The following is a 56,556-nucleotide window of genomic DNA, read 5'->3' on the forward strand; positions in this document are numbered from 1 at the left end:
TTCCGGACAACGCTTGCCCCCTACGTATTACCGCGGCTGCTGGCACGTAGTTAGCCGGGGCTTCCTCCTCTGTTACCGTCAGGGTGCGAGCATTCCCTTCTCGCACTTGTTCTTCACAGAAGACAGAATTTTACAACCCGAAGGCCTTCATCATTCACGCGGCGTTGCTCCATCAGGCTTGCGCCCATTGTGGAAGATTCCCTACTGCTGCCTCCCGTAGGAGTCTGGGCCGTGTCTCAGTCCCAGTGTGGCCGGTCACCCTCTCAGGTCGGCTACGCATCGTCGCCTTGGTGAGCCGTTACCTCACCAACTAGCTAATGCGCCGCGGGCTCATCCGACAGTGAAGCGAAAGCTTCTTTCTCTTCTCCCTCATGCGAAGGAGAAGCCTATCCGGTATTAGCACTCGTTTCCAAGCGTTATCCCGGTCTGTCGGGCAGATTGCCCACGTGTTACTCACCCGTCCGCCGCTAACCTTTGGGAGCAAGCTCCCTCCAGTCCGCTCGACTTGCATGTATTAGGCACGCCGCCAGCGTTCGTCCTGAGCCAGGATCAAACTCTCAATAAAAGTTAGAAAGCTTGTATCTTGACTCGTATCTCATCTCTGTAACACTCGTTTAGTTTTCAAGGATCAATCTAGTAAGCAGAAAAATGGTCGGAATGCAGGGATTCGAACCCTGGACCTCACGCTCCCGAAGCGTGCGCGCTACCAAGCTGCGCTACATTCCGACGTTGTGGTGTTTCGTGTGTTGTCCGCTCTCTCGCGGCAACGAAGAGTATCTTACCACGGCCCCGGCAGACCTATCAATCACACAAATAGCGAAAATCAAAACAAATTCGGCCAACCGGCATAACCAACTTCACTTCTCTCATCCATCCTGCTTCATCCGACAAAAAGCGCCTGACCGCTCCAATCGGCCAGGCGCTTGCCACACGCATCTCACAACTTCTGCTTACAGATAGCGCAGATACAGATATACCGTCGAGATCAGAATCGAGATGATCATCAGCGGGAAACCGACCAGCAAGAACTTCACAAACGAAATCTTGTAGCCTTCTTTCGCCGCCAGACCGATCACGATCACGTTCGCGCTCGCTCCGATCACCGTCCCGTTGCCGCCGAGGCAGGCACCGAGCGCCAAGCTCCACCACAGCGGTTCGAGATTGGTTATGCCAAGCACCCCCATCTCTTTGATCATCGGGATCATCGTTGCCACAAACGGAATGTTATCCACAAACGCCGACGCGATCGCGCTCATCCACAGGATCAGCATCGTCGTCGAGGTCAGATCCCCGCCGGTCAGTTCCACCGCCTGCGAAGCCAGCGCCGAGATCACACCCGTCTCCATCAGGCCTGCGACCAGCACGAACAGCCCGACGAAGAAGAAGATCGTCGTCCACTCCACCCGCTCCAACGCCTGCTCCAAATACTTTTCGCCGGTCAGGAGCAAGAGCAGAAACGCGCCGCTCAGCGCCACCGTAGCCGATTCCAGATGCAGCGCCTGGTGCAGTCCGAAGCCGACAATCGTCAGCGCCAACACCGTCAATGACTTTTTCAACAGTGTCAGATCCTGCAGCTCCCCCCGCTCATTGAGCGACATGATCCGCTTTTGGCGCTCCTCATCCGCTTTGAGTTGACCGCGGTAGATCAACGCCAGCAACGCGACCGTCACAACGAGGATCAGCGCCGCTACCGGGGTAAGGTTATAGATGAATTCCATAAACGAAAGCTCCGGCACAGCGCTGCCGATCATGATGTTCGGCGGGTCGCCAATCAGTGTGGCGGTGCCGCCGACGTTCGAAGCCAGCACCTCCGAGATCAAATACGGCACCGGGTTGACGTTGAGCTGACGCGCGATCGAGAACGTGACCGGCACGATCAACAACACCGTCGTGACGTTATCGAGCAGCGCCGACAACAGCGCGGTGATCAGCGACAAGTAGATCAAAATTTTCACCGGGTGCCCGCCGGCCAGCTTTGCCGCTTTGATTGCGAGGTACTTGAACACGCCGGTCTGCCCGGTGATCGACACGAGGATCATCATCCCGATCAACAGTCCGATCGTGTTCAGGTCGATATGATGAATCGCCGTCTCCTGATCGATGATACCAAACGCGACCATCAAAATGCCGCCGATCATCGCGACGATCGTCCGATGCAACTTTTCCGATACGATCAAGGCGTATGTAACCAGAAAAATGCCGATTGCAAAGATTGCCTGGTTCTCCATTACCATCCTCCCCTGGACGTCCATTTTTAACGCCCATATGGTAGCACACTTCTTTTCCGACAACAGATTCAGAAAATTCCAAGAGCTGCAACCAGATGGTTGCTTCTAGTTTCTCCTGCTCCTCCTGCAATTTTACGCCCTCATTTGCTGCCCCGATCGGCCAAGATCTGCAGCTATTCCTTAATAAATAGGAAGAAAAAGACCCCCGTTTCCGGAGGTCCTCCTCTTCATCACATGGAGCTCTTAACCCAGTTTGATTTTCGCAAATTTGCGTTTGCCGGCTTGCACGACCATGCCGTCGGCGAGCTCGATCTGCGCATCGGCCGCGTCGACTTTTTCTTCGTTGATCTTCACACCGCCCTGCTGCACGAGACGGCGCGCTTCGCCGTTCGACGGCGCCATGCCGAGGTCGACGAGGAGCTTGACGATCCACACCGTGCCCGCTTCCACCGTCACTTCCGGAATGTCTGTCGGCAGCGCGCGCTTCTGGAAGATCGTCTTGAAGTTCTCTTCTGCTGCCAATGCCGCTTCCTCGCCGTGGTACATGCGAACGATCTCGCGTCCGAGGCGCATCTTCAGATCGCGGGGATGCAATTCGCCGCTGGCAAAACCGGCCTTGATCGCTTCGACTTCCCCGGTCGGCAAGTCGGTGACCAGCTCGTAGTATTTCACCATCAGTTCATCCGGGATCGACATCGTCTTGCCGTACATCTCATTCGGCGCTTCGTCGATGCCGATGTAGTTGCCGAGCGACTTGGACATCTTCTGCACGCCGTCGAGACCTTCGATCAGCGGCATGGTCAAGATGATCTGCTGCTCTTTGCCGTACTCCTTCTGCAGCATGCGGCCCATCAGCAAGTTGAACTTCTGGTCGGTGCCGCCGAGCTCCACGTCACACTCCAGCGCCACCGAATCGTAGCCCTGCATCAGCGGGTAGAAAAACTCATGCAGCGAGATCGGCTGCTGCGAGTTGTAGCGCTTCTCAAAATCATCGCGTTCCAGCATGCGCGCCACGGTCGTTTTCGCCGCCAGCCCGATGACATCGGCAAAATTCATCGGAGCGAGCCATTCGGAGTTGTAGCGGATGCTCGTCTTGGTCTGATCGAGAACTTTGTAAAGCTGGGTGACGTAGGTCTCAGCATTTTGCTTGACCTGCTCCGGAGTCAGCTGTTTGCGGGTCTCCGATTTGCCGGTCGGGTCGCCGATCATCCCGGTGTAGTCGCCGATGATGATCGTCACGTGATGGCCGAGGTCTTGGAACTGGCGCATCTTTTGCAGCACGACGGTATGGCCGAGGTGGATGTCCGGCGCGGACGGGTCGAGACCGAGTTTGATGTGCAGCGGCTTGCCTTTGGTCAGCGATTTCTTCAGCTTGGCGGTCAGTTCTTCTTCCGGAATGATCTCGACGGCGCCGCGGCGGATCGTCGCGAGTTGGCGGTCAATTTCCGCTTGCAGCTGCGGATCGAGTGTTTGTTCTTGCGTGGTCATTCATATCCCTCCAAATTGTTAGATCAAAATACAAAAAACCCCGTCCCAAATAGGGACGAGGTTCGAACTCGCGGTACCACCCTAAGCAGCCTGCGTCTGTCGCGCAAGCTCCTTCGTTGCAGTAACGGCCACACGCGTGACCGGCTTGGCATTGCCTCCAAGCGGCTCCGGAGTGTACTTCACGTCTGGGACTGACCGGTTCACAGCGACCACCGGCTCTCTGCACAATCCAACAAAACGCTACTCGCTCCTTCATTGCCTGTTCTGTATGATTTTGTCATAGACAGCACAATATATGCGATAAATAATAGCAGGGCCTCCGATCGCTGTCAAGTTGTCCTTCTGTAGAAACAAGTCCCAACCTGTCATTTCTTGTCCACCGATTGACCTGTGGTATAATAGACTAGATAAGGGGGAGGACGCTATATATGGAAGAGAACAACACCCGAACCGATCAGCACAAAAAGAAACCGAAAAAGAAGAAACGGCGCTGGCTCAAATTTGTCAAAGTCTTCTTATTCCTGTTCCTTGCCGTGACGATCATCGGCGGCGGTGCGGCGGCCGGCTTTGTTGCTTCGCTGGTCAAGAAAGCTCCTGATCTCGATCTCAATGCGATCACCAACATGGCTGCCAAGACCAAAGTGTTCGACAGCGAAGGACAATTCATGTTCGAACTGCAAGGCGACGGCGACCGCGAGCTGATCAACTCGCTGCAGGATACTTCACCTTTTGTGGTGGATGCGTTTGTCGCTGCGGAAGACAAGAATTTTTACGAACACTTTGGCGTCAATCCGTACGCGATCGCACGCGCAGGCATTCAGAACGTGATCGGCGGCGACATCGTCTCCGGCGCTTCCACGATCACGCAGCAGACGATCAAGAATGCGATGTTCCCAGAGCAGGAACGCTCTTTGGAACGCAAGGTGCAGGAAGCGGCACTGGCGATTCAGCTCGAACAGCAGCTGACCAAAGATGAAATTATGCTTACCTATTTGAACTGGATTTATTTTGGCAAATCAGGCCCGGCCAACCTGTACGGGATTGAACGCGCGTCGAAGGCGATCTTCGGGATTCCGTCCAAAGACCTCAATCTGGCGCAGGCGACCATCATGGCTTCGCTGCCGAATAACCCGAGTCTATTTAATCCGTATACCAATCTCGATGCGACGTTAGAGCGCCAAGAGTACATTTTGCAGGAAATGCTCAAAGTAGGCTTCATCACCCAGACGGAATACCAGGAAGCCAAGGCGTACGATGTCGCCAAGGATATCCAGCAGCATAAGGAAAAAACGGCCGTGCAAGGCGGCGAATTTGCGCACTTGACCGCCGAGGTGGAAGAGCGCGCAGCTCAGCAGCTGTTTGACACCGGCAAGTACGAATCGCTCGACAAAGCCCGCGAAGCGCTGTTCCGCGGCGGCTATGAGATTCACACCACGATCAACCGCAAGATGCAAAACAAGCTCGATGCGGTGATCGACAACGATGAGCTCTACCCGGAGAACATCTCCTACACGATCACCGACGACGCCGGCAAACAGATCGTCGTCGAAAACGCGATGATGCAGTCCGGCGCGACCTTGATCGAAAACAAATCGGGCCAGATCCTCGCCATGGCGGGCGGCCGCAAGTATGAGGTCGACCAGGTCAACCATGCGACCCAACCGCGCCAGCCCGGCTCGACGATGAAGCCGATCGCCGTCTACGGCCCGGCGATTGAGAAGAAAATGATCGGTTCCGGCTCGGCGATCGACGATGTGCCGATGGTCTGGCCGGACCAAAACGCGGCGGACGGCAAATACTTCCCGAAGAACTGGGACAGCAAGTTCCACGGGCTGATGACCGTCCGCACCGCGCTGGAGCAGTCCTACAACATTCCGGCCTTGAAAATGTTCCACCAACTGACGCCCACCGCAGGGCTTGATTTCCTGCGTCAGATGGGCATCACGACGCTGGAAGACACCGACAACAACCTGGCAGCTGCGATCGGCGGCCTCTCCCACGGCCTGACGGTCACCGAGGCGACCAACGCCTACTCGACGCTGCCGAACATGGGCGTTACGCACGATGCGTACCTGATCAACGTGATCAAAGACCGCGACGGACATCCGATCTACCAGCACAAATCGGCGACGGCACAAGTGTTCAATCCGAACACCGCCTACATTCTGACCGACATGCTCAAAGACGTCGTGCGCAAAGGCACCGCCTCCGATGTCGGCGCCCGCTTCTCCGGTTATGACGTGGCGGGCAAGACCGGTTCGACCGACGTGGACAAAGACGCGTGGTTTATCGGGTATACGCCGGACGTGACGCTTGGCGTCTGGGCCGGCTACAACATCCCGTACACCTTAAATTCCACCTATCAGAAGAACCTGCCGAAGACGCTGTGGAGCACGATCATGACCGACGTGCTGCCGATGATCGAAAATCGCACGACAAGCTTCCCGGGCAATCCTGGCGGTGTCCGTCAAGTGACCGTCTGCAGACTCTCCGGCAAGATCCCGACTGAGCTGTGCCAGGCGGAGCACACCGTCACCACCGAGCTGTTCCTCGCCGGCACTGCGCCGACCGAGTCCTGCGATGTGCACGTCAAAGCCAAATACTACGAAGTCGGCGACAAGAAGTACCTCGCCAACGACTCCACGCCGTCGTATCTGGTCAAAGAAGGCATCTTCATCAAGCGTGAAAAATACACCTTGCCGAACAACGACAAGCGCTGGCTCCCGCTCGACCATGAGAAGGAGCTCCCGAGCGACAAGGACCCGCGCAGCGACGTAGCAGAGCTTGGCACGACCCGCGTACCGGGCAGCGTCGAAGTCACCGCCACGACCGACACGTCGGTCAGCCTGAGCTGGAAAGGCGTCAGTGCGGCGACGAGCTACCTCGTGCTTCGCGCAGACAGCGAAGCCGGTCCGTTCCAGATCATCAGCGAAGTCAAGACGACCTCCTTCACCGACACCACGGTGAAAAAAGGCAAGCAATACGCTTACCGCATCGTTTCGATCGACAAAGAAGGGCTGCAGTCTGACCCGAGCAAGTCGGTCACCGCCACGCCGGGCGCTGTGCAACTGGCCCCGCCAAGCGGCGTGCAGGTCCAGCCTGGAGCCGTCGGGCTGACCATCTCCTGGCAGTCGGTCACCGGCGCCACCGGCTATGCGATCTACCGCAGCGACGAGCCGTCCGGCAGCTACCAGCGCATCGGCACGGGGAGCAGCACCTCGTTTGACGATGTCGGCGCGATGCCGGGCGTGACCTTCTTCTACAAAGTCGCCTCTGTCGCAGGCGGCAAAGAGTCGAACGCATCCGCCCCCGTGCCTGGCGCACTGAGCGGCGGCGGAACCGATCCCGGACAGCCGGCAAGCGTTCCTGCTCCGAGCGGCGTCACGGTCACCGATCCGAAATCGGGCAACTCGCTCGTCATCGGCTGGAAAGCGTCCCGCGGGGCGATCTCCTATTCGATCGAGCGCAGCACCGACGGCGCAACATGGGTGCCGCTTGGGGAGACCAGCGACACCGGCTATTTTGACACCGGGCTGTCCACCGGACAAAAGTATTTCTACCGCGTGCTTGCCAGTGACGCGAACGGCAAACGCTCCACGCCGTCCGCTACAGCACAAGGCACACCGACCCAATAAAAAACCACCCGGCCACTGCGAACAGTGGCCGGGTGGTTTTTTGTCGGTTTACTTCAGCGTCACAACGGTCACGCCGTTGCCGCCTTCGCCTTCCACGCCGTAGCGGTAAGACTTGACTTGGCGGTGGGTACGCAAGTATTCCTGCACACCGGTGCGCAGCGCACCGGTGCCTTTGCCGTGAATGAGATGCAAGGTGCCAAGACCGGCCAGCAACGCATCGTCAATCTTTTTGTCGATCGCGTAGATGCCTTCTTCGACGTTCGCCCCGCGCAGGTCGAGCTCCATCGAGACGTGTTTCGCTTCCACCTGCTTGCGGCCCACGATGGTCCGGGTCGGCTCTTTCTCAGGCGCCAGCAGTTCCAACTGGTCTTTCTTAACTTTCGTTTTGATCATGCCGATCTGGATGAGCACCTGGTTGCCTTTGATCTCGAGAATGTGTCCTTTTTGCCCCAGATGCACCACCGACACATGGTCGCCCGACTGCAGCGGACGGTCGGCGGGCTGGGCTTTCGGCTTTTTGGCTTCCCGCTTGAGCTTGGGCGCTTTGCCCTCCAGCTCTTTGCGCAGCTCGATCAGCCGATGCTCCTTGATCTGTCCGCGCTCCTCGGCGGCGATGCGGCGCAGTTCTTCGACGATCTCGGCAGCTTCCTGCTCCGCCTTCTGCACCGCTTTGCGGGCTTCCGCTTCAGCGCGCTCCATCATGCGGTCTTTCTGCTGGTAGAACGCTTCTTTCTCCTTCTCGAACTCTTCCATCAGCTCATCCAGCTCGCGGCGCAGCGTTTCCGCCTGCTCGCGCTCCTGGTTGGCGATGACCTGATTCTGCTCCAGCTTGCGGATCAGCTCATCGACCGCCACGTCTTCGGTGGTGAGGCGGGACTGGGCGTGTTCGATGATCTCGCGGCGCAGACCGAGGCGTTCGGAGATCGCAAACGCATTCGAGCGGCCCGGCACCCCGATCAGCAGACGGTAGGTCGGGCGCAGGCTCTGCACGTCAAATTCCACCGAGGCGTTGATCGCGTTCGGCTCGTTATACGCATAGCCCTTCAGCTCCGAATAGTGCGTGGTCGCAACGGTGCGCACCCCGCGCTCTTTCAAAAAGTCGAGGATCGACATCGCCAGCGCCGCCCCTTCTGTCGGGTCGGTGCCGGCGCCGAGCTCGTCGAACAGGACGAGGCTGCGGAAGTCGACCTTCTCGAGGATCTGCACGATGTTCGTCATATGTGACGAGAACGTCGACAAGGACTGCTCGATCGACTGCTCATCCCCGATATCGGCAAACACTTCATCAAAAGTGGACAGTACGCTGTCGTCATCGGTCGGCACATGCAGACCGGACATCGCCATCAACGTGAGCAGGCCAAACGTCTTCAAGGTGACCGTTTTGCCGCCTGTGTTGGGTCCGGTGATCACCAGCAAAATGAAGTCTTCGCCAAGGCGCAGGTCGGACGGCACCACCACGCTCGGGTCGATCAGCGGATGGCGGGCGCGCTTGACGCGGACGATGCCCTGATCGTTCATCTGCGGACGCACGGCGCGCAGTTCACGGGCATACGTCGTCTTGGCAAAAATAAAGTCGAGCTCGGCGAGCGCCTCCTGCCCGTCCTGCAGTTCTGCCGCATGCTGGCCGACCAAAGCGGACAGCTCTTGCAAAATGCGCTGCACTTCGCGCTCTTCTTTGATCTGCAGCTCCCGCAAAGCGTTGGCGAGGCGCACCACCGATGCCGGTTCGATATACAAGGTGCTGCCCGATGCCGACTGGTCGTGCACGATCCCGTCAAACGAGCCGCGGTATTCGACCTTGACCGGCACGCAGTAGCGGTCATTGCGCTGGGTGATGATCGGGTCCTGCAACATCTTCTGATAGGAAGGCGTGCGGATGATCGACTCCAGCTTTTCCTTGATCCGCGCCTGCTGCGTGCGCATCTCGCTGCGAATCCGGCGCAGGTCGGACGATGCGGTGTCGCGCACCGCGCCGTTGTCATCGACCACCTGGCGAATGTCATCTTCCAGTTGCTTCAGCTCCGGCAGCAGCTCGGCGAGGCTCATCATGCCAGGCATGGCCTGCTCCTCGTTCGTGTCCTGCAAAAACTTCTTCAGGCGGCGACCGGCCATAATCGTATCTGCCGTATCGAGCATTTCGTGTGCATCTAAGATCCCGCCCAGCGCCGCGCGGCGCACCGAAGAGCGGATGTCATGAATGCCGCCCAGCGGAATCAGCCCGCGCAAACGGTAGACGGTGACACCTTCCTCGGTGAGCTGCTGCCATGATTCCACCTCCGCCAAATCGGAAGACGGATACAATTCTTCAGCTCTTGCTTTCCCTAAGGAAGAGCTGGCCAAACGCACGACAGCATCGCGTATTTTATCATACTCGAGCACACGCAGTACTCGTTCATTCATGGCTTTCACCCCCGAAATTTCATCTATTATAGCATATCCGCCAAAAAAGTGGACACTCTACTGGATACGGAACACATGGTAGACACATCAAAGGAAAAGGAGGATGAAGTAGCGATGACAATCCTTGGAGCTATTGTCCGCTTTATCGTATCCGCCTTGGTGTTGATGGTGGTCGGCCTGCTTGTGCCGGGCTTTGACCGCTTGTCGTTCACGTCGGCACTGCTCGCTGCTGTCGTGATCGCCGTCATCGGCTGGGTGGTAGAAGCATTGTTCGGTGGCAAAATGTCCCCGTACGGCCGCGGTATCGTCGGCTTCCTCGTCGGTGTTGCGGTGATCTACGCCGCACAGTGGTTCGTGCCGGGCATGCATGTCACGCTGCTGGGGGCCATTCTCGCTTCGCTCGTCATCGGGTTGATCGATCTGTTCATCCCGGGCAGCCTGAAAGGCAGCATGATGGGCGGCGGACGTCGCAGCGAACGCCGCGACGACTAGCTTTCCCGCCGTGTTCCCCCCTATATCGAACGGCAGAAAAGCCCTGGAGCATGCTCCAGGGCTTTTTGTCAAACGGTTGGCAGATTCAGCTTGAAGAAATCGAACTTGGTGATCAACTGCTGGGCAAGCTGTGATCCTTCGAGCGCCGCTTGCAGCGCATCATACGGAAGCAAAGCCAGCACGTTGACCAGTACGGCCGCCACGATGACGCCGAGTATAGTGCCGAGCACGAGGCCGGACACGCGATTCATGATCGACAGGCCGGGCAGCTTGGCGATCATGTCGAGCACCGTGCCGACCAGTTTGATCAGCAGAAAGATCGCGAGGAACAGCACGATGAACGCGATGCCGCTGTGCAGTTGCCCCTCGAGATTGAGCCCCGGGATCAGGTGCAGCGGGTTGTCAGTACTCAGCGTCGGCATCGGCACAAATTGCGCGACGACCGGCGCAAACGTATCATGCAGGCTGCGCGCGAGGAAAAAGGCGAGAAACACGCCGACCAGCGAGACGATCTGCTTGACCAGACCGTTGCGCCAGCCGTTTATCGCCGCGAGCAGAATCCCGCATCCAATGATGATGTCGGTCACTCTTCCCCATCCTCCGCGTGCAAGACGGCCTGCGGTTCGAGCACGCGCAGCAGTTCCTCATACTCTTGGCGCAGCTTCAAATATTCGTCTGCCACATTGACGGCGGCGAGCACCGCGACCCGGTTGAGGTCGAGGCGCGGGTTGCCTTCGCCGATTTCCTTCATCTTATGGTCGACGAGCATGGCGACAAGCCGCAGATGTTCAATCGGGGCTTTGCCTTTTATTTGATAGTCTTGGCCGTAAATGACAGCTTTGATCTTGTTCGATTCGTTGGTCTGAAATCCGTTGGGATTCTTAGGCAAGGGAATCGCCCCTTTCTGTACTCCCCACACTCTTCGCCTTCCATGTCAAAAATTCCTTCTCACTTAGGCACGAAGTTCCGCGTGATGCGTTTCCTTGAGCGCCTGCAGCACATTTTCATGCGCAGCCGTCACTTCTTCATCGGTCAGCGTGCGCTCTGCGGAGCGGTAGACCAGCGCATACGCGATCGATTTCTTGCCCTCCGGCACCTGAGCGCCTTGGTAGAAATCGAAGATGCGCGCGCTGACCAGCAGTTCGCCGCCGTTCGCGTAGATCGTGTCGAGCAGCGCTCCGGCCGGAACGTCTACGTCGACCAGCACGGCGATGTCGCGTTCCATGCTCGGGAACTTCGGCAGGGACGCGGTGACGGTGGTCGCACCGTGTTTCGCTGCCAGCAGGCGCTCGACGTCCAGTTCGAAGTAGTAGGTCGGCGCCAGTTCGGCCGCCTCCTCCGCTTCCGGGTGCAAGCCGCCGACGAAGCCGAGCGTCATCTCGCCTTGGAAAATGCGGGCGGTGCGGCCCGGATGCATCCCCGGCAGCTCGGTGCGCTCATAGCTGACACCGGAGATGCCAAGGCCGGTCAGCACGTTTTCAACGATGCCTTTGGCGGTGAAGAAATCGACCGGACGGGCCTTTTCCCCGATGCCGACCGGCGAGAAATTGCCGGTGACCAAACCTGCCAGGCGGAAGTGTTCGTGAGGCAGTTCGGAATCGATCTCATGCGGGGTGAACACTTTGCCGATCTCGAAGATCGCGAGGTCGTTTTCGCGGCGGTTGCGGTTGTACTGCACCACTTCGACCAAGGACGGCAACATGTGCGTGCGCAGCGCGTTGCGCTCTTCGGACAGCGGATGCATCAGCTCCAGCTGCTTCTCGAAGCCCGCTGTGGCAAGGCCCAGCTTCTCGAAATTGCCGATGTGGATCAGCGAGTAGGTCACCACTTCGGTCAGCCCCATGTGGATCAGCAGTTCGCGCGCGGAACGACGCAGCTTTTGCACCGGCGAGAGCTGCCCTTGCACGAGCGCCCCTTCCGGCAAGGTGACCGGGATCTTGTCATAGCCGTAGACGCGGGCGATCTCTTCGATCAGGTCTGCTTCGCGCAGCATATCCGGACGGCGGGTCGGCGGGGTGACATGGTGGGCGCCGTCCACTTTGAACCCGGACACTTCGAAGCCGAGGCGGCGCAGGATCGCGATCATTTCGCCTTCTTCGATCGCCGTGCCGAGCAGTTGGTTCACGCGCTCCGCACGCAGCGGCAGAACGTGCGGCTCGGCCGCTCCTGTCACCACTTCAATCGGTTGGCCGACGATCTCACCGCCGGCGAGCTCGACGATCAGCTCGGCTGCGCGGAGCAGGGCAGCTGTGACCATGCCTTGGTCGATCATGCCTTTTTCGAAACGCTTTTGCGCTTCGGAGTTCAGGCCGAGCGCTTTGCCCGTCTTGCGGGTGGTCGCCGGGTCGAAATAGGCCGATTCGAGGACGATCGCCGTGGTCGCAGCGTCGACTTCGGAGTTCTCGCCGCCCATCACGCCGGCCAGACCGATCGCTTTTTGCGGGTCGGCGATGACGAGCATGCCATGGTCGAGCGTGCGCTCGTTGCCGTCGAGGGTGACCAGCTTTTCGCCATCATACGCTTGGCGGACGATGATCGTGCTCTCCGCCACTTTGTTCAGGTCGAACGCATGCAAAGGCTGGCCCATCTCGAACATCACAAAGTTGGTGACGTCGACGACGTTGTTAATCGGGCGAACGCCGACGGAGAGCAGTTTCGCCTGCAGCCAGAGCGGCGATTCGCCGATCGTCACGCCTTGGATCACTTGAGCCGCGTATTTGGTGCAGTTCTCCGATTCGATTTTCACAGTCGCCGGGGACGCGCTGTTACCGTGCGGCTTGAACGTTTCGTTCAGCTTCACTTCGCGGCCGAGCAGCGCAGCCACTTCGTAGGCGACGCCGCGGTAGTTGAGCAGGTCGGAACGGTTCGGCGTCAGTTCCAGTTCGAGCACCGTGTCGTTCATGTACAGGTATTCGGTGATGTCCGTCCCGATCGGTGCGTCGGACGGGAGAATGTACAAGCCTTCGGTCTGCTCTTTCGGCAGCAGCTTGATGTCCAGGCCGATCTCTTTGGCCGAGCAGAGCATGCCTTGCGATTCGACGCCGCGCAGCTTGGCTCTTTTGATTTTGAAGTCGCCCGGCAGTACGGAGCCGATCACCGCGACCGGAACTTTCTGGCCCGGCGCCACGTTCGGTGCGCCGCAGACGATCTGCAGGTGCTCGCCGGTGCCGGCATCGATCGTGCAGACGCGGAGCTTGTCGGCGTTTTCATGCTGGCGAGTCTCGAGGACGTGGCCGATGACCACACCGGTGACGCCGAGGTTGAGCGGGGTAAATTCTTCGACCGGTACGCCGGCGTCGGTGAGCAGGGCGCCGATCTGTTCAGGGGTGAGATCCCCGATTTCTACATATTCACGAAGCCATTGATAGCTGATTTTCATTGTTTTTCCCTCCTGCTACACGCGAGACTTGAACTGCGACATCAGGCGCACATCGTTGGTATAGAAATGGCGGATGTCTTCGATGCCGTAGCGGCGCATCGCCATCCGCTCGACGCCCATGCCGAATGCGAACCCGGTGAACTCTTCCGGATCGTAGCCGGCCATCTCCAAAACGTTCGGGTGCACCATGCCGGCGCCGAGGATCTCGATCCAGCCGGTCTGCTTGCAGATGCGGCAGCCTTCGCCTCCGCACGTGTAGCAGGTGACGTCGACTTCGGTGGACGGCTCGGTGAACGGGAAGTAGGACGGACGCATGCGGATCGACACGTCTTGACCGAACATCTGCTGTGTGAACAAGGTCAGAATGCCTTTCAGGTCGCTCATGCGGATGTTGCGGTCAACGACCAGCCCTTCGATCTGCATGAAGACGTGAGAGTGGGTCGCGTCGTCGTCATCGCGGCGGTACACGCGACCCGGCGCGATGATGCGCACCGGCTGCGGCGAAGTCTCGCCGCGCTGTTTGGCCGCTTCCACATTGGCGCGCAGCACGCGGCCCTGCACCGGGGAGGTCTGCGTGCGCAGCAGCATGTCTTCCGAGATATAGAAGGTGTCCTGCATGTCGCGGGCCGGGTGGTTCTTCGGCACGTTCAAAGCGCCGAAGTTGTTGTAGTCGGTCTCTACTTCCGGGCCTTCTGCGATCTGGAAGCCGAGGCCGAGGAAGATCTCTTCCGCCTCGCGGATCAGGCGGTTCAACGGATGTTCGCTGCCAAGCGGAACATTGCGTCCGGGCAGGGTGACGTCGATCGTCTCTTCGCGCAGACGTTTCTCGCGCTCTTGGCGGCGCAAGTCTGACTCGCGCGCTTCCAGAGCTTGCTCCAGCGCTTCACGCACTTCGTTGACCAGAGCGCCGATTACCGGACGCTCTTCGGCGCTAAGGTCTTTCATGCCGCGCAAAGCGGCGGTCAGTTCACCTTTCTTGCCGAGGTAGGTCGCTTTCCAGTCACCGAGCTGTTGCAGCGATGTCTGCTCTTGCAGCTTCTCCAGCGCTTGTTCTTTCAGTACAGCAAGCTGTTCTTTCATTCGTGTTCCCTCCTGCTTCATGTATCCAAAATAAAAAAGACCTTCATCCCAGGCAAGGGACGAAAGTCTTCGCGGTACCACCCTAATTGAGCATGGGCAAAAACACCCACGGCTCCACTTCGTTTCCAGGTAACGGCAGTCTGCTGCCGGCTTGCCCTACACAGGTTGCAAGAACCGTTCAGGCAAGCAGCTCGGGAGTGAACTTCGGCGGTCGTCATCGCGTAAGGATGCTTGCAGTCTGTGGCATCCTCTCCCTGTACGCTTCCGAGCGCTTACTCTCTCCGTCCATGCTGTTGGTTGTTCGATTGTGCTATTGATTACTTAGTATAGTACAGGGCAAAAAGCTTTGCAACTGCAAACGTGCAAAATGAGGCCGTCCCTAACGGTCGGGTCCGGGTTCGCCGACCGGTTCGTTCGATTTGCGGACGAACTGAAAGTGGTAAAAAATCTCGATCCCGGCGACGAGCAGGCCGACAAACCAGGCAAACGTCCAGGAGACGTTCATGCCGGGCAGAAAATAGTTCCCGGCAAAAACGACGAGGGCGGCCAGCACGAGGTCGACGGCGACGGCGACGATCTGGTTCACCGCCCGCGGGATGATCAGGTCGGCCGCATAACCGAGCACGGCGATGATCAGACCGAGCATCACGGCATGGAACAGGTTGGCCTGCCCCCAGAGCGGGAAGAACAGCGCAATAAAATACACAGCTGCGATCATTGAGCCCAGTTTCACCACAAACGCAAGCAGATGTCGGTTCACTGCAAACACCTCCATAGAGGAAGTCTGCCCCGCCAGCAGGTGAACCATGCAAGTTCCTGCCATGCACAAGTTTCCGCCTGTGCCAGACCCTCCCTCAACAACAAAAGGCACCGCTCGCAGTGCCTCTCGCTTTCGCTTAGTGCGAACGTTGGCGCAGCGCTTCGTAGAGCATGACCGACGAGGCGATCGCCGCGTTGAGCGATTCGGCCTGTCCGGGCATCGGCAAGGTGATGTTGTGGTCGACCAGCGCGGTCACAGCGGCGCTCAGGCCGTGCGCTTCCGAACCGATTACCAGTGCGGTGCCTTGCGTGAAATCGTGCTGGTACACCGTCTTCTTTGCATCGACCGCCGTGCCGACGACGGCGACGCCTTGGCGCTGCATCGCGGGCAGGAACAGCTCCAGATCAACTTCGAAAATCGGCAGGTGGTACATCGACCCCATGGTCGAGCGCACCACTTTCGGATTGTAGAGATCGACACACGTTTTGCCGAGGAACACGCCGGTCGCGCCGACCGCATCGGCGGTGCGGATCATCGTCCCGAGGTTGCCCGGGTCCTGGATCCCGTCCAGCACCAGATACAGCGGGTTGTTCTTGTTCGCCAAATAGCCTTCCGCGTCGCCCGCCGTCTGCTTGATCACGGCGATCACGCCCTGCGGCGTCTTGGTGTCGGAAATGTGCTCCATCACCGACTCCGTCACTTCATACACCGCGGTGCCGAGCGAGGCGAGGCCGTTGATGATCTTGTCATAGCGCCCGGACTGCAGGTCACCGCTGAGCAGCACCGCTTCGATCGGTGCCCCGGATGCCACCGCATCTTCGACCAGACGCGTGCCTTCCGCTATGTACAGCCCTTGCTGATTGCGATATTTCTTCTGCTTGAGCGCAGCCCAGTCTTTGACCCGGCCGTTCTTGACCGACGTAATCTGTTCAAAATTCATCAGAGTCTGTTCACCCTTTATCTGTTTTCGTCAAGCTCATCTAAATCTTCATTCTTCCCAACCACCACCAGAACATCCCCTTGATGCAGAAGGTCGGTCGCGATCGGCGAGATGTTGATGTCCTTGCCGTGCTTGATCGCCATGACGTTGACCCCGTAACGGCGGCGCAGGTCGAGCTGTTCCAGCGACTTGCCGATAAATTTGCTCGGCGCCTGCAACTCGTAGATCGAATAGTCGGGAGCCAGCTCAATATAATCCAGGATGTTCGGCGAGACCAGGTTGTGCGCCACCCGGTAGCCCATGTCGCGCTCCGGATAGACCACTTTGTCCGCCCCGATCTTCTCCAGCACCTTGCCGTGCAGTTCATCCTGCGCTTTGACGACGATATACTGCACGCCGAGCTCTTTGAGAATCAGCGTCGTCAAAATGCTGTTCTTCACGTCGTTGCCGATCGCGACGATGACGACGTCAAAATTGCGGATGCCGATCGACTTCAGCGCGTTTTCATCGGTCGAATCGGCCGTCACCGCATGCGTGACCAAGTCGGCGATATCCTGAATGATGTCATCATCCGAATCGATGCCCAGCACATCGTAGCCCATCTCGTACAGCGTGCGCGCCACAGAAGTGCCGAAGCGTCCAAGGCCGACCACCGCGAATTGTTTTGCCATTGTAGTTTTCCCCCTTTGCCGATGCTTGATCGGTCACGTTCGGTAAGCAGCTTTTGTTCCTAGCATACCCCAATCATACGAAAAAAGGCCTGCCGAAGCAGGCCTTTCCAGCGCAAGTTACGCGTTTACTTTCGATTTTGCCAGGTTTGCCAGTTCTGCAAACGCTGCTGCATCGTTAACAGCGAGGTCAGCCAGCATCTTGCGGTTGACTTCTACGCCTGCTACTTTCAAGCCGTGAACCAGCTTGGAGTAGGACAGACCGTTGATGCGAGCTGCTGCGTTGATACGAGCGATCCACAGTTTGCGGAAGTCGCGTTTCTTCTGGCGGCGGTCACGGTATGCGTACAGCAGGGACTTCATGACCTGTGCATTTGCAGTTTTAAACAGACGATGCTTGGAACCGCGGAAACCGCGTGCAAGCTTCAGGATTTTCTTATGGCGACGGCGGGTAACAGTACCACCTTTAACTCTCGGCATTCTAAGTAACCTCCTATGCTGTGTTCAAACAGAAAATAATAGTCTTACAGGTAGGTGAGCATTTGCTCGATACGCTTTTGGTCGGACTTGTGTACAGTACCGCGCTTGCGCAGTTTGCGCTTCACTTTTTGCTCTTTGTTGGAGAACATATGGGAAGTGTATGCATGGCTGCGGGAGAGCTTGCCGGAACCGGTACGCTTGAAACGCTTCGCCGCGCCGCGATGAGTTTTCATTTTGGACATGGTGCGAACCTCCAATTGCTAGTTTAGTTGTTGGTGTTTTTCGGCGAAAGGATGATCATCATCGAACGGCCTTCAAGCTTCGGTGCACGCTCGAGGACGGCGATTTCTTCACATTCTTTAGCCAAGCGGGTCAGAACTTTGATCCCGATATCTTGATGCGTGATCTCACGACCGCGGAAACGGACGCTCGCTTTGACCTTGTCGCCTTCGTTGAGGAATTTGACGGTATTGCGCAGCTTCGTTTGGAAGTCGTGTTCTTCGATATTCGGGGTCATGCGGATTTCTTTGATGGATACGATCTTCTGGTTCTTACGAGCTTCTTTTTCTTTCTTGCTCTGCTCGTACTTGAACTTGCCGTAGTCCATGATCCGGCATACAGGAGGCTTGGCCGTGGGTGCCACGTTCACCAAGTCGAGGTTCTTGTCAGCTGCGATCTGCAGCGCTTCACGAAGCGACTTAATTCCGAGCTGATCACCGTTGACATCGATCACCCGCACCTCACGTGCGCGGATGCCCTCATTGATTTGAACATCGTCTTTGCTAATAACCTGTCACCTCCAGAGTTAATGGCCCAACCTGTGTTGAAGAAAAAAGAAATGCGGGATGTATTCGGAGAATACATCCCGCATGGTTACAGACGAAATTAAAATCCGCGCTGAAACGTTCGCATGACCCGGTCACAATCCTTCGAGGACGCTCTTCGGGTGAGAAGCGGGAAGCTTCTTCTTTCTTCACGTAGTATGCCATTAAACTTCTTTATGTAGATTACCCGAAACGAGATTGCCTGTCAACCATTTTTTATTGATCGGTCGCTTTTTGTGCGGGCAGGTCGGCCCACTGGTGCACCGTATGGCAGAGCGGACAGCCCCGGCAGACTACCGTCTTGTCGGCGAAGATCTTCGTCACCGTCTCCGCCAGCGGCGGCAGGCTCTCCCCGCCGGCATGGATGTGCAGCTTCTCCGGGGCGAGGCTGATCAAGGTGCTCATCAACATGTCCTCCACCACCGGGTCGGCGATGTCGCCCGGCTCGATCGGCTTGCCTTCCGCGTTGTACAACCGGGTCGTGTTCTCGTCTAAGCATACCATATGCAGCAGCGGCAGTCGCGGCTCCTGCACATCCAAAAAATAGCGCAGGATCTTCACGAACTCCTGATACTCAAGATCCATCAGATATTCGTCGATCGACTGCAGAGCCACGCGGTGCAAATCTTCCTGCAGCGACCGCATCCGGAAGCGCAAAAGCCCTTCGATCAGCAGTTCATGGCCCAAGAGCAGCTGCTCTTGCACCGACAAAGCGATGTGCTGGGCGCGCAGCGGCTTGCCGTCTTGGCCGAGCAGTCCGGCCAGCATCTTGACCGCAGAGTCGGCGAGGTATTCCACTTCATCCGCCCCGTAATAATAAAAGTCGCTTGCCACGATCTTTTGCAGTTCATACCGCTCCCACACGTCTGTGACAAACTCTGCGATCCCTGCGGAGATGACTGCCATTGCGATCTCTGTGCAGTTGTCTTCAATGCCTTCGCTCGTCCCGCTCACTCTGTATGTATAAAAGGTGTACTTCCCGCGCGAACATCGCTCGCCGATCAGCCGGATGCCGTGCTCTTGCCACAGCTGCTCCCGGGCCTGCTCTAAAATGGCGCACAGCTCTTCGGCGTGTTTTTCCGCCCCAACGGTCAGTTTCTTCAACCCGCATCTCCCTCCTTCCAGATCGATCCAGTCTGTCCAATGTGTTATGGATAAGTGTATGCAAGCACAGAGGCTCCTATACAACTTTTAGGTGGAGATGATGCCAAGATGTGTGCGGAGAGCGGACAGCCCCGGCATGGGACACTAAGCCCAGCACATGCTGTGACATCTGGAAAAGGGAGGTCCTACACGCTGATGCGTAAACGCTCCGTCTGCCAATGGTTCCTCGTAGCCGTCTGCTCGATCGCGCTCGCCCTGTCCGGCCCGGCCGGCATGCCGGCTCGCGCGCAAGGGACCGGCGAGGTGACGCTCGCCAACGTATTTCCGAAAGTGGACCAGATGCAGACCAACTCCTACCGCTTTCAAGCGGCCGCCGGCCCGGTCACGATCTCCGCGCCCGGCATGACGACCGGCCAGTATCTGTCCGTGCGGGTGGAAAATGCGACCACGCATGATATCGTGCATGATGAATTGATCGGCCGGGACGAGCCTGGCGCAGAAGAGCCTGTCAGCCAATCGACCAGCTTTGCTCTGTCCTCGCCAGGTGCCTACAATCTGCTGATCAGCAACCTCTACCTCGGCGACTCGGGCGCTGCGACGATCAATGTCACGATCAGCGGCACCGGCCTGACCGTCCCTGACACACTGGTGCCGGAACTGACCATGCGTGCCTTTACGCGCGGCGAAGTGATCACCAAGCCGTTCGATCTGGCGCCCAGCGTGTCGTCGAAAGTCCCGTCGGCGAAACTGCACCTCTATCTGGACGGCGAACTGCACAGCGAGACGGCGCTGACCACTGGCACCCATTCGGCGATCATCAACCCGGCGTCGTTTCAAGACGGCTTTCATGAGCTGACCGTCACCGCGTCGCGGCCAAACTCCGCCAATGAGACGGTGCTGTTCGGCACTTTCTTCTCATCGGTGCGTCCGTCGTTCCTCGATGTTCCGCCGACGTTCTGGGCGTACGGACATATTGAGGTCTTGCATGAGCTCGGCATGATCACAGGCTATGCAGGCAATTTCCAGCCGAACAAGCAGAGCTCCCGCGCCGAATATGCCACCCTGCTCGCCAACTATTTCTTCTCGCCGGAAGAAATCGCCGCCGCGCCGGTGAAAGGGCCGTTTGCCGATGTGGATCAAAAGCACTGGGCGGCGAAGATGATCAATCTGCTCGCCAAAAACAACATGATCACAGGCTCTGTCAACGCCCGTGGGCAGCAGGTGTTCCGCCCGGGCGACACGATCACCCGCGCGGAAGCAGCCGTGATGGTCGGCAACATCCTCGGCTTTTCCCAACAGGATATCACCGGCCAGACCACTTCGCTCTCCGACTTCGCAACAGTTCCGTCCTGGGCCAAGCCGTCCGTGCTGATCATGAACCAGTACGGCTTCCTAAACGGCATCCCAGAGAATGGCCGCTACTATTTCTACCCGTTCCACCACCTCACCAAAGCGCAAGGTGCGACGATCTTGGCGAAAGTGATCGGCTATTAAGAAACAAAACCGCTCCCGAATGTGGGAGCGGTTTCTATTTTTTCGTCGGCAGCGACACGGTAAACGCCGTGCCTTCGCCCGGCGTGCTGTCGACGCGGATCTTGCCGTGGTGCGCTTCGACGATCCATTTGGCGATCGAAAGTCCCAGTCCGGTGCCGCCGTCAGACGAGGTGCGGACTTTATCACCCCGATAGAAGCGGTCGAACACGAACGGCAGGTCTTCGCGCGCGATGCCTGCGCCGTTGTCCTCGACGACGATCTCCGCGCCGTGCGCGCTGCGGTTGCAGGCCACGTGCACCTTGCCGCCTGTGCCGGTGTATTTCAACGCGTTGTCGAGCAGGATTACCAGCAGTTGGCGCAGTCGGGCTTCGTCCGCTTCGATGCGGATGCCCGGCTGCAGTTTGGTGGTCAGCTTGATCTCGCGCAGTTCGGCCATCTGGGCGAACTGCCAGGAGATCTCGGCCAGCAGCGCATCGAGCGGCAACAGTTTGCGCTCGATCTCCAACTGGTTAGAGTCGGAGCGGGCCAGCGTCAGCAGGTCGCTGACCAGCTTGTTCATCCGCCGCGCCTCTTTGTAGACGCCGGCGATCTTTTCGCTTTCCTCTTGGATCGTGCGCTCCGGATGGCGGAACAGCAGCTCCGTTTGCGACTGGATCACCGCCAGCGGCGTGCGCAGTTCATGGGAGGCGTCGGCGACGAACTGCTGTTGTTTTTCCCACGAGATGCGGATCGGCACCAAGGCCCGTCCGGCCAGAAACAGGCCGGCGAGGATCGTGACGATCCCGCCGAACAGCGTGCCTGCGCTCAAGACGGTCAGCAGGCGGTTGAGAATCGCCTGTTCGGAGTCGATGTTGCGCACCAGCTGCACTTTGGCGAGCGACACTTTGAACAGGTTGCCTTTCAGCTCGATCAGCGTGTTGCCGGGCGTGCCGATCGTCAGCACGCGATAGCTGTGCGCGCCAAAGCGGTACGTTTGCGGGAGATCGTGCGGCGCGATCTTTTGAAATTCCAGCACGTCCGCCTCTTCCATCTCCTCTTGGCTCGGATTGGTGTTGATCAGTTTGCCTTCTGTCGTCCAGGCCAGCAGGACGGCTTGGCGGTCCAACTGACGGCCGACGGGGCGGAACATCGGACCCTGATCCCCGTTGAACATGCGCTGTGACTGGTCGACCATGGCGGCGTCGACCTGATCGAGCAGCCGCTCTTCCATGTAGAGATAGAGCATGGTGCTGCCCGCGATCAATATGACAAAAAAGACGAGTGCGTTTAAGAAGACCAGTTTGTTGCGGATCTGCGCGAACATCAGCCGATCTCCTTCAGCATATAGCCGACGCCGCGCACGGTGTGGATCAGGCCGTCGCAGTTCTGCAGGGCCAGCTTTTTGCGCACATAGTGCAGATAGACATCTACGACCCCCATATTGGTGTCAACGTCGAATCCCCACACGCGGTCAAAAATCTGCTCTTTCGTTAAGATCTGCCCCCGGTTGAGCAGCAGAAACTCCAGCAGCTTGTATTCTTTCGCCGTCAGTTTCAAAGGCGCGCCTTCCACAAACGCATCAAATTCTTTCGCTTTCAGCACGAGCGGCCCGCAGACCACTTCACCGCTTTCACTGACGCCGCCTTTGCGCCGCAACAGCGCGCGGGCGCGGGCGAGCAGTTCCTGAAAGGCAAACGGTTTGGTCAGATAATCATCCGCCCCCGCGTCCAGCCCCTTGACCCGGTCTTCCACCGAATCGCGGGCGGTGAGCAGCAAGATCGGGGCTGTGCTTCCCGCCTTGCGCAGCGCTTTGATGATCTCCAGCCCCGTTTTGCCCGGCAGCATGATGTCCAGCACGAGCAGGTCGTAGATGCCCTGCCCGGCATACAAGAGCCCGTCCAATCCGTTGTCGGCTCGGTCGGTCTGGTAGCCTTCTTCTTCAAAAACGTCTGCCACCGCCTTCAAGAGCGAAGCATCATCTTCGACGATCAGCACTTTCATCGCATCGCCCCCTTTTTCCAGTGTGTTCAGCTACTGGGTAAATACTCGAAAAGGACAGGCAATCCCTGCCTGTCCTTCCCGAAACGCTTTTTAGTCGATGCGCAGCGAAGTCGGAGCCGGAATTGCCGAGGTTGCCGCTGCCCCTTCGATGCTGCCCGGGAAACCGCCGAATACCTGACCACCGAAGCCCGGACCGCCGTGTCCGTGGTCGCGTCCGCCGCCGAATTTGCCAGTGCTGTTGATCATCTCTTGCAGGTGTTCAGCGGTCAGCTTCGCTTTCATGTCATCCGCCTGCTCCTGTGTGATCTTGCCGTCGGTCACTGCCTGCTCCAAATGCTTTTGCTGCTGGGTCTGCAGGAACTCGATCAACTTGGCTTCGGTGATGCCTTTTCCTTCTGCGATCTGCTTCAGCGTCTTGCCTTCCTGTTGCGCGGTGCGCAGCTCCGTTTCGGTCAGGCCGAGGAACGTTGCCAGCTCCTCGCCACCGCCCGGACCGTGCAGGATGACGTGTCCTTTGCCGCCGGGGCCGATTTTGCCGGTGCTGTTGATCATCTCTTGCAGGCGTTCGGTCGTCATGCCCGCTTTCATCTTATCCGCCTGCGCTTGGGTCAGCTTGCCGTCGGTCACCGCTTGCGCCAACTGTTTTTGCTGCTCGGTCTGCAGGAACTCGATCAGCTTCGCTTCGGTGATGCCTTTGCCTTCTGCGATCTGCTTCAAGGTCTTGCCTTCCTGCTGGGCGGTGCGCAGCTCCGCTTCGGTCACGCCGAGGAAGGTCAGAAGCTCGCCGCCGCCAAACTGGATCTTCATCATTTTCTTGCCGGCTGCCGGCGCTTGCTGCTGTTGCTGCGTGGTCTGGTTGTCGGTCGTGGCTGCCAGCGCGGTGCCGGAACCGGCCAACACGGCCGCGATCCCCAAGGTCATCAAGAATTTCGATTTTCTGCTCATCATATTACACTCACCCTTTCGGTTGTAATTGCTTGCCTGTCTCCCTTACAACCTCAGTATGGAGCAGCATCTTTAGATTTTCTTTAAAAAAAGCCCCTCCGAAGAGGGGCTGGAACATTTATTTTGTCAACATGTGGAACACTTGCTCCACATCTTTATCGCCACGGCCGGAAATGTTGATGATGATGATCTGATCGCGGGACATCTGCGGGGCGAGCTTCATCGCATGCGCGACCGCATGGGAGCTTTCCAAGGCCGGGATGATGCCTTCGGTGCGGGAGAGCGCTTGGAACGCGTCCAGCACTTCGTCGTTGCTGACGGCAACGTACTCGGCGCGGCCCGACTCCTGCAGGTGGGAGTGTTCCGGTCCGATGCCCGGGTAATCCAACCCGGCTGCGATCGAATACGTTTTGCGCGGATTGCCTTCTTCATCGAGCAGGACGAGGCATTTGAAACCGTGGATGACAGCCGGAACGCCTTCTGCCATCGTCGGCGCCTGATCCGGCTCCACGCCGATCAGCCGCACGCCCGGTTCATCGATGTAGTGGGCAAACGCGCCGATCGCGTTCGACCCGCCGCCTGCGCAGGCGATCACCGCGTCGGGCAGCCGGCCTTCTTTTTCGAGAATCTGGCGCTTCGACTCTTCGGAGATCACCGCTTGGAAATGTTTGACCATCGTCGGGAACGGATGCGGGCCAACGGCCGACCCGAGCAGATAAAAGGTGTTCTGGTAATTTTGCACGAGATCGCCGAGCGCTTCGTCGACCGCGTCTTTCAAACGGCCCTGGCCTTTGTCGACAGCGACGACTTTCGCACCGAGCAGTTCCATCCGAAACACGTTCAACGACTGGCGGCGCGTGTCTTCCGCCCCCATGTAGATCGTGCAGTCCATATCGAACATCGCGCAGACGGTCGCCGTGGCCACGCCGTGCTGACCGGCGCCGGTCTCCGCGATGATCCGTTTGGCGCCCATGCGCTTGGCGAGCAGGATCTGCCCCATCACGTTGTTGATCTTGTGCGCGCCGGTGTGATTGAGATCTTCCCGCTTCAAATAGATCTTCGCCCCGCCGAGCTTCTCGGTCAGGTTCTTGGCGAAGGTCAGCGGGTTCTCCCGCCCGACATACTCGCGGAGGTAGTAACGGAATTCTTCATTGAATTCCGGGTCGTCTTTGTATTTGTAAAATTGCTCGCTCAAGTAGTCCATAACTTCCTGCAGTTCCGGCGGCACGTAGCTGCCCCCGAATTGTCCAAACCTGCCTTGCGTGGTCTCTGTGCTCATCTCAACTTCCTCCTCAGAAAATGTAACTCTAACTTTACTGACTTCTCATCTATGGTTAATTATAACAGAGCATTTCAACGCATTCAATCTGGTCTCCTGGAACTGGTATAATCAAGAATAGGTATCAAGATGGAGGAGGTTAAATCTGATGATCGAGTGGAACGGACGGGAGTTTGAAGGTGAGGACCTGCGCGACGAGGATTTTACGGAAGGGGAGCTGCGGGACTGCAAGTTTGTGAATTGCGATTTCCGGCATGCGGAGATGAAAGAGCTGCAGACGCACGGGTGCCAGTTTGTCGGCTGTGATTTCAGCGGGGCGCTGCTGAACAACTCGGTGCATCACAACGCAGCGTTTGTGAACTGCCAGTTCGAGGCGGCCAACCTGTTTGTGACGGAGCTGAAAGGGTGCAAGCTGACCGGGTCGAGTTTTGTGGAGGCGGTATTGACCGGTGTGACGATCGCCGGCGGCGACCTGTCGTTCGTGAACCTGCGTTCGCAGGACCTGAAGGGGCAAAAGCTGCGCGGGGTGCGCTTCGTGGAAGCGGATCTCTACGGCTGCAGCTTGGAAAAAGCCGACTTGCGCGACGCCGACCTGAGCCGCGCCAACCTCGCCCACACCAAGCTGAGCGGCGCAGATTTTCGCGGGGCGGCGATGGACGGCGTGCCGTTTGAAAACATGGACGTGCGCGGCGCGAAACTGGACATGGAGCAAGCGGTGCTGTTTGCCAGAGCGCACGGAGCGAAGGTGGATTGAAGAAAGCATGCAAATAGCCCTGATGTCAGGGCTTTTTTGATTGGCTGCGCTGTCGGTGCACGGCCGCACGGCGCTTCCATGCAAAAAGAGAGCGGTGGTCAACCCCACGCTCTCCGGATCTGACGTATGCGATTAATAATACCGACGCGCCCCGACGAAATGCGGGCCCCAGAACGTGTTGCTCATCGAGTAGACCCAGATGCCTTTGGACGAGGTGGCGGAAATGAATTTGTTATGGCCCATGTAGAAGCCGACGTGCGAGATGTGCTTCCCTTCGAGGGCAAAAAAGACGAGGTCGCCAGGCTGCAATTTCCAGCGGTTGATCGCGCGTCCGTATTTATACAGGCCGGCCGAAGTGGTGCGCGGGACGTTCACGCCGAACTTGCGGAACATGTAATAGACGAAACCGGAGCAGTCGAAGCCTTTGGACGGCGATTCGGCGCCCCAGACGTATTTGACACCGGTGTAATGCGTGGTGTCGGCGATCATCTTGCGCTTGAGGATCGCGTGCGAGATCTCACGCTGGGTAACGGGTCCGACCACGCCGTCCGCATGGATGCTGTAGGCGAGTTGGAAGTTTTTCACCGCCTGTTTGGTGACGGTGCCGTAGTAGCCGGTGATTTTCCAGTGTGTATAATAGCCAAGCGTTTTCAAGTTGGTCTGCAACTGCCGCACCGCCCAACCGGAGTAGCCTTGTTTGAGCAGGCCAGGCGTCAGCGTGGTCGGAAGCAGGACAGCAGACGTTTCGGCTGCGGCCTGCTGTTGAGGCACTTGGTGGTTCGCTTGGGCAGGCAGGCTGGTGCAGATCAGCGAAGCGGCGAGTAAGACGGAGCAGAGCATCCGTTTGGCAAACAATCTCATGTGAAATTCCTCCTTCGGCTCTTGTACCCTATTAAGATCACCAGAAGGGGAAGTTCACATGACTGGAAAAAAGCCCCCGGTAAGTTCCGGGGGCCAGAAGGAAGCGCTCTGTGTTTTTCACAAAACGGCCAGCTTGGCATTGTTGGTGATTTTTCGACGGAACACACCTTCTCACTCTCACATTGCGACCGGCTGGCCTTTCATGAAACATTTCGCTTATGTAGTTAGTCGCAGGCGGGTACCGTTTTGTTTCATTTCTGATCTATTTTTCTTTCGATCGTCTGATCTAATTTTCTTTCGATCGCTTCGAGGCGCTTTTCGATCTCGCCAGTATTGTTGCCCGTTTTGAAGATCTTCACAAGCAGGAAAACGACCCCAATGATGATTCCGGTCAAAAGTAAAAAGCCGATTAGTTGTATCACAAGTGTGCCAACTTGAATTTCCAAATCGTAGCCCTCCTTCCTTTCCTACATGGTAATACGCAGCATGAGGCAAAAAGTTACAGATTAACGAAATCGCAAAAACGCCCGTCATCCGAAGATGACGGGCGTTCTCATATGGTGGAATCGAGAGGAATCGAACCTCCGACCCCCACCGTGTCAAGGTGGTGCTCTCCCTCTGAGCTACGATTCCATATGGAGGTGGCACCCGGATTTGAACCGGGGGTCAAGGATTTGCAGTCCCACGCCTTACCACTTGGCTATGCCACCGTATGGGTTATGAAAAATGGAGCGGAAGACGGGATTCGAACCCGCGACCCTCGCCTTGGCAAGGCGATGCTCTACCCCTGAGCCACTTCCGCACGTACAGGATGTACCGTGTCCAGCGTTGCGACAGGACGTCGCGCTTTTAGCTGGGCTACCTCCGTCCCGCGTTGCGACAGGATGTCGCGTTCTTAGCGGGGCTACCTTCGTCCGGCGTTGCGACAGGACGTCGCGCTTTTAGCTGAACTTCCTTAAATGGTGGCTCGGGACGGAATCGAACCGCCGACACGAGGATTTTCAGTCCTCTGCTCTACCGACTGAGCTACCGAGCCATGTTGTTATTCATTTTAAGTGGCGGAGCTGACGGGATTCGAACCCGCGATCTCCCGCGTGACAGGCGGGCATGTTAGGCCACTACACCACAGCTCCATTGAAGTTGGTGGAGGTTGACGGGATCGAACCGCCGACCCTCTGCTTGTAAGGCAGATGCTCTCCCAGCTGAGCTAAACCTCCAGAATAGATAAAGTAGCAGGAACATCTACTACTTTATCAGTTTCTCGACTGTGCGTCAAGAGACAATCTTTGGTGGAGAATAGGGGACTTGAACCCCTGACCCCTGCGCTGCCAGCGCAGTGCTCTACCACTGAGCTAATTCCCCGCGGCGACAAGACTTATTATATAGCGCTGATAAAACAAAAGCAACAGCCAAATCCAAACAAAAAAGAGAACTCCCGAAGAAGTCCTCCTTTTGCTGGTGATTAGCGCGTTCTTCGTACAGCTAACGCAAGATCTCTACGTTTTGCTTCACATTGTCGAACGAACCGACCCCGCGAGGAATGAAGATCTCCTCCTTGCGGCCGGCGCGCAGGCGCTTGGTGATATAGTCGGTCGCCACCTGCGGGTCGATGCGGTCGCCGCAAGTATAGACATCGACGCTCGCATACCCGTGCTCCGGAAAGGAGTGAATCGTCAGGTGCGATTCGGAGATGACCACGACCCCGCTCACCCCTTGCGGCGTGAACTTGTGGAACACCACTTCCCGAACTTCAGCTCCCGATTCGAGCGCTGCGTTCACCATGATTCGTTCGACTTCTTCCTGGTTGTTCAGAATCTGTCCGTCACATTCCCACAGTTCTGCAATGACGTGTCGTCCCATCGTGTCCATGCGTTCAGCCTCCTTGCGCTGGAGATGCGAGTTACGCTTGTTCTATGCTCTGATAGACTCGTACATAGCTTTTCCCGGAACGCATCTCCACCATGTAGGAAGTATCCCCCGTGTTCGCCAAGTGCTGGTTGTGCGTGACCATGATGATCTGCCGCCCGAACGCGGTGGACAACTGCTTCAAGAACTCCGCCACTTGGCGGGAGTATTCTTCCGACACGTGTTTCGCCGGCTCGTCGAGGATGATCGGCCCGTCAAGTCGCGGGCGGTTGGCATGCAAGAGCGCCGCGCGCAGCGCCAGCGAGATCACGTCAACCACCCCGCCGCCGCGCGCATCCTGCGGGCGCGTCTGCACGGGGATCTCGCCGCCGTATTTGGAGACGACGAGAAACTCCCCTTCCGCCCGTCCCCGCACTTCATCGATCTCCACGCGAAACTCGATGTCCTGATCGCCGAAGATAAACTGCAGCGCGTTGGTGACCATCGTCTCGATCTGCCGCCGCGCCTGTTCGCGGGCGAAGGCGCTCGACTCCTGCAGCAGAATCTTGACCCCTTCCAACTTGACGATCTCCGCGCGCTTCTCCGTCACTTTGTCTTCCACTTGCCGCTTTTTGCGCAGCAGCGCTTCCTGCTCACCCAAGCGGCGGTTGTAATGATCGCGCAGCTTGGCGATCGCGCTGTCGTGCTGAGCTGTATCGATCGTCATCTCCGCTCACCTACGCCTGGCTCTTGATCAGATCCCACGGAATCAGGGATTCCACTTCGTCGGCCAACTGCGCGATCTCTCGCTCCAACTTTTCGATCTCCTGCTCCAAGAGCTCCGGGTCGACCTGTTCGGCGCGGATCTGTTCGAGGATCTCTTCCTGCTGCTTGAGCAGAGCGTCTTTGCGCAGTTCTGCTTTGTAGCGCATGTCTTTCGCTTTGGCGAGACCGTCTTTTAATGTGGACAATTTAGTATCGATGGCTGTGCTCATGGGGGAGTCCTCCTTTAAATTCATCAAGCAGTCGTTCGGTCGTATGTTCATCGATCGGCGCGAAACAGACCGGGCACGACCCGGAGCGCTTCAGCGCCTCGCTGTATTCTGCCAGCTTCTCGGTGATCTCCAGCGCGTTCGCTTTCAGGTACTGGTCCGCTTTGCGCAGCCGGTCGCCGAGGTCGAACAGGTCTTCGTTCATCTTGATCAGCAATTGCTGGCGGCCGGTCAGCATCACCAACTGCTCCAGCGCCCATTCAGCACGCTCCGTTTTGGCCAGCGCGGCGAGCATGTTCTGAAGCGCCTGAAGCTTGTGCGACAGGTCTGCTTTTTTCACGACGAGGTCGCGCAGCTTCTGCGCCTGCAGGCGTTTGTGATCGAGCAGATCGAGCCGCCCGCCGAGCTCTGGCGTGCCCTGGGTCAGCTCCAGCACGCGGTCGATCCTGGCGAGCAACTGCCCGGTATCGGAGCGCTTGGTGCGCAAGAGGTGCAAGTTCATCAGGCGGTGTTTCGACGCTTCCAGCCGGTGCACGCGCTGTTCAGCGTCCGCCAGCCCTTCTGTCCGCTGCAAAACCGCCTCGACACGCCGCCGCAGCTGGTGCAATTGGGCACGCGATTCGCCAAGCTTGCTCAGGCGGTGGAAGCGGGCGAGCAGCGTCTCGCTGGTGCCAAGCTCTTGCTCCGCCTGCCCGAGCCCAGCCGTGCGCTGCAGGACCACATCGGTGCGGGCGATGCCGTCGGCTACCGTGTCGCGCTTATTGCGGGCCTGCTGCAGGCGCAACGCTTTGCTCTGCAAGGTGATGGCGCGCTCCGCCTGCAGCGCTGCAAGGTCGAGGTGTGCGGTCCGCGCCAGCACCTGTTCAGCCTCGCTCAGGTCGCTTTGCACCGCCTGCCGTTTTTTGGCCAGGGCCTGCAGGCGAAGCAGGCGGGCGGAGAGGTCTTTGCGCGCAGTTTGTTTTTCTTCGACGAGCAGCAGGATGTTTTCCAGATAGGGCAGGTCGGAAAATTGCTCCAGCTCCTGCTCGACTTCGGTCAGCTGCTCGCGGAAGCCGCGCTCGTCCGCATTGGCGCGGGTCAGGTCGCGATTGGTGTCGCGGGAGGCGGCGTCGATGATGTGCACGCCGTTCAAGCGCCCGATCGCTTTCGCTTTGATCGAGCCCGGTTCGGACAGCAAAAAAGGCGGTTCGAGCTGCGTCCCGAGATGCAGCGGCGTCTCGTTGTCTTCATCGAGTGCGACTTTGCGCACGCCGGTCAAGTCGCTGACCTCTTTGGGCACCGTGTTGCCGAAGCCTTCGTAGATCTGCTCCTCACCGCTGGCCTGCATGACGATGTAGCGGTTTTTCGACGGGGTGCGCTCGCGGGTGACGCGCGACCCGTCGGCGAGCTCGATCATCACCCGGCATTGGGTGGCGCCGACGCGCATGAAGTCGGAGCCGCGCGGCTCGTTGTAGAGCAGCCAGCGCAGAGCGCGGATCACCGCCGATTTGCCGTTGTCAGAAGCGCCGACGATGACGTTGAGCCCGTCGTCGAACGCCATTTCGGTCAGTTCGTGCGATTGGAAATTCTCGATGCGCAAGTTGCGGATCGTCTTCAGGTTCATGATGCACTCTCCCCGGTCGACAGGCGTTCCTGCGCGGCGGCGATGCGCTTCATCGCCTCTTCGCGCACATCCGGCTGCAAGCCGTCGCGGGACGCGATCTCGTCGATGATCGCGCCGATGTCGATCACTTTGTAGTCGCCTGCCGCTTTGATGCCTTGCACAAAGTCGGCGAGGCGCTGCTGCGTAAATGCCGCCTCTTCATTTTTCGAACGGTCGAGGCACTCGTCGCCGGGCGGGGCGGTGGTGAGCTTGATTTTTTTCAGCACCAGTTCGCCGCTCGTCATGTCGAGCAACAGCACTTGCGGCGTGCGCCCCGCATCGGCGGGATGGTTGGATAGGCGGACGAAGCCGCCCGGGTTGTAGAAGATCTTGCCCTCATGCTTCACTTCCGGCCAGCCCATATGGTTGTGGCCGCACAGCGTGAGGTGAGCTTTCGTGTCGAGGATCTGGTCGAAGCGGGTATGTGCCACGCCTTCAATAAATGCGCGGTCCATCAGCATCCCGTGCACGAGGTGAATCCCAATGTCGGCGTTCACTTCGTCGATCACATAATCAAGCCGCGGATCGCGGCGGTCCAGGTCATAATGGTAGTGCTGGCCGGTCACCTGCACCTTGAACCCGTTTTTCTCAAGGTACAGCGGGTCGCCGGGATGGATTAGCTTGACGATCCCGATGCGGTCCATAAAGCCGAGCATCGTGCGCGGCAAGGTGTCCGGGTTGTGGCCAAACACATCATGGTTGCCGGCGATGCCGTAGATCGGCACGCCCGCCCCTTTCATCAAAGCGATAAAATCGGCGCAGACAGCCAGCGAGGGGCTGGGAATGTCAAAAAAATCGCCGCCGTGCAGGATGGCGTCCACCCCTTCGCGCTCCACGATCGCGTTGACTTCCTGAAACTTATTTTTTAACGTCTCCACAAAATCATCGGTGCGGTTCTGCGGCGAACTCGCCCGGATGTGAGTGTCGGTCAGATACAGCAATTTCACAAGGGTTTGCCCCTCTCTGTTTTGCATTATGTCAACTGAGGATTTCGACGCACAGGACGATCTTCCTGCCTGCGCAGCGCAGAAACTCTTGGCAAAAGAAACAGCGCCTCCGCATCGGGAGGCGCTGTGAGGCGTGGAGCGATTACTTTTCGAACAGGTTGGCCAAGCCGCCGAGCACGCTGCCTTCGTCCTTCTTGGCACCGCCTGCTGCCGCGAACACGCGGGAGGCGAGACGGGAGAACGGCAGCGATTGAATCCACACTTTGCCCGGCCCCTTCAGCGTGGCGAAGAACAAGCCTTCGCCGCCGAACAAAGCTGTTTTCACGCCGCCGACAAACTGGATGTCGTAGTCGACTTCGCGGGTCATCGCGACGAGGCAGCCGGTGTCGATCTTCAGCACTTCGCCGGGGTTCAGGTCGCGCTCATAGATCGTGCCGCCGGCATGGATAAACGCCAAGCCGTCCCCTTCGAGCTTCTGCATGATGAAGCCTTCGCCGCCGAAGAAGCCGGCACCGAGTTTGCGCTGGAAGTCAACGCCGATGGAGACGCCTTTCGCCGCGCAAAGGAAGGCGTCCTTTTGGCAGACCACTTTGCCGCCCAGCCGAGCGAGGTCGACCGGGATGATCTTGCCGGGATACGGGGCGGCGAAGGAGACGTGCCGTTTGCCGTGTCCAACGTTGGTGAAGACGGTCATGAACAAGCTCTCCCCGGTGATCAGACGCTTGCCGGCGCCAAACAGCTTGCCGACCAGACCGCCCATGCCGCCTTTGGAGCCGTCGCCGAAGATCGTCTCCATCTGAATCATGTCTTCCATCATCATCAAGCTGCCCGCTTCGGCGATTACGCTTTCCTGCGGGTCGAGTTCAATCTCGACGAATTGCATGTCATCGCCGTGCAGTTTGTAATCGATCTCATGTGCTGCCATCTGTCCTGCTCCTCCTATGCCTTGCGCGCCTCATATTCGCGGCGCAGCAGGCCCATATAGATGATGTCGTGAAACTTGCCTTCGCGGAACAGTTCCTCACGCATGCGCGCCTCCACGACGAACCCGCACTTTTCATACGAACGAATCGCCGGTTGGTTGAACTCGAAGACGCCGAGCTTGATCTTGTGCACATTGATATAGCGGAAAATAAAGTCGATCAACAGCTCCATCGCCTCCGACCCATACCCTTTGCCCCGCTGTTCCGGCCCGCCGATCATGATGCTCACCCAGCAGTTTCCATGGTTCAAGTCTACACGAAAAATGGTACAGATTCCAAGAAAAGTTCCATCTTCTAACAGTTCGATGCCAAACGTGTAACGGTCTTTTTCCGATCGGACATTCTCGACAAACTTTTCGATGTCAGACTCCATCACCGGATACGGTATCCCCGGCGAATGCATCAGGCGCGAATCAAAATCCTGCTCCAAGCGCAGGATGTGTGCAGTATCTTCGCTTTTCAAAGCGCGCAATTGGATGCGTTGTCCTTTCATGCAGCAGTTCCTCCTCTCCAAAAGGCCTTTCGGTTAGGCCTTACGATAACGCGAACCGAACGGCGTGTTTTCCTGCACGACTTTGCCCTGCTCGCACAGCTCTTCGAGGGCATGGGCGAGCTCGTCATGGCCGAGCGTGCGGCCCGCTTTGCGCGAGACGTCGGTCAGATAGGCGTTCAGGTTGAACGCGTCGATCGGCAGGATCGGCTCGATCGCTGCCCACAGCTTGGCGTCCTGCTCGGCAAACGCTTCTTCGAGCTCTTCGAACGGGTTCTTGAAGTGCGGCGATGTCGTCTTGGAGACGCGGATGCGCACGGCGTTGGTGCGCCCGGTGATCGCCGAGGAAATAAACGCCGTGCCGGACGGCAGGTACGGCAGGCGGTTCGCTTCTTCCGGCGTGATGTCGGTCTCTTCTTTAATCACCGAGATGTCGACCGAGCGCACCGTGCGAAACACCATCTTCGTCGAAAGCTGGGCCGTGATCGTGTCATCGAGCAGGGCCGGCCGCTGGGTGGCGAAGACGAGGAACACGCCGTATTTCCGGCCTTCCTGCGCGATCTCCTTCAGCACGCCTTTTGCCGGTGCGGGCACATCGCCTTTGGGGGCGAAGTTGTGCGCTTCGTCGGTGATGATGATGAACGGCGGGAACTTTTCTTCGACAGGTCTGCCTTTTTGGATCGAATCGCGGTAGTCGCGGCGCTTGCGGTACAGCTTGCGCACCACATAGAAAGCGAACACGTTCAGGAAATACATCGACCCGCGGATGACGACGAGCTGGCGTTTCAGAAATGCCTCTTCGACTTTCTTCGTTCCGGCCGACGTGAAGACGCCCTCCATCTCCAGGCGGTGCATCCGGCGCATGACCGAGCGCAGCGTCCCGGCAAAGCCGCCGACTTTGTCCTTGTAGGTCTTCAGCAGGTTGAACAAAGTCTGCACGCGCTCTTTTTCATCCGGGTTGAGATACTCCATCTCCCCGTGCTGCTTGCGAAGCTCCGCTTCGTTGTCCAGCGCTTCGGCCAGGTTGGACAGGCGCGTCGAATAGGACAGGTAGCTGTCTTTGTTTTTGTGCACCGCTTTGATCGCCGTCTCCATCGCATCGGTGATCGAGCCGGACGACGCGCGCAAGAGCGACACGATGTCATCGCTTTGCAGCTCCGTGAACTCAATTCCGATGTCCACCCCGGCATCGAGCACGACGAAGCGCTTTTTGAACGACTGACGGAACTCTTCCGGCAGTCCCGGGAATTCCTGATCGAACGTCAGCTCAAAGTGCGGGTCGAACACCACCGCCGGCACTTGCTTCATCATGATCTCTTCGAGCAGGACGCGCGTCCCGAACGATTTCCCCGACCCTGAGCCGCCGAAGATCCCGATGTGCGGGTACTGGTCCATCGAGCGGTAATCGAAGACAAAAGGCACCCCGACCTGTTCGCGCACGCCCTGCTCCTTATCGAACAGCGGAGCCACGCCTTGCAGGTCGGCCGGCATGTCGTGCGAGATCTCCGCCGTCCCTTGGATCACGCCAAGCGTCAAGCCTTGCGCCGGGCGGCGCTTGACGAGCAGCGCTTCGACTTCTGAAAAATGCGGCACGCGCACGAGCGCGCCGACGCGAATCGGAATCGCCAGCTCTTCGATCAAGCGGACTTTGGCGAGGTTGATCTCTTCATCTTCAATGTCAAATCCGACTTGGCGCAGTCCGCTCAGCACGCCTGCATCGACGAAATTGGTCTGCTCCGAGGCCAGCGGAATGTAGCGGTTGAACGTCATCGTCTCCACCACTTCCGCTTTTGGATTGCCTTGCCCGCGGTCTTCGATGATCAAAATCTCATTGATCGAAAACTTTCGCGTCCGCGAAGCGACCCATGCTTCCAGCTGCGTTGTTTGCCCGACGATCTGCATCATCCTCTAAAAGTCCCTCCGTTCCCGTTGCGGCCGCAAAAACGACTCGATGATTTCCTGATCCACATTGCTTTTCACGATCATCTCGACCTGCTTTTTGGTCAGCCGCGCCTCAGCATCGACAACATCGAGCCACAAGGGAATCCCCCGCGACTTGCCCGGCGTGATCGTGTACAAAAAGTCGATCACCTCGTCTACCCGGTGCGCCTGTTCGCGCAGGAAGTCGCACGCGCCCGCCTGCGGCTGGTCGGACAGCCGGTTGAAGACGGTGTAAAATTCATTTTTGATCGGACGCTCCAAGCTCGTCTTCAGCCATTCGCCCGTCTCCAGCATGTTGAACAGCACTTCCCGGTCATGGCCGCGGATAAAACCGCGCAACAGCTTTTCATCCACATCATCGAGCCGCGATTTCAAGCGGTAGGAGCCGACCTCTTCGATCACCCCGACAACGATCGTATCTGAGTGCGTCACTTGTTCCTCGAACTGCTCCCACAGCTCGCCGCCTTTGCCTTTCAGGCGGGAGAACCCGCCGTCCATCAGCATCAGATAGGGGCGGAAGTTCTTCAGCGCGTCGATCGCCGCCTGCAGTTCCAACTCGACCATCTTCTGATCGACCAAGATCTGATAGGCCTGCTGCTCCGCGATGTCACGCTCCGCGTTGCGGTCTTCCTGCGGCTCGACGCGCAGCTCTTCGCGCCGCTCGGCGACGAACTGCCGGACGGCCGCATGGTCGGCGGTGCTGAGCGGTGAAAACATCTGCACTTTTTCCACTTTGCGCGTTCCGTCCCGGCCGGGCAGCGTCGATTTGGCCAGCGATTTGAACAGATGGATCGCGTAGGGATAATTGCTGCCGAACTGGTTGACCGACCCGTCGACGCCGACCAGCGGCCGCCCGGCAAACAGCTCGCCGATCTGCTCGTCCGACAAGCGTTTGGCGCGGACGAACTCGCCGACGTTCGTCTCCAGCGCCGCGCGAATCGCCGTCCGGTCGGCCCGCTCTTTGCGCTTTTCATGCAGGGAGCCGTTCAGCCCCTGCAGCTCTTTGGCCAGCGTGAACAACCCGCTCATCTCCCGGTCACTCCTTCCGCCCTTTGCGGTTCAAAAATGCCTCGACCGCCTGCTCATGCTGGGGCGACCCCCACAGCGCAGCCACGAGACGGCTTTCCCGCTCCATCGCCTCTGCGAGCGGCAGCGTTTCACCTTCGTTCATCAGTTGGAGCAGGCTCTGCACCGCTTGCGGCGCGTTTGCCGTCATCGTACCGGCAAACTCTTTGGCCGCTTCCAGCACATCGGCAGCCGGCACGACGCGATCGAACAGGCCGATCCGCTCTGCCGCCTGCGCGTCGAGCACGTCGCCGCTCAAGATCATCCGCAGCGCCTGCTGTCGTCCGACGATGCGGGCGAGCAGCGCGCCACCGCCCCAGCCGGGCGAGATGCCGAGCTTGACCTGGATGAAGCCGATCGTCGCCGTCTCCGCTGCCACACGGAAATGGCAAGCGGACGCCACCTCCCCGCCGCCGCCACGGGCCGCGCCATTGACCGCTGCGATCACCGGCTTCGGAAAGCGGACCAGCGTCTCCAGCACCCGGCGCATCTGCGACATCTTGGCGTACACCTCAGCTTCCGTCTTCAGTTCCGCGTGAAATTCTTTCAGGTCGCCGCCCGACACAAACACGCGATTCCCCGCTCCGGTCAAAATCACCGCCCGCACGTCCGGGTCCTGCTTCGCCTGTGCAAGCCCCGCCGCCAAGCTTTCCATCGCCGCCGTGTTCACCGCATTGCCCGCCTCCGGGCGGTCGAGCGTCAGGACGGCCAGCCGGCGTTCTCTATCAATCTCAAAACGAACTCCATCGTTCATTGCCCTTGTACTCCTTTATGTTAAAATAAAGACGGTTCTCATTCTGTGGGATGATGTGATCGACTACTAGAAAAACTACTGCTTGTTGTCTTTATCTTTCTCTCATCCTACCATAAAATGAAACGTGTCATGTATCGTGTGTCGAAACATTGTGAGCAGGGGGAATCATCATGATCCGAGCAAAGAAACTGGAGTATCTGACATCCTCCATCTTTACAGAGATGGCCAATCATAAACACCGTCTGATGGCGCAAGGCCGCGACATCATCGACCTTGGGATCGGTTCGCCGGACTTGCCGCCGCCCAAGCATGTCATGGAGGCGTTGCAAGAATCGGTGATGCAGGGCAACGTCTACGGGTATGCGCACCAGCAAGGCTTCCCGACGCTGCGTCAGGCGTTTGTCGAATGGTTCGCCAAGCGCTTTAACGGGATCGAACTCGACCCGATGAAGGAAGTGCTCACCCTGATGGGCTCGCAGGACGGCCTGGCGCATCTGCCTTTGGCCTTGCTCGATCCGGGCGATGTGGCGCTCGTGCCCGACCCGTCCTATCCGGTGTTCGCTTCCGGCATCCATTTGGCGTCTGCCGAAGTGGCGCCGATGCCGCTCTTGCCGGAAAACGGCTTCCTGCCCGATTTCTCCGCCCTCGACCCGGATGTGGTCAAGCGCGCGAAGATGATGATCTTGAACTATCCGGGCAACCCGGTGCCTGCCGTCGCCGATGCAGCGTTTTACCAAAAAGCGCTCGACTTCTGCCGCGAGAACGAGATCGTGCTCGTCCACGACCTCGCCTATTCCGAACTGACCTTTGACGACTACCGCCCGATGTCGATCCTCGAAATCCCGGGTGCGAAAGACGTCGCCGTCGAGTTCCACTCGCTCTCCAAGAGCTACTCGATGGCCGGCACCCGCATCGGCTTCATCGCCGGCAACGCCGAAGCGGTGGAAGCGCTGGCCCGCCTGAAGTCGAACATCGACTACGGCGTGTTTGGCTCTGTCCAGCATGCGGCGACGGCTGCGCTGAGCGGCGATCAGTCCTACACCCGCGAAATGTCGGCCGTCTACCAGGAGCGCCGCGACATCCTGATCGACGGGCTGTCGGCGCTGGGCTGGCAGATCGACAAGCCGAAAGCGACGATGTTCATCTGGGCCAAGCTCCCGTTTGACATGCCGTCCAAAGAGTTCGCCCTGCGTTTGGTGGAACAAGCGGGCGTCGTCGTCATCCCGGGCGAAGCGTTTGGCCAATACGGCCACGGCTATGTCCGCATCGCGATGGTGCAGCCGGCCGAACGCCTGCGCGAAACGGTGCGCCGGATTGCAGAATCTGGTATTCTGAATACGAAACCGATTGCCTGATTCGCAAAAAGGGAGGCCCGTCATGTCTCGCAAGCTGTATTATGAAGACGCCTATGTCAAAACATTCACCGCCGCCGTCCTCGAACGCGGCGTCGAAGCGAACGGCACACCGTACGTCGTGCTCGACCAGACCGCCTTTTATCCGGTCGGCGGCGGACAACCGTGCGACCTCGGCACGATCGACGGCGTGCAGGTGGTCGACGTGGAAGAAGTGAACGACCGCATCCTGCATCGTCTCGCCGCGCCGCTTCCGGAAGGCGGGGAGCTCGTGTCCTGCGAACTGGACTGGGTGCGCCGCAATGACCTGATGCAGCAGCACACCGGCCAGCACATCCTCTCCGCCGCTTTCGAAGAGCTGTTCGGAGCGGAGACGGTCGGCTTCCACCTCGGCCGCGAAGTGACGACGATCGACCTGACTGTCGCCGAGCTGACGCAAGAGATGGTCGAGCAGGCCGAAGCGATGGCCAACACGATCGTCTTTGAGAACCGCCAGATCGAAGCGCGCTTCGTCACGGCGGAGGAACTGGCGGAGCTGCCGCTGCGCAAGCCGCCGACGGTGACCGAAAACGTGCGCATCGTCTCCGTGCAAGACTTTGATTATTCACCCTGCGGCGGCACGCACTTCTCCCAGACCGGCGAGATCGGCCCGATCAAAGCGCTGTCCTGGAGCAAATACAAAGGCAACACCCGCCTTGAACTGGTCGCCGGCTGGCGCACGCTGCAGGCGATGACCGGCAAGCAACTGGTCCTGCGCAACTTGTCCCGCGTGCTCACCTCTTCCGAAGCGGACCTGCCCGCCAACGTCGAGCGCCTGCTGACCGAGAAGAAAGAGCTGGACAAGCAACTGCAGGAAGCCAAAGATAAGCTGATCGCCACCGAAGCGCAGGAGGCACTGCAAACGGCGGTCGCTCACGACACCTTGAAGATTGCAGGTCTCGTCTTGGAGAACCGCACAATCCCGGAGCTGCAAAAGCTCGGCCAGCACATCGCTTCGCTCGACCCGGACGCGGTGGCGCTGCTCGTCACGTCCGGCGAGAAGACGCAGCTCGTCTTCGCCCGCGGCGCGCAAGTACCGGTCAAGATGAACGAGCTGCTCAAAGAGACGCTGCCCCTGATCGAAGGTAAAGGCGGCGGCAACCCGGACACTGCGCAAGGCGGCGGTGTGGCGAACGTGCCGACCGCAGATGTGCTGCAACATGCGCTGGAACTGCTCAAATCCAAACTTACCCTCGTGTAAAATGTTGCGCTTAACCATGAACCCGATTGCTTTCAAGCATCGGGTTTTTTGTTTTTCTTGATTTACTTAGGTCATATCTAAACAAAACCTCACATAAGTTAGGCAATGTAAAACAGAAAATATCTTTAATATTACGAATTCCTACTAACCAACACATACATTCATTCAAGGAAGGGGCACCTACATGAGCAATTCCGAACTCTACAAACCCTCCCGTTTTAATTTCAAAACGCGAAATTCGAACGGCGACCTGGTGCTGTACAACTCGTTCACGGGAGCGGTCGGGCTGGTGGCGCCGGAGCATGAAGCGCTGGTCGAAGCAGCACTAAAACCGGCCACCCGCATCGACAGCCTTCACGGCGTGCTGAATGACCTCAGCGAAGCGGGCATGCTGGTGCCGGCCGCAGAAGATGAGTTCGCCAAAGCGGCGGAGTTCCATCACGACGTGTTTCATCAAGAAGAACGCCTGCATCTGATCATCATGCCAACCGAAGAATGCAATTTCCGCTGCGTCTACTGCTACGAAGATTTTAAAGTCAAAGAAATGCCGCAAGCGGTCCGCTCCGGCATCAAGAACCTCGTCGCCGCCCGGGCGCCGAAACTGACCCATCTGAACATCTCCTGGTTCGGCGGCGAACCGACCGAAGCTCCCGATGTTATCCTCGAACTGTCCCGGCATTTTCTCGAGCTGTGCGAGCAGTACGGGATCATCTATGAGACGTCGATGACCACCAACGGCTACAATCTGCAGCCTGACTTCGTGAAAACGCTGATCAAAGAGTGCAAGATCGACTACTTCAACATCACATTGGACGGCGTCAAAGAAGACCACGACCAGCGACGGATCAAAAAAGGCGGCGGCGACACGTTCGAGACGATCATCTCCAACCTGCGCCACATGAAAGAGACCGACTACCAGTTCCACTGCCAGTTGCGCACCAACTTTGACAAGCACAGCCGCGAGGAAGTGCCAAAGCTGATGCACTATCTGCTCGCCGAGTTCGAAGGCGACCCGCGCTTCCCGGTCTACTACCGCACGATCGGCAAATGGGGCGGCCCCAACGACGACCAGTTGGATGTTTGCGATGGCAGCCAGGGACTGAAAGAGATGTTCGCCTTGCACAAGCAGGCTCGCGAGCTCGGCCTGCCGCTCGCCGTGCTCGATGAAAACATCGGGCCATCGAGCAGCGTCTGCTACGCGGCTCTGCCGCACTCCTTCGTCGTCGGCGCGGACGGCACGATCTACAAATGCACCGTCGCGCTCGACAAGGAGTACAACAAAGTCGGGCAGCTCGACGAACACGGCAACCTCAACCTGATCGAAGAGAGGTTCAACCTCTGGGTCTCGTCGAACGAAACGATCGACACCGGCTGCCAGCGCTGCTTTTTCCGGCCGTCCTGCCAAGGGGCTGCTTGTCCCTACGAGCGGATCGAAGAAGGCATCCAGCCCTGCCCGCCCAGCAAAACGCAGCTCAAGCAGGTGCTGGACGTGATGACGACCTGATGCCGCCCGTAGATTCTGTGAAGGAGGTGAGACAGGATGAAACTCGTGAAAAAAGCGATGAAGCGCCGCGAAGCGGTGGCGAACACCAACTGCAACTGCTAACACGCGCTAAGGTGCGTATTACGAACAAGGAGGTGATTCGGGTGAAATTGGTGAAAAAAGCTATCAAGCGCCGCGAAGCGGTCGCGAACACCAACTGCAACTGCTAACCACACATACCCCTTTTTGTGAAGAAAAACGCCTGCGGGCGTTTTTCTTCCTACATACTGAACCAGAGGTGATCTGCCATGCAGAAGCGCTCCGGCGGCACACTGCGCTTTGCGCTCGACAACGAACCGGTCATGCTCGACCCGGGCGGCATGATGACGCTGTCCGATTTTCATGTGGTCTTTGCGATGTACGACACGCTGTTTGCGATCGACGAACAACTGATCGTGCAGCCCAATCTCGCCGTCTCCTGGGAGTATCTGACCGACACCTGCCTGCACGTCCGGCTGCGACAAGGCGTGACCTTCCATGACGGCACTCCGCTGACCGCCGAACAGGTGGTCTGGAGTCTCCGTCATCTGCAACAGGAGAGCTCCGAATACCGCTCCCAACTGGCGATCCTTGAGCGGGTCGAAACGCTCGACGCCCATACCCTGCGCTTTCATCTTCACGCCCCGTATACGCCGCTTCTGTCCCAGCTGGCCGGCGGGGCCGGTCTGGTGCTGTCGCCGGAGCTGACCGAAGTCGAGACGGCAGACGGAATCAACTTGACGGTGCACCAAGGTACCGGCCCGTTCCGGTTGCTGAGAAAGACGAGCGAAGCGGTGGAACTGGTCAGATATGACCGCTACTGGGACCGTGATGAGGACGGAACTCCGCTTCCCTATGCCGACGCGCTGATCATGCCCTGGCTTGCGACCGGCACGGACATGTTACAGATGCTGGAGGCGGGACACCTGTCGTTCATCAACGAGATCCCGTATGCAAAAGTACCTTCCCTGCACAGCCGGGAGGACATTCGCTTTCTTGGCATCCCTTCGCACGGGTTCAACTGCGCGCGGCTCAACGTGAACCGTCCGCCTTTTGACCAGACCGCCCTGCGCCAGGCAGTCGCTTGGGCGGTCGATCGCGAAGAGATGCTCGCCTCGGTCAACCTCGGCGTCGGGCTCGTCTCTCATGGACCGATCCCCCCGGCTTCCTGGGCACACGACGAATCGTTCCTCCCATATCGTCCCGACCCGGAGCGGATCAGAGAACTGCTGACGGAGGGCGGCTGCCCGGACGGCTTTTCCTTTACGATTCAGATTCCCGCCGCTCAGATGCTGAAGATGATCAACCACATGGGCGATCAACTGCGCCGTTATGGCATCGACATGACAGCCGAAGTGGTCGAGTTCCCGCAGATGCTGGAGAACCTCACCTCCGGCAATTTTCAAGCGATCTTCCTTGGGGTGGCGGGCGGCACCGACCCTGACGACATCCTGTACACCAACTTCCACAGCAATGGCAGTTCCAACTATCTGGGCTACTCCAACCCGCAGGTCGACCGCCTGCTGGAACAGTCTCGCCGCGAGACGGAGCACGGCGTCCGCTCCCGGCTGTACCGGGAAGCGCAGCGCCTGATCGTGGAAGACAGTCCCTGCATCTTCACCCGCAGCGGCCTGTCGATGATCTGCAAGCGCAGCGACGTGCACGAGATCACGCCGCATCCGGACATGGCGATTCGCTGGAAGCGCATCTGGATCGAAGAAGGAGTGCGGGCATGAGCTATCAAGCGGTCTTGCGCAACAAAAACTTTCGCAACGTCCTGCTCGCCCAACTGCTCTCGAAAATCGGAGACATGGTGACCGGCGTCGCCTTGCCGCTGCTGATCTTTTCCCGTACCGGCTCGGTCGCTTCGATGGCGTTTATGATGCTCACCTATTGGCTGCCCAACCTGATCCTCGCCCCGTTCTTCGGCATCGTGGTCGACCGGGTGAACCGCAAGAAACTGATGCTTGGCATGGACATCGCCCGCGCCTTGCTGATCGGACTGATCCCATTCGTTCCGCTCTACGGGATATATTTGATTTGCTTCCTGACCGCCTGCGCGTCAGAAATATTTGATCTCGCCAAATTCGGTTCCACCAAGCAGCTCGTCAAGCAGGAAGAGCTGGTCGAAGCGAATTCGCTGGTGCAGGGGCTCGACCATTTGATCGGTATCGCCGGCCCGGCTCTGGCCGGGATACTGATCGCCGCCACCAATCTCGTCCTTCCTTTTTACGTCGATGTCGCGACCTTCTCGCTGTCCGCCTTGCTCATGTGCTTCGTGGCGATCCCGGACGTGGAGCGGAAGCCGCAGCAGGAAGGCTGGCTGGAAAAAAGCCGGCTCGATTTCAAAGAAGGCCTCTCGTTTGTCAAAACGAGCGCCCCGCTCTTGTTTTCAATGACGCTGTTCCTGCTGGTGATGATGTTCGCGATGCCGATGAACGTGCTGTTTTATCCGCTGTTCCAAGGCGAGCTCGGCGCCGTCTCCTGGCAGATCGGCCTGATCCTCTCCCTGTTCAGCGTTTCGTCACTCCTCGGCACCATCGTGTCACCGAAGCTGAACCGCCGCTTCAACCGCATCCATCTGATCCTGCTTGGTCTGTTCTGCATGGGATTTTTCTCCGCGCTGCTCGCCTTGTCGCAAAACGTCTACCTCGCGCTCGCCTTTTATGCGCTCGGCGCTTTTTTCAACGGCTTTGTCAATCCGCTCAATGCGACTCTGCGCCAGGAAAACATTCCGCACAACTTGATGGGGCGCGTGACCGGCATGTATTTTTCAGCGGTCAACTCGCTGTCCCTTGTCTCCATGCTGCTGATCGGGCTGTTTGGCGATCTGCTCGCCGTGCGCGACCTGTATCTCGCTGCCGGCATCGGCTATGCGGTCGTCGGGCTGCTCGGCTTCTTCTCCCCGTGGTACGCGAAGACAAAAGGGATGTACGAAACAGAAAAAACCGCCCTTGAGCAAGTCTAAGGGCGGTTTTTTCCATAGCAGAACATGCGCTTGATGATCCATAAGGGACCGACGAGCAGGAAAATCGGATTTTTTAAAAATGAGGGCGGATTGCCTTCGAAATAATGACCGACAAACTGGAAGATCCATCCGAGGATGAACAAAGCCAGCGCCCATTTCCAGTCCCAGAACACGAGCGGCAGCGACACGACGATCATCGGAATGCCGATCGCATGCGTCAGTTTATTCATCGGATGCTGATGATCGCGGTTGTACCGCTCCATAAACGACAGCTTCTCTTCCATCTGCTCCCCTCCTTACTTCATACTATTCTGATAAAAGGCTAGCGACTCCTGCAACACCGCTTTGGCGATCCCCGTGCGCGCGTGAATCCGTTCTACCCACGCTTCGATCGTCGACAGCTTCTCCTCCGGATACAGCCCCTCGCTGGTGCTGAGAAAACTTTCCCAATCGCCAAACTCCCAGTGTGCCGTCTCGCTCCCGTGCGGCACTCGCAATTCGACCAGCGCCAAGCGGTAATCCTGCTGGCACGCTTCCGCCGCCGCCAGCAACTCCGGCTCGGCGATCTTCGTCAGGTCATATTCCTGTCGGCTCTGCTTGCCGTTCGGGCGAAAATAGCGTACGAGACAGCGATCCCCTTCCACCGCCACCTGCACCTCAGCCGCGGGGAAAAAGCCGGCCAGCCGCTCGCCGCTAAACTCCGAACGCTTGGGATCGAGCAGGATCGGCTGCAGCCAGAGGTCGCCAAGATCGCACAGATAGCGCGAACCTTGCTCATCTTCCGCCACCACCGCGACATGCGCTTCGCCGGTGCCAAGGTCATGACCGACCGCATACGCGGTGATCCCCGCCGCCCGGAACTCCTCCAACAGCCAGATCGCCAAATCGAAACAGTTTCCTGATGTCCCATACTGCTCGCGGTGCGCCTTCATCTCAGCCACCGTACGCTGGCCGCCCCGATGCCAAGCTTTGGTCAGCGTCTCCATCGGGAACGGGTCAAACTTCTGCCACACCGCGAGTATCTCTGCGCTTGCCTGCATCTGCTCCTCCTCCTGAAAAGCCGCCCTCGGAGAGGACGGCTTGCCGCTGCATCATGCGATGCCGATTCGAAACTTAATAGCTTTCTTCGTAGATCGCCAGCACTTCTTGTACGTCCAAGTGACGCGTCGCCGGGATGTGTCCCATGCCGCGGCCGCCAACGCGAACCGCTTCCTCAGCCATCTCGGCGAGCGATTCACGGGAGATGCCGAGGTCGCTCAGCTTCAAGTGGACGTTCATCGATTTGAACCACTCGACCACCGCCGCGATCGTCCGCTCGGCCGCCAACTGATCATCCTGCTCGGTGACGCCAAAACAGTTGCGCCCCATCCGTGCCAGACGGTGCGGACGGTCTTCCGCCACGCGCTTGAAGTAGGCCGGGGCGAGGATCGCCAAGCCTCGTCCGTGCGAGATGTCGTAATACGCCGACAACGTGTGCTCGATCTGGTGCACCGGGAACGAGCCGCCGCGCCCGGCGCCGGTCAGACCGATCAGCGCCAAGGTTGAGGCCCACATCAGCGCGGCGCGCGCTTCGTAGTGGGTCGGCTCCTGCACTGCGATCGGGCCGTTTTCGACGGCGGCGCGGATCAGGCCTTCGGTCAGGTGATCCTGCACGAGCGCATCTTCTTCGCCGGTCAGATACGCTTCATAGAGATGTGTGAACATATCGACCGCGCCGTCCGCCGTGTATTCCGGCGAGACGGTGAAGGTCAGCTCCGGGTCGATGATCGTCACTTTCGGGAACAGAGCCGGGCCGCTGATGCCGCCCTTTTCCTTCGTTGCTTCATTCGTCAGCACCCCGCCGTTGTTCGCTTCCGACCCGGTGGCTGCCAGGGTCGGGATCGTCATCACCGGCAAAGCTTCCTGCACCGGCAGGAGTTCCCGCCAGCGGCCTGTTTTGTTGCCTGTTATGTATTCATGGCTCGGATGACCGCTCAGCGCCACCGCTGCGATCGCTTTGGCAGCGTCCATCGGGGAACCGCCGCCAAGCCCGATGATCAGTTCGCACCCTTCTTCGCGGGCAATGCGGCCGCCTTCATCGACGGTGTGCGTGCGCGGGTTCGGCTCGATCTTGTCAAAGACCACCACTTCCACGCCGGCGCTCTCCAGCGAATCGACCACTCTCTGCAGCACGCCCGTCTTGCGGGTCGCAGTGCGGCCGGTCACCAGCAGCACTTTTCCGGCCAGTTTGGCTGCTTCCGCTCCAGCTTTCTCCACTTCACCGCGCCCAAAGATAATGCGCGTCGGCATACTCAACTGAAAGTTCAGCATCACTCATCGCCTCCTGTTTTTAGTATAGCATACAAACAAAAAAAGCCACCCTCGCGGATGGCTACATCATTTTGACCAACACCCGTTTGAGCGCCTGACCGACCAAGGCTCCGACAACCAGTCCGAGGATCGGGAGAAAAACGGGACCAAGCAGTGCGCCGCCAATACGAAACGTCGACGAGTAGATCACGCCGATCGTGCCAATGTATGCGGAAAACACAAACGGCAATGACGCAAATTTCACACCGTCTCCGCCGCCTGCATCCTTGTAGGCATCCCAGATCGCAAACAGATAGAGACAGGGGTAAAACATCAGCCACTGGTAATCGGTTGCATCCACCGCTTTTGTCATATCGCCTTGAAACGAAGCGACGATGACCAGGTTTAAACGTGCCTGAACATTGATCACAAACTCCAGAACAACCAGCAGCAAGCCTTTTAGAAACCTTTGGTTTAACAACTGTCCGAAACCGGGCAACGCTATGCTCCACAATAATCTTTCGAATGCGTCTGAGCGCTGCATCTTTATCACGTCTCTTCTCCAAACTTATAGACCGTACAATTATACAGCCCTATACCAACGGTGCTATCTGTCTGCACGTGCCTCTTGCCCAAGCAGTACTAGAGTTTCCGATCAAGCAGGCTTTTATCCGATGAACTAAAGGTGTTTCAGATGTTAACCATTCAGCTCGTTAATATCTTAAGTGGTTGACAAGCTGCTGGGAAAGTCAGGAGTGAAGATGCGCGGAGTGGGCACACTAGCGCTAAAGGTTTGGCTATTGTTCCTGAAGGAGGAAATTCGATGGCAGTTTCACGGATGACACTCTTGACCTGTTCCGCCCTGTTCGCCGCGTCCGCCCTGCTTGCCGGCTGCGGACAAAGCGATGCACAGCAGGCTCAGCAAGCAGGGATTCAAGGGGTCAAGCAGAATGGCACCGCCGCGACAAAAGCGCTCACTGCGGCCGACTACCGTGCGTTTGAAAGCGAGCTGTTCCGGCAGATGGATCTACCGGCAGATACCCGCCGGCAATTTCGCATCTTGGAGACGAAAGACACGCCGGGCGGCACCTATGTGCTCTACTCCCTGCCGCAAAACGACGGGCTGGCTTTTGCCGGACGCCAGGGGGACGGCAAGGTGACGATCTATCAGGCGCGCTGGCCGCTTGCGGTCACCGACCCGGCCAAAGACCTGGTCGTTGTGCGCGCCATCCCGCCGAACAACGGGATCAATGCGCCGTACGGCGTGTTGGCCGGCCGCGTCTACAACCCGTTCATCGAATACGTGGAGATCGCCTATCGCGACGGGCACGTCGACCGGATGGACGTCTCGCACAACCGCGGCTTCATCGCGGTGCGCAAAGCGTTCGATACGCGGTTTGTGCAAGTGCGCGGCTATTCCACCAACGGCACACCGTACTGGGAGATCGACACGCGATGAGCCCGTACCAAAAGAGCGCCTGTCCCCTTTGCGGGGACAGGCGCTCTTTGCTGTCTGCAAGCCTTTACGCCAGCAGATCTTCATATTTCGAAAGATCATAGCCTTTTTCGGTCAAAAATTGCTTGATGCGGTCGCGGTCCGCTTCTTTCTTCGCGCCCGCGATGATGTATCCACGGAGAACGTCCTCTTCCGAGACCGTATCATGGCCGGCTTGTTGTGCTTCCGCAAAGATCTGTTTCTCGATCATCTTCTTTGCCATCGGACGGGCAAAAAACGGGATGGGGCTCAAAAGTTCTTCAAGCAGTTGTTTCGACTGGTCTGTGTAATTCAAAAGGAATTCCTCCTACAAAATTGATTCCTTTTTAGTGTACCACAACTTACCGCCGTACATCCTGTACGAGCAGCTGATAAACGCCGCCACGGCGAATTTTTCCGGAACGGGTGATCATGCTGCGCTCCACCACCACGCCGCTTACGGTCACGCGGTCCCCGCTTTTCAAGCCTCGCGCGTCCTGCCCGAGGTTGAGAAACAGTTCGTTAAGCTCCGCCCCGGCGGTCTGCAGCGGAGCGGACAATTCCAGTTTGGCCAGATAGACTTCCGCATCTTCCTCGACGCATTGGTACGGCACCGGGTCGCTTGCCAAGACGCCGTCCACGTGCACGAGCGTTTCGTTCATGTCGCTCCCCCCTTATCTTTCATCGTACACAAAAAAGACACGTCTGTCGACGTGCCTTTCGGTATGGCCGGGATTAGAACTGGCGGCCGTATGGGGCGCCCATGTTCGCCATCTGGTTCATCACCGACTGGTTGACGGTGTCATACTGGTTGCCCCGGAACATCGAAGCCGGGTAGCTGCTCGGACCTTCGTGATCCTGGATGCCGGCGTCAGCGCTCATCACTTGCTGGAATGCGTTTTGGTTCATCAAACCTTGATTTTGCTGCTGCTGGTTGTAACCTTGACCGCCCATGCCCATCATCGACATGCTCGCACCGCCAAAGCTTTGAGAACCGCCGGAACCGCCGTTGAACAGCGAGTTCTGATGGATGCGCTCAGTCTGCTGTTGAAAGCTGCTGCTGGGCTGGGATTGACCGCCGTACAGGGAGTTCTGATGGATGCGGTCGATCTGCGCCTGATTCACGCCTTGGCTGAAAGACTGCTGGGCGCCGTAACCGCCGCTTTGGAACTGGTTTTGGTAGCCGCCAAACCCTTGTGCGGGCGATTGGGAACCGCCGTTGAACAGCGAGTTTTGATGGATGCGCTGCACTTCTTGCGAGAAGTTGCTGCTCGGCTCAGATTGGCCGCTATAGATCGAGTTTTGGTGAACTTGGTTCAGCTGCGCCTGACTCACACCTTGGTTGTAGTACTGCGGAGCGCCGTAACTGCGGCTTTCGATCTGGTTTTGGTAGCCGCCATATCCTTGTGCGGACGATTGGGAGCCGCCGTTAAAGAGTGAGTTTTGGTGGATGCGTTCGATCTGCGCTTGGTTCACAGATTGAGTCATGCCGCCGTACCCTTGGTTTTGATAACCTTGGTTTTGATAACCTTGATTGAAGGACTGCGGGCTGCCATAGCCGCCCATCATCATGCTCATGCCCAGCGGGTTGGACTCTTCGCCGCTGATCGTCGCTTGCTGAATACGCTGCACGTGGAAGTTTTCCGGCTGGGAATTGCCGCCAAAGACCGAATTCTGATGGATCTGGTTCAACTGTGCTTGGTTCACGCCTTGTTGCATCCCGCCAAACCCTTGGTTTTGGTAACCTTGGTTCAAACGCTGCTGACCGCCGCCGTAGCCGCCCATGCCCATCATGCTCATACCCATCCCCATGTTTTGCTGATTCGGGTTGATCGTGTTCTGCTGGATGCGATCCAGTTGAGCGCCAAACTGTTGGTTCATATTCACGTTGATTTCCCTCCATGTCTGGTGATCCAAATATGTAAAACTCGTTCCTTCCCTCAGTATGTACAAGGCTGATTTTCGTATTCATAACCGCAAAAAAACACCCCGGAATGATTCCGAGGTGTTTCCAACTTGTTTTGATTTAGAAGAAGAACAAGCCCAACAGCCAATATAAGACCGCAGCCAGCACCGCCGTGATCGGCAAGGTGATGATCCACGTCGTGACGATCTTGCCCGCCACGTCCCACTTGACTTTGTTGAAGCCTTTGGCCGCACCGACACCCATGATCGCCGACGAGATGACATGCGTCGTCGAGACCGGCAGTTTGTACAAAGTCGCGACGAGGATGACGATCGACGAGGTGAAGTCGGCTGCAAAGCCGTTGACCGGCTGGATCTTGATGATGCCGCGTCCGACGGTGCGGATGATCCGCCAGCCGCCAGTCGCCGTACCGGCCGCCATCGCCAGCGCTGCGGAGATTTTGACCCACAGCGGGATGTCGGTCGTGTCTTGGAAGCCGCCGGCGATCAGCGCGAAGGTGATGACGCCCATCGCTTTTTGCGCGTCGTTCGTGCCGTGCATAAAGGCTTGGAACGCCGCCGAGAAGATCTGGAACGTCTTGAAGTTGCGCGTCATCTTCGCCGGAGCGAAGTTGCGGAAGAGCCACATCAAGGACAGCATGATCCCAAAACCGAGCACCAGCGCGATGATCGGCGAGAAGATCAGCGACTTGAGGATGTTGACAAATCCATGGTAGTTCACAGCCGAGAAGCCGGCCGATGCGATGACCGCACCGACGAGCGAACCGATCAGCGCGTGGGAAGAGGAAGACGGAATCCCATACCACCACGTGATCAGGTTCCAGACGATCGCGGCCAACATCGCCGCGACGACGATCCACATCCCGTTGGAGAGCACGAACGGGTCGGCGATCCCTTTCCCGATCGTCTTCGCAACGCCGGTAAAGGTCAAGGCGCCAATCAGGTTCATCGACGCAGCCAGAATGATCGCTACTCGCGGCGACAGCGCTTTGGTCGAAATCGAAGTGGCGATGGCGTTCGCCGTATCATGGAAACCGTTGATATAGTCGAACGCCAGTGCCAGGATGACGACCGTGATGATCAGAATCAATCCACCATCAGGCATTTTTCAAGACGACCCCTTCCACCAGGTTGGACACGTCTTCGCAGAAATCTACGCCGTCTTCCAGCTTTTCGTAGATCTCCTTCCATTTGATCACGTGGATCGGGTCGACATTTTCATCGTTGAGCAGCTTGGCCACAGCGCGGCGGTAGATCTGGTCAGATTCCAGCTCCCACTGCTTCATGCTGCGGGTCAGCTCTTGAATGCGCTCATATTTCAGATCGCGCAGCGCGTGCAACAATTTGACGATCACAGCAGCCGCACCTTCCATCGCTTTGGACAGCGCGAGCATTTCCGGTGTCACCGAACCGATGCGGTAGAGGACGCAGCGGTCGGCCACACCGGTGATGATGTCGAGCACTTCATCGATCGTAAAAGCCAGCGCCGAGATGTCGTCGCGCTCGATCGGCGTGATGAACGAAGAGTTCAGCTTCTCCATGATCTGACGGGTGATCGCATCGCCTTTGTGCTCAATCTCTTGAATCGCGTCAAATTTCTTTTCCACATCGGTGTAGTTTTCCATCAGTTCGAGGAAGGCCTTCGCACCGCTGTATAGATTGTTAGCTTCCTGCTCCAGCAGATCGAAAAAGACGTCGTTTTTCGGTCCAAAGTTCAGCATACAAAAGATGCCTCCTTGTAAAAAGGTCAAGTTAGTTTTGGCAAAATAGACAAAGGTTATGTAATAGATTTGTAAAACCTTTCTCATTATCGTCCTGCGCTTCGACTTTGACAAGACGAAAGATGATCAAAAAACACGACTTTTACACAATCTTAACATTACCGTTCACCTTTTCGACAAATGGGAAAAACCTTATCGGAAAGAGTTCCCTGTAGTGGCGCTCCCCATTCCCGGAGACACTACGCTTTGAGGTGAGCACATATGATGAAACGGCGAACCCGCATCTTCGCAAATCTGCTGCTGACCCTGACTCTGCTCCCCGTTCCGGGAGCGGGCGCAGCAGAGGAACAACCCCCTGTCGACCAAACGCTGGAGCTCGCGACAGCCGCTCAATATCAGCAAGAGCTGCCCGTGCTCCAGAACGTGGAAAAGGTGACCAAAGTGCCGTGGTATTACCTGGCGGCGGTCAACCAGTATGAGATGGGGATTCATTGGAAGAAAAACAAAGACAATCCTCACAAATCGGCCATTCAAATCGAGTTCCCTTCTGAAAAATGGAGCGGGCCGGTCAATCCGCAACGGGATGACAGCAACCCGGTGACGATCAAGATTTTTGGCGGGTTGGGGTTGGACGGCAACAAAGACAAAGTCGCCGAGCGCACCAACCCGGAAGATGCGCTGTTTACGATGGCCAAATGGCTGAGCTCGGAAGGGACAGATGAAGACGCGATTCGCCGCAAGATCTGGGACTATTACCAGGACGGCATGGTCGTCGACCGGATCTCCGGATTCGCCCGCCTCTTCCGCGAAGCCGGCACCACCGACATCAAAGGCAACGCCTTCCCGATCCCCAAGCGCTTCAACTATTCGTATCGCTCAACGTGGGGCGATCCGCGCGGCTGGGGCGGGCGGCGGATGCACGAAGGCTGCGACATCTTCGCCAATCATGGCACCCCCGTGCTGTCTACCGCGTACGGCGTGGTCGAAGTGATCGGCTGGAACCGCTTCGGCGGCTGGCGTATCGGCATCCGCGACCTGAACAACGTCTATCATTATTACGCGCATCTGGGCGGTTTTGAAAAAGGGGTCAAGCGCGGATCGATCGTCAAACCGGGCCAGGTGATCGGCTATGTCGGCTCCTCTGGCTATGGCCGCCCCGGCACGTCAGGCAAGTTCCCGCCGCACTTGCACTACGGGATGTATCGCGACACCGGAGCCCGGGAATGGGCGTTCGACCCGACTCCGCACCTGCGCAAATGGGAGCGCGAGATGCGGGCGAAGAAAAGAAATAGCTAGGCTAGTTCAGCCACCCTCTACAGCAGGTGGCTGTTTTTTTGCGCAGTAAAAGACCTCTCTCCGTTCGGGAGAGAGGTCTGACACTAGCCGTCGTTGCGCATCGACGCATCATGGGTCGGATGCATAAAAGGAGCCATGACCGGGCTCGCTGTGCCGTTCTTCAGCTCGAGGTTCTCACGGCGCGTGCTGCCAAGATCGTGATCGTTGTCGACATACTTGTCCCCCGACATAACGGCGGGGTCAACATCTCGGCTCCAGTTGTCGAGCGGGGTGTTTCTCCATGGAGCGTTGTCGTGATCGTCATCGATGGTACCGCGACGGGTCCATTCATCGGACCGCAGATGCACTTTATTTTTCTTTTCCATGTGTACTCACCTCCACGCATAGTGTCCCCAACTGCGAGCGCTCTACTCAGTATAAGAAGCGGGCGAGGCTCAAACACTGAAACTACTTCATCGCACTGACGAAGGGGGAAATTCAAGTGAGCAACAGGCAACCCAAGCGGGGCTTGGCACTACTGCTTGTCTTGACGGGCTCCCTTTTGCTTCCGTGCAGCCCGGGACACGCCGAAGACCTGCCCTCTGCCGCCCGCCCGCAGGCGGACGAACAACGCTTGCTCGTCATCGCGCCGCACCCGGACGACGAATCGCTGGCCGGAGCGGCGCTGATTCAACAGACCTTGCAGCGCGGCGGGTCGGTGCGCGTGGCAGTGCTGACCAACGGGGACGGATTCCGCCGCGCGGCAGCCGAACAGTTTCACCTGCGAAAAGCGGGAGCGACCGACCTGTACAGGCTGGGGCTTTTGCGGCAGCAGGAAGAGCTGACAGCAGCGAAGCGACTGGGCCTGCAGGAGCAAGACGTCCTGTTCCTCGGCTATCCGGACGCCGGTCTGCGTCACCTGTGGAGCGGACATTTTTGGAGCAGCCGCTCGCCCTACACGGGGCTGAACGGTTTCGACCGGGTGCCGTACCGCCGCGCCTATCAGGTGGGCAACCCGTACTGCGGACAGGCGCTGGCTGACGACCTGCGCCGCATTCTGACCGAGTTCCGCCCGACACACGTGCTCTATCCCGACCCGCACGATGTGCACGGCGACCACTGGGCTGCATCCGCCTTCACGCAATACGCGCTGGCCGGACTGCCGCTGAAGCCGTCCGAAGCGACCTATCTCATCCACTACCCGCAGTTTCCCAAGCCGCAGCGCTACCGGCCCGGACAAGCTCTGCTCCAGCCAAAGAAGCTGTCCGGCATCGGCATCCGCTGGCGCCAGGTGCCGCTTGGCGTCAGCGAAGTCGAGCAAAAGCGCTCCGCCGTCCTCGCCCATCGGTCGCAGATTCAGGTGATGAACGACTTCCTCACATCGTTTGTGCGCCAAAACGACTTGGTCGCCAGCTCCTGTATCCCGCAGCTGCAAAACTGCGGGCCGGCGGTGGAACTGCTTGATCCTGCCGGCGACCAGAGCGGAGACGGAGCGGCCGACATTCGCAAACTGACCGTCTCCCGCTTCGGACAGCAGCTGCGCCTCTGCATCCAGTTGGCCTCCCCGGTCACCGCCGGACATCGCTTCACCGTTCGGCTGCGCATGCCGGAAGCAGGCCCTGGCGAAACGTCACAGCTCGAAGTTAAACTCCATAATCGAAAGTTAAATATCATCCCGTTCCCTGAGTTAAACAGCCGGGTTCAATCCCCTGTGTTTTGGCAGCTGCAGCAGGACCGGTTCGTGCTCACCCTGCCCCTGTCCACCTTTCACGATCTCAGTTGTCTGATGGTCGGAGCGGAAGTTAAGCTCGGCAGCGCGGTCGATCGAACCGCGTGGCGACGCCTTTATTTATAAGCTTTTCTCATCCAAACCCGATCTCCGTCGGGTTTTATTTTTACATATTTATCCATTAACTACTAATCTTCAACACTATTACTTATACTCAGAAACATTTCGCTTATATTATAAGAAAAATTGATATAAAGTTTACTTTCCTCTTTATTCGCCTTCCCTAAAGGTGTAAAATGTGTGTAGATAACACCATAGATGGGGGTAATTTTGCATGTCTTTAGGGCAGAAAATTCGCGAACTTCGCATCGTGAAAGGATTGACGCAGAGCGATCTCGGTTCGGGGCTCGTCACACCGAGCATGATCTCCCAGATCGAGTCGGATAAAGCCAATCCTTCTTACAAAGTGCTCGAAGCGATCGCAGAAAAACTGGAGACGCCGCTGGAATTTTTTCTGACCGATATCCAGACGCAATTGGAGCAGACCAGCGCACACAAGGTGGCCAAAGCCTTGCTGTCTTCGGCCAACTACGAACGGGCTTACGGCCTGCTCGAGTCGCTGCTCCAGAAGCCTTCGCAGAGTTTGAACATCGTTGACGTGATGTCCGACCTCGGCGAATGCTACCTGCATCTCGGCCGCTATGAAGAAGCGGTGGAGCAGTTCGAGAAGGTGCTGGAGATCGCGAAGACGAAGGAAAATCCAACTGCAGCTCTGCAGGCGCTGAACAAACTTGGGGTGATTGAACAGCGCCGCCAGAAGTATCATTTGGCGATCTACCACTGGCGCAAAGCGTATGAGCAGTTCGACCTGCTCCTGCAGCCGGAGCCTTTTTTGCAGTCACAGATCTTGACCAATTTGGGGACGATTCACTATCAGCTGGGAGAGTTTCAAGAAGCGCTCAACTATTATGAGACCGCCTATAAGTTCTTGGCGAAAAGCAGCCATTTTGAACAAATCGGCTTCACCTATATCGGCCTCGGCCTTTCGTATAAGCGCATGAAAGAATATGAAAAAGCTTCTGAGTATTCGCAGTATGCGATCGCCATCTTCGAGTCGCTCAAGAATATCAAGCTGGCGATCGATGTGAAGAAAAATTACGGCATTTTAAAAAGCGAAGAAGGCCAGTTTGAGGCCGCCCATGAACTGTTCTTGGGGTGCATCGAGGAGTATGAGAAGCACAACTACACGCTCGATGCAGGTTCTGTCTACGGCGAGATCGCTCGCCTGCATGTGAAAGAGCAGCGCTTCGACGACTGCAAACTGACCTGCCAGAAAGCGCTCGCGACGATCCCCGCCACGTCGCTTGAAGCAGCGCCGATTCTGCGCACGCTGGCGATCGCCGAGGACAAGCTCGGACAGCGCGACCGCGCGATCGCGACGATGGAGCGCTCGATCGAGATCTTCAAGGAGCACCGCCTGTTAAGCGACCTGGCCGAGACCTATTCGCTGCTCGCCAACCTCTATCAGCAGGACGAGAATTTCGCCAAAGCGAACGAGTCCTTGTTGAACATGAAAGACGCGCTTAACGAAAATTTGAAAGAGCGCGGCA

At 58.0% G+C, this 56,556-nt stretch carries 54 protein-coding genes, 8 tRNA genes, 1 rRNA gene and 2 other annotated features (1 of these 65 only partly in view); of the genes, 14 read left to right on the forward strand and 49 right to left on the reverse strand.

Annotated elements, in window-relative coordinates; translation table 11 throughout:
• The 4 genes from EV586_RS13655 to tyrS all read right to left on the reverse strand — a co-directional run.
• Positions 1-565 (reverse strand): 16S ribosomal RNA (locus EV586_RS13655); the annotation flags it as partial.
• Positions 566-649: 84 nt separating this feature from the next.
• A tRNA-Pro gene (locus EV586_RS13660) sits at positions 650-726 on the reverse strand.
• Positions 727-950: 224 nt separating this feature from the next.
• Positions 951-2,228, reverse strand: a complete 1,278-nt coding sequence (locus EV586_RS13665) for an ArsB/NhaD family transporter (protein WP_243653044.1) — start codon at positions 2,226-2,228, stop codon at positions 951-953.
• Positions 2,229-2,471: 243 nt separating this feature from the next.
• Complete coding sequence (tyrS, locus tag EV586_RS13670) at positions 2,472-3,716, reverse strand: tyrosine--tRNA ligase (RefSeq protein WP_132945682.1); 1,245 nt, start codon at positions 3,714-3,716, stop codon at positions 2,472-2,474.
• Between the two features lie 48 nt (positions 3,717-3,764).
• Positions 3,765-3,981: a binding site (T-box leader), on the reverse strand.
• 163 nt (positions 3,982-4,144) lie between these two features.
• On the opposite strand from tyrS, the gene EV586_RS13675 reads away from it, so the two are divergent.
• On the forward strand, positions 4,145-7,351 hold the full coding sequence (locus EV586_RS13675; RefSeq protein WP_132945683.1) for a transglycosylase domain-containing protein: 3,207 nt from the start codon (positions 4,145-4,147) through the stop codon (positions 7,349-7,351).
• A gap of 48 nt (positions 7,352-7,399) precedes the next feature.
• Here the strand turns inward: EV586_RS13675 and EV586_RS13680 are convergent, their stop codons facing one another.
• Positions 7,400-9,751 carry an endonuclease MutS2 gene (locus tag EV586_RS13680; RefSeq protein ID WP_132945684.1) on the reverse strand — a complete coding sequence of 784 codons (2,352 nt, stop codon included), beginning with the start codon at positions 9,749-9,751 and terminating at the stop codon, positions 7,400-7,402.
• Between the two features lie 114 nt (positions 9,752-9,865).
• Between EV586_RS13680 and EV586_RS13685 the strand changes: the two genes are divergently transcribed.
• Positions 9,866-10,243: a phage holin family protein gene (locus tag EV586_RS13685; protein ID WP_132945685.1), complete on the forward strand. Its 378-nt coding sequence runs from the start codon at positions 9,866-9,868 to the stop codon at positions 10,241-10,243.
• Positions 10,244-10,311: 68 nt separating this feature from the next.
• Here EV586_RS13685 and EV586_RS13690 read toward each other — a convergent pair whose 3' ends face one another.
• From EV586_RS13690 to ytxC, 11 genes are all read right to left on the reverse strand, one after another.
• Positions 10,312-10,830: a CvpA family protein gene (locus tag EV586_RS13690; RefSeq protein WP_132945686.1), complete on the reverse strand. Its 519-nt coding sequence runs from the start codon at positions 10,828-10,830 to the stop codon at positions 10,312-10,314.
• Entirely contained in the window at positions 10,827-11,132 is a 306-nt protein-coding gene (gene zapA, locus EV586_RS13695) for a cell division protein ZapA (protein WP_132945687.1), read from the reverse strand. The genes EV586_RS13690 and zapA overlap by 4 nt, the downstream gene beginning before the upstream one ends.
• Positions 11,133-11,195: 63 nt before the next feature.
• Positions 11,196-13,622 (reverse strand): phenylalanine--tRNA ligase subunit beta, encoded by a 2,427-nt coding sequence (gene pheT, locus EV586_RS13700; RefSeq protein WP_132945688.1) that lies wholly within the window; start codon positions 13,620-13,622, stop codon positions 11,196-11,198.
• A 15-nt stretch (positions 13,623-13,637) separates the two neighbouring features.
• Positions 13,638-14,702: a phenylalanine--tRNA ligase subunit alpha gene (gene pheS / locus EV586_RS13705; protein ID WP_132945689.1), complete on the reverse strand. Its 1,065-nt coding sequence runs from the start codon at positions 14,700-14,702 to the stop codon at positions 13,638-13,640.
• Between the two features lie 52 nt (positions 14,703-14,754).
• Positions 14,755-14,999: a binding site (T-box leader), on the reverse strand.
• 82 nt (positions 15,000-15,081) lie between these two features.
• Positions 15,082-15,462 (reverse strand): DUF2512 family protein, encoded by a 381-nt coding sequence (locus tag EV586_RS13710; RefSeq protein ID WP_165898599.1) that lies wholly within the window; start codon positions 15,460-15,462, stop codon positions 15,082-15,084.
• 136 nt (positions 15,463-15,598) lie between these two features.
• Complete coding sequence (locus tag EV586_RS13715; RefSeq protein WP_132945691.1) at positions 15,599-16,402, reverse strand: TrmH family RNA methyltransferase; 804 nt, start codon at positions 16,400-16,402, stop codon at positions 15,599-15,601.
• A gap of 17 nt (positions 16,403-16,419) precedes the next feature.
• Positions 16,420-17,073, reverse strand: a complete 654-nt coding sequence (locus EV586_RS13720; RefSeq protein ID WP_132945692.1) for a potassium channel family protein — start codon at positions 17,071-17,073, stop codon at positions 16,420-16,422.
• A gap of 117 nt (positions 17,074-17,190) precedes the next feature.
• A complete protein-coding gene (rplT, locus tag EV586_RS13725; RefSeq protein ID WP_132945693.1) occupies positions 17,191-17,550 on the reverse strand; it encodes a 50S ribosomal protein L20 in 360 nt (119 codons plus the stop codon).
• Positions 17,551-17,594: 44 nt separating this feature from the next.
• Positions 17,595-17,792 carry a 50S ribosomal protein L35 gene (gene rpmI, locus EV586_RS13730; RefSeq protein WP_087455045.1) on the reverse strand — a complete coding sequence of 66 codons (198 nt, stop codon included), beginning with the start codon at positions 17,790-17,792 and terminating at the stop codon, positions 17,595-17,597.
• A gap of 23 nt (positions 17,793-17,815) precedes the next feature.
• Positions 17,816-18,337, reverse strand: a complete 522-nt coding sequence (gene infC, locus EV586_RS13735) for a translation initiation factor IF-3 (RefSeq protein WP_207893915.1) — start codon at positions 18,335-18,337, stop codon at positions 17,816-17,818.
• 253 nt (positions 18,338-18,590) lie between these two features.
• On the reverse strand, positions 18,591-19,478 hold the full coding sequence (gene ytxC / locus EV586_RS13740; RefSeq protein WP_132945695.1) for a putative sporulation protein YtxC: 888 nt from the start codon (positions 19,476-19,478) through the stop codon (positions 18,591-18,593).
• Between the two features lie 195 nt (positions 19,479-19,673).
• Here ytxC and EV586_RS13745 point away from each other — a divergent pair, with 195 nt between their 5' ends.
• Positions 19,674-20,972 (forward strand): S-layer homology domain-containing protein, encoded by a 1,299-nt coding sequence (locus tag EV586_RS13745; protein ID WP_165898600.1) that lies wholly within the window; start codon positions 19,674-19,676, stop codon positions 20,970-20,972.
• Between the two features lie 34 nt (positions 20,973-21,006).
• Here EV586_RS13745 and EV586_RS13750 read toward each other — a convergent pair whose 3' ends face one another.
• The 4 genes from EV586_RS13750 to trpB form a co-directional block, all read right to left on the reverse strand.
• Positions 21,007-22,275 (reverse strand): sensor histidine kinase, encoded by a 1,269-nt coding sequence (locus EV586_RS13750; protein ID WP_132945697.1) that lies wholly within the window; start codon positions 22,273-22,275, stop codon positions 21,007-21,009.
• A complete protein-coding gene (locus EV586_RS13755; RefSeq protein WP_132945698.1) occupies positions 22,275-22,952 on the reverse strand; it encodes a response regulator transcription factor in 678 nt (225 codons plus the stop codon). Before EV586_RS13755 ends, EV586_RS13750 begins: the two co-directional genes overlap by 1 nt.
• Before the next feature lie 90 nt (positions 22,953-23,042).
• A complete protein-coding gene (locus tag EV586_RS13760; RefSeq protein ID WP_132945699.1) occupies positions 23,043-23,897 on the reverse strand; it encodes a hypothetical protein in 855 nt (284 codons plus the stop codon).
• Between the two features lie 118 nt (positions 23,898-24,015).
• Positions 24,016-25,176 (reverse strand): tryptophan synthase subunit beta, encoded by a 1,161-nt coding sequence (gene trpB, locus EV586_RS13765; RefSeq protein WP_132945700.1) that lies wholly within the window; start codon positions 25,174-25,176, stop codon positions 24,016-24,018.
• Between the two features lie 148 nt (positions 25,177-25,324).
• Between trpB and EV586_RS13770 the strand changes: the two genes are divergently transcribed.
• The gene (locus tag EV586_RS13770) at positions 25,325-25,930 is read left to right on the forward strand and encodes a pentapeptide repeat-containing protein (RefSeq protein ID WP_132945701.1); all 606 of its coding nucleotides are present in this window, start codon (positions 25,325-25,327) and stop codon (positions 25,928-25,930) included.
• A gap of 132 nt (positions 25,931-26,062) precedes the next feature.
• Here EV586_RS13770 and EV586_RS13775 read toward each other — a convergent pair whose 3' ends face one another.
• The 19 genes from EV586_RS13775 to EV586_RS13865 form a co-directional block, all read right to left on the reverse strand.
• The gene (locus tag EV586_RS13775) at positions 26,063-26,791 is read right to left on the reverse strand and encodes a C40 family peptidase (RefSeq protein WP_132945702.1); all 729 of its coding nucleotides are present in this window, start codon (positions 26,789-26,791) and stop codon (positions 26,063-26,065) included.
• 251 nt (positions 26,792-27,042) lie between these two features.
• A complete protein-coding gene (locus tag EV586_RS13780) occupies positions 27,043-27,237 on the reverse strand; it encodes a hypothetical protein (protein ID WP_132945703.1) in 195 nt (64 codons plus the stop codon).
• Between the two features lie 112 nt (positions 27,238-27,349).
• A tRNA-Val gene (locus EV586_RS13785) sits at positions 27,350-27,424 on the reverse strand.
• A 3-nt stretch (positions 27,425-27,427) separates the two neighbouring features.
• Positions 27,428-27,501, reverse strand: a tRNA-Cys gene (locus EV586_RS13790).
• 17 nt (positions 27,502-27,518) lie between these two features.
• Positions 27,519-27,593, reverse strand: a tRNA-Gly gene (locus tag EV586_RS13795).
• Positions 27,594-27,751: 158 nt separating this feature from the next.
• Positions 27,752-27,827 (reverse strand) — tRNA-Phe (locus tag EV586_RS13800).
• A 20-nt stretch (positions 27,828-27,847) separates the two neighbouring features.
• Positions 27,848-27,924, reverse strand: a tRNA-Asp gene (locus EV586_RS13805).
• An 8-nt stretch (positions 27,925-27,932) separates the two neighbouring features.
• Positions 27,933-28,008, reverse strand: a tRNA-Val gene (locus EV586_RS13810).
• A 70-nt stretch (positions 28,009-28,078) separates the two neighbouring features.
• Positions 28,079-28,153, reverse strand: a tRNA-Ala gene (locus EV586_RS13815).
• Between the two features lie 120 nt (positions 28,154-28,273).
• Positions 28,274-28,660 (reverse strand): adenosylmethionine decarboxylase, encoded by a 387-nt coding sequence (gene speD / locus EV586_RS13820; protein ID WP_132945704.1) that lies wholly within the window; start codon positions 28,658-28,660, stop codon positions 28,274-28,276.
• Positions 28,661-28,691: 31 nt separating this feature from the next.
• On the reverse strand, positions 28,692-29,363 hold the full coding sequence (locus EV586_RS13825; protein WP_132945705.1) for an ATP-binding protein: 672 nt from the start codon (positions 29,361-29,363) through the stop codon (positions 28,692-28,694).
• A 10-nt stretch (positions 29,364-29,373) separates the two neighbouring features.
• On the reverse strand, positions 29,374-29,631 hold the full coding sequence (locus EV586_RS13830; RefSeq protein ID WP_132945706.1) for a hypothetical protein: 258 nt from the start codon (positions 29,629-29,631) through the stop codon (positions 29,374-29,376).
• Positions 29,609-31,231 carry an AAA family ATPase gene (locus EV586_RS13835; RefSeq protein ID WP_132945707.1) on the reverse strand — a complete coding sequence of 541 codons (1,623 nt, stop codon included), beginning with the start codon at positions 31,229-31,231 and terminating at the stop codon, positions 29,609-29,611. Before EV586_RS13835 ends, EV586_RS13830 begins: the two co-directional genes overlap by 23 nt.
• The gene (locus tag EV586_RS13840; RefSeq protein ID WP_132945708.1) at positions 31,228-32,217 is read right to left on the reverse strand and encodes a metallophosphoesterase family protein; all 990 of its coding nucleotides are present in this window, start codon (positions 32,215-32,217) and stop codon (positions 31,228-31,230) included. The genes EV586_RS13835 and EV586_RS13840 overlap by 4 nt, the downstream gene beginning before the upstream one ends.
• Before the next feature lie 142 nt (positions 32,218-32,359).
• Positions 32,360-33,142: a TIGR00266 family protein gene (locus tag EV586_RS13845; RefSeq protein WP_132945709.1), complete on the reverse strand. Its 783-nt coding sequence runs from the start codon at positions 33,140-33,142 to the stop codon at positions 32,360-32,362.
• A 14-nt stretch (positions 33,143-33,156) separates the two neighbouring features.
• On the reverse strand, positions 33,157-33,693 hold the full coding sequence (locus EV586_RS13850) for a GNAT family N-acetyltransferase (protein ID WP_132945710.1): 537 nt from the start codon (positions 33,691-33,693) through the stop codon (positions 33,157-33,159).
• Positions 33,694-33,726: 33 nt separating this feature from the next.
• Positions 33,727-35,595 carry an ATP-binding protein gene (locus tag EV586_RS13855; RefSeq protein ID WP_132945711.1) on the reverse strand — a complete coding sequence of 623 codons (1,869 nt, stop codon included), beginning with the start codon at positions 35,593-35,595 and terminating at the stop codon, positions 33,727-33,729.
• Between the two features lie 3 nt (positions 35,596-35,598).
• Complete coding sequence (locus tag EV586_RS13860) at positions 35,599-36,660, reverse strand: DNA double-strand break repair nuclease NurA (RefSeq protein ID WP_132945712.1); 1,062 nt, start codon at positions 36,658-36,660, stop codon at positions 35,599-35,601.
• A 7-nt stretch (positions 36,661-36,667) separates the two neighbouring features.
• Complete coding sequence (locus EV586_RS13865; RefSeq protein ID WP_132945713.1) at positions 36,668-37,450, reverse strand: enoyl-CoA hydratase/isomerase family protein; 783 nt, start codon at positions 37,448-37,450, stop codon at positions 36,668-36,670.
• A gap of 170 nt (positions 37,451-37,620) precedes the next feature.
• Here EV586_RS13865 and EV586_RS13870 point away from each other — a divergent pair, with 170 nt between their 5' ends.
• From EV586_RS13870 to EV586_RS13895, 6 genes are all read left to right on the forward strand, one after another.
• Positions 37,621-38,805, forward strand: coding sequence for an aminotransferase class I/II-fold pyridoxal phosphate-dependent enzyme (locus tag EV586_RS13870; protein ID WP_132945714.1), 1,185 nt, complete (start codon positions 37,621-37,623; stop codon positions 38,803-38,805).
• Between the two features lie 22 nt (positions 38,806-38,827).
• Positions 38,828-40,042, forward strand: a complete 1,215-nt coding sequence (locus EV586_RS13875) for an alanyl-tRNA editing protein (protein WP_132945715.1) — start codon at positions 38,828-38,830, stop codon at positions 40,040-40,042.
• Between the two features lie 184 nt (positions 40,043-40,226).
• A complete protein-coding gene (locus EV586_RS13880) occupies positions 40,227-41,546 on the forward strand; it encodes a radical SAM/SPASM domain-containing protein (protein WP_132945716.1) in 1,320 nt (439 codons plus the stop codon).
• The gene (locus EV586_RS13885; RefSeq protein WP_132945717.1) at positions 41,546-41,755 is read left to right on the forward strand and encodes a hypothetical protein; all 210 of its coding nucleotides are present in this window, start codon (positions 41,546-41,548) and stop codon (positions 41,753-41,755) included. Before EV586_RS13880 ends, EV586_RS13885 begins: the two co-directional genes overlap by 1 nt.
• Before the next feature lie 78 nt (positions 41,756-41,833).
• Positions 41,834-43,300: an ABC transporter substrate-binding protein gene (locus EV586_RS13890; protein WP_132945718.1), complete on the forward strand. Its 1,467-nt coding sequence runs from the start codon at positions 41,834-41,836 to the stop codon at positions 43,298-43,300.
• The gene (locus tag EV586_RS13895) at positions 43,297-44,532 is read left to right on the forward strand and encodes an MFS transporter (protein WP_132945719.1); all 1,236 of its coding nucleotides are present in this window, start codon (positions 43,297-43,299) and stop codon (positions 44,530-44,532) included. The genes EV586_RS13890 and EV586_RS13895 overlap by 4 nt, the downstream gene beginning before the upstream one ends.
• Here EV586_RS13895 and EV586_RS13900 read toward each other — a convergent pair.
• The 4 genes from EV586_RS13900 to EV586_RS13915 all read right to left on the reverse strand — a co-directional run bounded on the left by EV586_RS13900 (position 44,529) and on the right by EV586_RS13915 (position 47,365).
• The gene (locus tag EV586_RS13900) at positions 44,529-44,816 is read right to left on the reverse strand and encodes an Mpo1-like protein (RefSeq protein WP_132945720.1); all 288 of its coding nucleotides are present in this window, start codon (positions 44,814-44,816) and stop codon (positions 44,529-44,531) included. The genes EV586_RS13895 and EV586_RS13900 overlap by 4 nt on opposite strands.
• 12 nt (positions 44,817-44,828) lie before the next feature.
• Entirely contained in the window at positions 44,829-45,572 is a 744-nt protein-coding gene (locus EV586_RS13905; RefSeq protein WP_132945721.1) for a hypothetical protein, read from the reverse strand.
• 73 nt (positions 45,573-45,645) lie between these two features.
• Positions 45,646-46,842, reverse strand: a complete 1,197-nt coding sequence (locus tag EV586_RS13910) for an iron-containing alcohol dehydrogenase (RefSeq protein ID WP_132945722.1) — start codon at positions 46,840-46,842, stop codon at positions 45,646-45,648.
• 61 nt (positions 46,843-46,903) lie between these two features.
• Positions 46,904-47,365, reverse strand: coding sequence for a hypothetical protein (locus EV586_RS13915; RefSeq protein ID WP_132945723.1), 462 nt, complete (start codon positions 47,363-47,365; stop codon positions 46,904-46,906).
• Positions 47,366-47,644: 279 nt separating this feature from the next.
• On the opposite strand from EV586_RS13915, the gene EV586_RS13920 reads away from it, so the two are divergent.
• Positions 47,645-48,280 (forward strand): hypothetical protein, encoded by a 636-nt coding sequence (locus tag EV586_RS13920; protein ID WP_132945724.1) that lies wholly within the window; start codon positions 47,645-47,647, stop codon positions 48,278-48,280.
• A gap of 64 nt (positions 48,281-48,344) precedes the next feature.
• Here the strand turns inward: EV586_RS13920 and EV586_RS13925 are convergent, their stop codons facing one another.
• The 5 genes from EV586_RS13925 to EV586_RS13945 all read right to left on the reverse strand — a co-directional run bounded on the left by EV586_RS13925 (position 48,345) and on the right by EV586_RS13945 (position 51,942).
• Positions 48,345-48,611, reverse strand: coding sequence for a DUF2621 family protein (locus tag EV586_RS13925; protein WP_132945725.1), 267 nt, complete (start codon positions 48,609-48,611; stop codon positions 48,345-48,347).
• Between the two features lie 46 nt (positions 48,612-48,657).
• The gene (locus tag EV586_RS13930; RefSeq protein ID WP_132945726.1) at positions 48,658-48,957 is read right to left on the reverse strand and encodes a hypothetical protein; all 300 of its coding nucleotides are present in this window, start codon (positions 48,955-48,957) and stop codon (positions 48,658-48,660) included.
• Positions 48,958-49,030: 73 nt separating this feature from the next.
• Positions 49,031-50,182, reverse strand: coding sequence for a hypothetical protein (locus EV586_RS13935; RefSeq protein WP_132945727.1), 1,152 nt, complete (start codon positions 50,180-50,182; stop codon positions 49,031-49,033).
• A gap of 139 nt (positions 50,183-50,321) precedes the next feature.
• Positions 50,322-51,326 (reverse strand): inorganic phosphate transporter, encoded by a 1,005-nt coding sequence (locus EV586_RS13940; protein WP_132945728.1) that lies wholly within the window; start codon positions 51,324-51,326, stop codon positions 50,322-50,324.
• A complete protein-coding gene (locus EV586_RS13945; RefSeq protein WP_165898601.1) occupies positions 51,319-51,942 on the reverse strand; it encodes a DUF47 domain-containing protein in 624 nt (207 codons plus the stop codon). The genes EV586_RS13940 and EV586_RS13945 overlap by 8 nt, the downstream gene beginning before the upstream one ends.
• A 264-nt stretch (positions 51,943-52,206) precedes the next feature.
• Here EV586_RS13945 and EV586_RS13950 point away from each other — a divergent pair, with 264 nt between their 5' ends.
• Entirely contained in the window at positions 52,207-53,238 is a 1,032-nt protein-coding gene (locus EV586_RS13950) for a M23 family metallopeptidase (protein WP_132945730.1), read from the forward strand.
• 83 nt (positions 53,239-53,321) lie between these two features.
• On the opposite strand, the gene EV586_RS13955 is transcribed toward EV586_RS13950, so the two are convergent.
• Entirely contained in the window at positions 53,322-53,603 is a 282-nt protein-coding gene (locus EV586_RS13955; RefSeq protein ID WP_132945731.1) for a DUF3905 domain-containing protein, read from the reverse strand.
• 116 nt (positions 53,604-53,719) lie between these two features.
• Between EV586_RS13955 and EV586_RS13960 the strand changes: the two genes are divergently transcribed.
• Both EV586_RS13960 and EV586_RS13965 read left to right on the forward strand, forming a co-directional pair.
• Positions 53,720-55,072 carry a PIG-L deacetylase family protein gene (locus EV586_RS13960; RefSeq protein WP_165898602.1) on the forward strand — a complete coding sequence of 451 codons (1,353 nt, stop codon included), beginning with the start codon at positions 53,720-53,722 and terminating at the stop codon, positions 55,070-55,072.
• Between the two features lie 208 nt (positions 55,073-55,280).
• On the forward strand, positions 55,281-56,556 hold the 5' portion of the coding sequence (locus EV586_RS13965; protein ID WP_132945733.1) for a helix-turn-helix transcriptional regulator. The gene runs 11 nt beyond the window's last position; 1,276 of the gene's 1,287 nt are visible here — the first part of the coding sequence; it begins with the start codon at positions 55,281-55,283; the stop codon falls past the right edge of the window.

The sequence above is a fragment of the Tumebacillus sp. BK434 genome (assembly GCF_004340785.1).
Taxonomy (GTDB): domain Bacteria; phylum Bacillota; class Bacilli; order Tumebacillales; family Tumebacillaceae; genus Tumebacillus_A.

Excerpts from the sequence above, each read along its gene's own strand:
- EV586_RS13665 (WP_243653044.1), bottom strand. The coding sequence starts at position 2,228 with ATGGAGAACCAGGCAATCTTTGCAATCGGCATTTTTCTGGTTACATAC.
- tyrS (WP_132945682.1), bottom strand. The coding sequence starts at position 3,716 with ATGACCACGCAAGAACAAACACTCGATCCGCAGCTGCAAGCGGAAATT.
- EV586_RS13675 (WP_132945683.1), top strand. The coding sequence starts at position 4,145 with ATGGAAGAGAACAACACCCGAACCGATCAGCACAAAAAGAAACCGAAA.
- EV586_RS13680 (WP_132945684.1), bottom strand. The coding sequence starts at position 9,751 with ATGAATGAACGAGTACTGCGTGTGCTCGAGTATGATAAAATACGCGAT.
- EV586_RS13685 (WP_132945685.1), top strand. The coding sequence starts at position 9,866 with ATGACAATCCTTGGAGCTATTGTCCGCTTTATCGTATCCGCCTTGGTG.
- pheT (WP_132945688.1), bottom strand. The coding sequence starts at position 13,622 with ATGAAAATCAGCTATCAATGGCTTCGTGAATATGTAGAAATCGGGGAT.
- pheS (WP_132945689.1), bottom strand. The coding sequence starts at position 14,702 with ATGAAAGAACAGCTTGCTGTACTGAAAGAACAAGCGCTGGAGAAGCTG.
- EV586_RS13715 (WP_132945691.1), bottom strand. The coding sequence starts at position 16,402 with ATGAATTTTGAACAGATTACGTCGGTCAAGAACGGCCGGGTCAAAGAC.
- EV586_RS13720 (WP_132945692.1), bottom strand. The coding sequence starts at position 17,073 with ATGGCAAAACAATTCGCGGTGGTCGGCCTTGGACGCTTCGGCACTTCT.
- rplT (WP_132945693.1), bottom strand. The coding sequence starts at position 17,550 with ATGCCGAGAGTTAAAGGTGGTACTGTTACCCGCCGTCGCCATAAGAAA.
- rpmI (WP_087455045.1), bottom strand. The coding sequence starts at position 17,792 with ATGTCCAAAATGAAAACTCATCGCGGCGCGGCGAAGCGTTTCAAGCGT.
- EV586_RS13745 (WP_165898600.1), top strand. The coding sequence starts at position 19,674 with ATGCGTAAACGCTCCGTCTGCCAATGGTTCCTCGTAGCCGTCTGCTCG.
- EV586_RS13750 (WP_132945697.1), bottom strand. The coding sequence starts at position 22,275 with ATGTTCGCGCAGATCCGCAACAAACTGGTCTTCTTAAACGCACTCGTC.
- EV586_RS13755 (WP_132945698.1), bottom strand. The coding sequence starts at position 22,952 with ATGAAAGTGCTGATCGTCGAAGATGATGCTTCGCTCTTGAAGGCGGTG.
- EV586_RS13760 (WP_132945699.1), bottom strand. The coding sequence starts at position 23,897 with ATGAGCAGAAAATCGAAATTCTTGATGACCTTGGGGATCGCGGCCGTG.
- trpB (WP_132945700.1), bottom strand. The coding sequence starts at position 25,176 with ATGAGCACAGAGACCACGCAAGGCAGGTTTGGACAATTCGGGGGCAGC.
- EV586_RS13770 (WP_132945701.1), top strand. The coding sequence starts at position 25,325 with ATGATCGAGTGGAACGGACGGGAGTTTGAAGGTGAGGACCTGCGCGAC.
- EV586_RS13775 (WP_132945702.1), bottom strand. The coding sequence starts at position 26,791 with ATGAGATTGTTTGCCAAACGGATGCTCTGCTCCGTCTTACTCGCCGCT.
- speD (WP_132945704.1), bottom strand. The coding sequence starts at position 28,660 with ATGGACACGATGGGACGACACGTCATTGCAGAACTGTGGGAATGTGAC.
- EV586_RS13825 (WP_132945705.1), bottom strand. The coding sequence starts at position 29,363 with ATGACGATCGATACAGCTCAGCACGACAGCGCGATCGCCAAGCTGCGC.
- EV586_RS13830 (WP_132945706.1), bottom strand. The coding sequence starts at position 29,631 with ATGAGCACAGCCATCGATACTAAATTGTCCACATTAAAAGACGGTCTC.
- EV586_RS13835 (WP_132945707.1), bottom strand. The coding sequence starts at position 31,231 with ATGAACCTGAAGACGATCCGCAACTTGCGCATCGAGAATTTCCAATCG.
- EV586_RS13845 (WP_132945709.1), bottom strand. The coding sequence starts at position 33,142 with ATGGCAGCACATGAGATCGATTACAAACTGCACGGCGATGACATGCAA.
- EV586_RS13850 (WP_132945710.1), bottom strand. The coding sequence starts at position 33,693 with ATGAAAGGACAACGCATCCAATTGCGCGCTTTGAAAAGCGAAGATACT.
- EV586_RS13855 (WP_132945711.1), bottom strand. The coding sequence starts at position 35,595 with ATGATGCAGATCGTCGGGCAAACAACGCAGCTGGAAGCATGGGTCGCT.
- EV586_RS13860 (WP_132945712.1), bottom strand. The coding sequence starts at position 36,660 with ATGAGCGGGTTGTTCACGCTGGCCAAAGAGCTGCAGGGGCTGAACGGC.
- EV586_RS13865 (WP_132945713.1), bottom strand. The coding sequence starts at position 37,450 with ATGAACGATGGAGTTCGTTTTGAGATTGATAGAGAACGCCGGCTGGCC.
- EV586_RS13870 (WP_132945714.1), top strand. The coding sequence starts at position 37,621 with ATGATCCGAGCAAAGAAACTGGAGTATCTGACATCCTCCATCTTTACA.
- EV586_RS13875 (WP_132945715.1), top strand. The coding sequence starts at position 38,828 with ATGTCTCGCAAGCTGTATTATGAAGACGCCTATGTCAAAACATTCACC.
- EV586_RS13880 (WP_132945716.1), top strand. The coding sequence starts at position 40,227 with ATGAGCAATTCCGAACTCTACAAACCCTCCCGTTTTAATTTCAAAACG.
- EV586_RS13885 (WP_132945717.1), top strand. The coding sequence starts at position 41,546 with ATGCCGCCCGTAGATTCTGTGAAGGAGGTGAGACAGGATGAAACTCGT.
- EV586_RS13890 (WP_132945718.1), top strand. The coding sequence starts at position 41,834 with ATGCAGAAGCGCTCCGGCGGCACACTGCGCTTTGCGCTCGACAACGAA.
- EV586_RS13895 (WP_132945719.1), top strand. The coding sequence starts at position 43,297 with ATGAGCTATCAAGCGGTCTTGCGCAACAAAAACTTTCGCAACGTCCTG.
- EV586_RS13900 (WP_132945720.1), bottom strand. The coding sequence starts at position 44,816 with ATGGAAGAGAAGCTGTCGTTTATGGAGCGGTACAACCGCGATCATCAG.
- EV586_RS13905 (WP_132945721.1), bottom strand. The coding sequence starts at position 45,572 with ATGCAGGCAAGCGCAGAGATACTCGCGGTGTGGCAGAAGTTTGACCCG.
- EV586_RS13910 (WP_132945722.1), bottom strand. The coding sequence starts at position 46,842 with ATGCTGAACTTTCAGTTGAGTATGCCGACGCGCATTATCTTTGGGCGC.
- EV586_RS13915 (WP_132945723.1), bottom strand. The coding sequence starts at position 47,365 with ATGCAGCGCTCAGACGCATTCGAAAGATTATTGTGGAGCATAGCGTTG.
- EV586_RS13920 (WP_132945724.1), top strand. The coding sequence starts at position 47,645 with ATGGCAGTTTCACGGATGACACTCTTGACCTGTTCCGCCCTGTTCGCC.
- EV586_RS13930 (WP_132945726.1), bottom strand. The coding sequence starts at position 48,957 with ATGAACGAAACGCTCGTGCACGTGGACGGCGTCTTGGCAAGCGACCCG.
- EV586_RS13940 (WP_132945728.1), bottom strand. The coding sequence starts at position 51,326 with ATGCCTGATGGTGGATTGATTCTGATCATCACGGTCGTCATCCTGGCA.
- EV586_RS13945 (WP_165898601.1), bottom strand. The coding sequence starts at position 51,942 with ATGCTGAACTTTGGACCGAAAAACGACGTCTTTTTCGATCTGCTGGAG.
- EV586_RS13950 (WP_132945730.1), top strand. The coding sequence starts at position 52,207 with ATGAAACGGCGAACCCGCATCTTCGCAAATCTGCTGCTGACCCTGACT.
- EV586_RS13955 (WP_132945731.1), bottom strand. The coding sequence starts at position 53,603 with ATGGAAAAGAAAAATAAAGTGCATCTGCGGTCCGATGAATGGACCCGT.